This window comes from Streptosporangium sp. LJ11 (assembly GCF_051918945.1).
GTDB lineage: Bacteria > Actinomycetota > Actinomycetes > Streptosporangiales > Streptosporangiaceae > Streptosporangium.
This window is the reverse complement of the sequence record NZ_JBPXMB010000010.1, coordinates 1-56467: the sequence shown is the minus strand read 5'-3', so window position 1 is coordinate 56467 and position 56467 is coordinate 1. Positions and strand designations below refer to the sequence as shown.

49 protein-coding genes, 2 tRNA genes, 1 pseudogene and 1 riboswitch (1 of these 53 cut by a window edge) are annotated in these 56467 nt (G+C 71.7%); of the genes and pseudogenes, 10 read left to right on the top strand and 42 right to left on the bottom strand.

Translation table 11 applies throughout. From position 1 onward, the window contains the following. From ACTOQ3_RS16545 to ACTOQ3_RS16535, 3 genes are all read right to left on the bottom strand, one after another. On the bottom strand, positions 1–373 hold the 5' portion of the coding sequence (locus ACTOQ3_RS16545; RefSeq protein ID WP_440084265.1) for an SDR family NAD(P)-dependent oxidoreductase. It extends 2699 nt beyond the left edge of the window; 373 of the gene's 3072 nt are visible here — the first part of the coding sequence; its start codon is at positions 371–373; the stop codon falls past the left edge of the window. Positions 374–714: 341 nt separating this feature from the next. Continuing rightward, the gene (locus ACTOQ3_RS16540; protein WP_440084264.1) at positions 715–1599 is read right to left on the bottom strand and encodes an NAD(P)-dependent oxidoreductase; all 885 of its coding nucleotides are present in this window, start codon (positions 1597–1599) and stop codon (positions 715–717) included. Between the two features lies 1 nt (position 1600). After that, positions 1601–2446, bottom strand: a complete 846-nt coding sequence (locus ACTOQ3_RS16535; RefSeq protein ID WP_440084263.1) for an SAM-dependent methyltransferase — start codon at positions 2444–2446, stop codon at positions 1601–1603. A 1067-nt stretch (positions 2447–3513) separates the two neighbouring features. On the opposite strand from ACTOQ3_RS16535, the gene ACTOQ3_RS16530 reads away from it, so the two are divergent. After that, positions 3514–3777 (top strand): SAV_915 family protein, encoded by a 264-nt coding sequence (locus tag ACTOQ3_RS16530; RefSeq protein WP_440084262.1) that lies wholly within the window; start codon positions 3514–3516, stop codon positions 3775–3777. Positions 3778–4054: 277 nt separating this feature from the next. Here the strand turns inward: ACTOQ3_RS16530 and ACTOQ3_RS16525 are convergent, their stop codons facing one another. The 3 genes from ACTOQ3_RS16525 to ACTOQ3_RS16515 form a co-directional block, all read right to left on the bottom strand. Then, positions 4055–4924: a class II glutamine amidotransferase gene (locus ACTOQ3_RS16525; RefSeq protein WP_440084261.1), complete on the bottom strand. Its 870-nt coding sequence runs from the start codon at positions 4922–4924 to the stop codon at positions 4055–4057. A gap of 84 nt (positions 4925–5008) precedes the next feature. Next, complete coding sequence (locus tag ACTOQ3_RS16520) at positions 5009–6439, bottom strand: glutamate decarboxylase (protein WP_440084260.1); 1431 nt, start codon at positions 6437–6439, stop codon at positions 5009–5011. A 193-nt stretch (positions 6440–6632) separates the two neighbouring features. After that, positions 6633–7409, bottom strand: a complete 777-nt coding sequence (locus ACTOQ3_RS16515) for a DUF4184 family protein (protein WP_440084259.1) — start codon at positions 7407–7409, stop codon at positions 6633–6635. 168 nt (positions 7410–7577) lie between these two features. On the opposite strand from ACTOQ3_RS16515, the gene ACTOQ3_RS16510 reads away from it, so the two are divergent. Both ACTOQ3_RS16510 and ACTOQ3_RS16505 read left to right on the top strand, forming a co-directional pair. Next, positions 7578–8150: an NADAR family protein gene (locus ACTOQ3_RS16510; RefSeq protein ID WP_440084258.1), complete on the top strand. Its 573-nt coding sequence runs from the start codon at positions 7578–7580 to the stop codon at positions 8148–8150. A 149-nt stretch (positions 8151–8299) separates the two neighbouring features. Next, the gene (locus tag ACTOQ3_RS16505; RefSeq protein WP_440084257.1) at positions 8300–9067 is read left to right on the top strand and encodes a sulfite exporter TauE/SafE family protein; all 768 of its coding nucleotides are present in this window, start codon (positions 8300–8302) and stop codon (positions 9065–9067) included. 176 nt (positions 9068–9243) lie between these two features. Here ACTOQ3_RS16505 and ACTOQ3_RS16500 read toward each other — a convergent pair. Further along, a tRNA-Ile gene (locus tag ACTOQ3_RS16500) sits at positions 9244–9317 on the bottom strand. A 149-nt stretch (positions 9318–9466) separates the two neighbouring features. Here ACTOQ3_RS16500 and galK point away from each other — a divergent pair. Then, positions 9467–10578, top strand: a pseudogene (gene galK / locus ACTOQ3_RS16495) (galactokinase). Positions 10579–10678: 100 nt separating this feature from the next. Here galK and ACTOQ3_RS16490 read toward each other — a convergent pair. After that, on the bottom strand, positions 10679–11317 hold the full coding sequence (locus tag ACTOQ3_RS16490; RefSeq protein WP_440084256.1) for a MarR family winged helix-turn-helix transcriptional regulator: 639 nt from the start codon (positions 11315–11317) through the stop codon (positions 10679–10681). A gap of 98 nt (positions 11318–11415) precedes the next feature. Between ACTOQ3_RS16490 and ACTOQ3_RS16485 the strand changes: the two genes are divergently transcribed. Further along, complete coding sequence (locus ACTOQ3_RS16485) at positions 11416–12672, top strand: MFS transporter (RefSeq protein WP_440084255.1); 1257 nt, start codon at positions 11416–11418, stop codon at positions 12670–12672. On the opposite strand, the gene ACTOQ3_RS16480 is transcribed toward ACTOQ3_RS16485, so the two are convergent. The 6 genes from ACTOQ3_RS16480 to ACTOQ3_RS16455 all read right to left on the bottom strand — a co-directional run bounded on the left by ACTOQ3_RS16480 (position 12618) and on the right by ACTOQ3_RS16455 (position 20756). Beyond that, positions 12618–14366 (bottom strand): dipeptide ABC transporter ATP-binding protein, encoded by a 1749-nt coding sequence (locus ACTOQ3_RS16480; protein WP_440084254.1) that lies wholly within the window; start codon positions 14364–14366, stop codon positions 12618–12620. The genes ACTOQ3_RS16485 and ACTOQ3_RS16480 overlap by 55 nt on opposite strands. Continuing rightward, positions 14363–15232 carry an ABC transporter permease gene (locus ACTOQ3_RS16475; protein ID WP_440084253.1) on the bottom strand — a complete coding sequence of 290 codons (870 nt, stop codon included), beginning with the start codon at positions 15230–15232 and terminating at the stop codon, positions 14363–14365. Before ACTOQ3_RS16475 ends, ACTOQ3_RS16480 begins: the two co-directional genes overlap by 4 nt. A 76-nt stretch (positions 15233–15308) precedes the next feature. Further along, positions 15309–16277, bottom strand: coding sequence for an ABC transporter permease (locus tag ACTOQ3_RS16470; protein WP_440084252.1), 969 nt, complete (start codon positions 16275–16277; stop codon positions 15309–15311). Further along, a complete protein-coding gene (locus tag ACTOQ3_RS16465) occupies positions 16274–18070 on the bottom strand; it encodes an ABC transporter substrate-binding protein (RefSeq protein WP_440084251.1) in 1797 nt (598 codons plus the stop codon). Before ACTOQ3_RS16465 ends, ACTOQ3_RS16470 begins: the two co-directional genes overlap by 4 nt. Continuing rightward, positions 18067–19824: an FAD/NAD(P)-binding protein gene (locus tag ACTOQ3_RS16460; protein ID WP_440084250.1), complete on the bottom strand. Its 1758-nt coding sequence runs from the start codon at positions 19822–19824 to the stop codon at positions 18067–18069. The genes ACTOQ3_RS16465 and ACTOQ3_RS16460 overlap by 4 nt, the downstream gene beginning before the upstream one ends. Beyond that, complete coding sequence (locus ACTOQ3_RS16455; protein WP_440084249.1) at positions 19821–20756, bottom strand: glutathione S-transferase C-terminal domain-containing protein; 936 nt, start codon at positions 20754–20756, stop codon at positions 19821–19823. Before ACTOQ3_RS16455 ends, ACTOQ3_RS16460 begins: the two co-directional genes overlap by 4 nt. 39 nt (positions 20757–20795) lie before the next feature. Further along, positions 20796–20908: riboswitch (SAM riboswitch) on the bottom strand. Positions 20909–20960: 52 nt separating this feature from the next. Here ACTOQ3_RS16455 and ACTOQ3_RS16450 point away from each other — a divergent pair. Further along, positions 20961–21482, top strand: coding sequence for a DUF402 domain-containing protein (locus tag ACTOQ3_RS16450; RefSeq protein WP_440084248.1), 522 nt, complete (start codon positions 20961–20963; stop codon positions 21480–21482). Between the two features lie 57 nt (positions 21483–21539). On the opposite strand, the gene ACTOQ3_RS16445 is transcribed toward ACTOQ3_RS16450, so the two are convergent. Together ACTOQ3_RS16445 and ACTOQ3_RS16440 are read right to left on the bottom strand one after the other, a co-directional pair. Further along, on the bottom strand, positions 21540–22292 hold the full coding sequence (locus ACTOQ3_RS16445) for an ABC transporter permease (protein ID WP_440084247.1): 753 nt from the start codon (positions 22290–22292) through the stop codon (positions 21540–21542). After that, positions 22285–23223 (bottom strand): ATP-binding cassette domain-containing protein, encoded by a 939-nt coding sequence (locus ACTOQ3_RS16440; RefSeq protein WP_440084246.1) that lies wholly within the window; start codon positions 23221–23223, stop codon positions 22285–22287. The genes ACTOQ3_RS16445 and ACTOQ3_RS16440 overlap by 8 nt, the downstream gene beginning before the upstream one ends. Positions 23224–23323: 100 nt before the next feature. Between ACTOQ3_RS16440 and ACTOQ3_RS16435 the strand changes: the two genes are divergently transcribed. Continuing rightward, positions 23324–24061, top strand: a complete 738-nt coding sequence (locus ACTOQ3_RS16435; RefSeq protein WP_440084245.1) for a TetR/AcrR family transcriptional regulator — start codon at positions 23324–23326, stop codon at positions 24059–24061. Positions 24062–24213: 152 nt separating this feature from the next. Here ACTOQ3_RS16435 and ACTOQ3_RS16430 read toward each other — a convergent pair whose 3' ends face one another. From ACTOQ3_RS16430 to ACTOQ3_RS16400, 7 genes are all read right to left on the bottom strand, one after another. After that, positions 24214–24987 (bottom strand): enoyl-CoA hydratase-related protein, encoded by a 774-nt coding sequence (locus tag ACTOQ3_RS16430; protein WP_440084244.1) that lies wholly within the window; start codon positions 24985–24987, stop codon positions 24214–24216. 59 nt (positions 24988–25046) lie between these two features. After that, positions 25047–25814 carry an ABC transporter ATP-binding protein gene (locus ACTOQ3_RS16425; protein ID WP_440084243.1) on the bottom strand — a complete coding sequence of 256 codons (768 nt, stop codon included), beginning with the start codon at positions 25812–25814 and terminating at the stop codon, positions 25047–25049. Between the two features lie 46 nt (positions 25815–25860). Further along, complete coding sequence (locus ACTOQ3_RS16420; protein ID WP_440084242.1) at positions 25861–26910, bottom strand: ABC transporter permease; 1050 nt, start codon at positions 26908–26910, stop codon at positions 25861–25863. 49 nt (positions 26911–26959) lie between these two features. After that, entirely contained in the window at positions 26960–28090 is a 1131-nt protein-coding gene (locus tag ACTOQ3_RS16415) for an ABC transporter substrate-binding protein (RefSeq protein ID WP_440084241.1), read from the bottom strand. Next, positions 28090–29265 carry an agmatinase family protein gene (locus ACTOQ3_RS16410; RefSeq protein ID WP_362846562.1) on the bottom strand — a complete coding sequence of 392 codons (1176 nt, stop codon included), beginning with the start codon at positions 29263–29265 and terminating at the stop codon, positions 28090–28092. The genes ACTOQ3_RS16415 and ACTOQ3_RS16410 overlap by 1 nt, the downstream gene beginning before the upstream one ends. A gap of 235 nt (positions 29266–29500) precedes the next feature. Further along, positions 29501–30730 (bottom strand): nitric oxide synthase oxygenase, encoded by a 1230-nt coding sequence (locus ACTOQ3_RS16405; protein WP_440084240.1) that lies wholly within the window; start codon positions 30728–30730, stop codon positions 29501–29503. A 273-nt stretch (positions 30731–31003) separates the two neighbouring features. Beyond that, positions 31004–31079: transfer RNA gene (locus ACTOQ3_RS16400), tRNA-Asn, on the bottom strand. Between the two features lie 170 nt (positions 31080–31249). Here ACTOQ3_RS16400 and ACTOQ3_RS16395 point away from each other — a divergent pair. Next, positions 31250–31561 carry a YtxH domain-containing protein gene (locus tag ACTOQ3_RS16395; protein WP_440084239.1) on the top strand — a complete coding sequence of 104 codons (312 nt, stop codon included), beginning with the start codon at positions 31250–31252 and terminating at the stop codon, positions 31559–31561. A gap of 265 nt (positions 31562–31826) precedes the next feature. Here ACTOQ3_RS16395 and ACTOQ3_RS16390 read toward each other — a convergent pair whose 3' ends face one another. The 4 genes from ACTOQ3_RS16390 to dnaG all read right to left on the bottom strand — a co-directional run bounded on the left by ACTOQ3_RS16390 (position 31827) and on the right by dnaG (position 36921). After that, positions 31827–32288 (bottom strand): hypothetical protein, encoded by a 462-nt coding sequence (locus ACTOQ3_RS16390; RefSeq protein ID WP_440084238.1) that lies wholly within the window; start codon positions 32286–32288, stop codon positions 31827–31829. Beyond that, positions 32285–33586, bottom strand: coding sequence for an MGH1-like glycoside hydrolase domain-containing protein (locus tag ACTOQ3_RS16385; protein ID WP_440084237.1), 1302 nt, complete (start codon positions 33584–33586; stop codon positions 32285–32287). Before ACTOQ3_RS16385 ends, ACTOQ3_RS16390 begins: the two co-directional genes overlap by 4 nt. 192 nt (positions 33587–33778) lie before the next feature. Next, complete coding sequence (rpoD, locus tag ACTOQ3_RS16380) at positions 33779–34915, bottom strand: RNA polymerase sigma factor RpoD (RefSeq protein ID WP_362677942.1); 1137 nt, start codon at positions 34913–34915, stop codon at positions 33779–33781. Positions 34916–35067: 152 nt separating this feature from the next. Continuing rightward, positions 35068–36921 (bottom strand): DNA primase, encoded by a 1854-nt coding sequence (gene dnaG / locus ACTOQ3_RS16375; protein ID WP_440084236.1) that lies wholly within the window; start codon positions 36919–36921, stop codon positions 35068–35070. A 235-nt stretch (positions 36922–37156) separates the two neighbouring features. Here dnaG and ACTOQ3_RS16370 point away from each other — a divergent pair, with 235 nt between their 5' ends. Then, complete coding sequence (locus tag ACTOQ3_RS16370) at positions 37157–38011, top strand: M23 family metallopeptidase (RefSeq protein ID WP_440084235.1); 855 nt, start codon at positions 37157–37159, stop codon at positions 38009–38011. 102 nt (positions 38012–38113) lie between these two features. On the opposite strand, the gene ACTOQ3_RS16365 is transcribed toward ACTOQ3_RS16370, so the two are convergent. The 11 genes from ACTOQ3_RS16365 to ACTOQ3_RS16315 all read right to left on the bottom strand — a co-directional run bounded on the left by ACTOQ3_RS16365 (position 38114) and on the right by ACTOQ3_RS16315 (position 50510). Beyond that, positions 38114–39346 (bottom strand): deoxyguanosinetriphosphate triphosphohydrolase, encoded by a 1233-nt coding sequence (locus ACTOQ3_RS16365; protein WP_440084234.1) that lies wholly within the window; start codon positions 39344–39346, stop codon positions 38114–38116. Positions 39347–39601: 255 nt separating this feature from the next. Next, entirely contained in the window at positions 39602–42244 is a 2643-nt protein-coding gene (gene ppdK, locus ACTOQ3_RS16360; RefSeq protein ID WP_440084232.1) for a pyruvate, phosphate dikinase, read from the bottom strand. Between the two features lie 245 nt (positions 42245–42489). After that, the gene (locus ACTOQ3_RS16355; RefSeq protein ID WP_440084230.1) at positions 42490–43701 is read right to left on the bottom strand and encodes a sensor histidine kinase; all 1212 of its coding nucleotides are present in this window, start codon (positions 43699–43701) and stop codon (positions 42490–42492) included. After that, positions 43698–44369 carry a response regulator transcription factor gene (locus ACTOQ3_RS16350; protein WP_440084229.1) on the bottom strand — a complete coding sequence of 224 codons (672 nt, stop codon included), beginning with the start codon at positions 44367–44369 and terminating at the stop codon, positions 43698–43700. The genes ACTOQ3_RS16355 and ACTOQ3_RS16350 overlap by 4 nt, the downstream gene beginning before the upstream one ends. Before the next feature lie 131 nt (positions 44370–44500). Further along, the gene (locus ACTOQ3_RS16345; protein WP_440084228.1) at positions 44501–45379 is read right to left on the bottom strand and encodes a trypsin-like peptidase domain-containing protein; all 879 of its coding nucleotides are present in this window, start codon (positions 45377–45379) and stop codon (positions 44501–44503) included. Between the two features lie 10 nt (positions 45380–45389). After that, positions 45390–46337, bottom strand: a complete 948-nt coding sequence (locus tag ACTOQ3_RS16340; RefSeq protein WP_440084226.1) for a VWA domain-containing protein — start codon at positions 46335–46337, stop codon at positions 45390–45392. After that, positions 46334–47263: a DUF58 domain-containing protein gene (locus tag ACTOQ3_RS16335; RefSeq protein ID WP_440084224.1), complete on the bottom strand. Its 930-nt coding sequence runs from the start codon at positions 47261–47263 to the stop codon at positions 46334–46336. The genes ACTOQ3_RS16340 and ACTOQ3_RS16335 overlap by 4 nt, the downstream gene beginning before the upstream one ends. Next, a complete protein-coding gene (locus ACTOQ3_RS16330) occupies positions 47263–48285 on the bottom strand; it encodes an AAA family ATPase (RefSeq protein WP_440084436.1) in 1023 nt (340 codons plus the stop codon). Before ACTOQ3_RS16330 ends, ACTOQ3_RS16335 begins: the two co-directional genes overlap by 1 nt. A gap of 35 nt (positions 48286–48320) precedes the next feature. Beyond that, on the bottom strand, positions 48321–48494 hold the full coding sequence (locus ACTOQ3_RS16325) for a hypothetical protein (RefSeq protein WP_329092155.1): 174 nt from the start codon (positions 48492–48494) through the stop codon (positions 48321–48323). A gap of 196 nt (positions 48495–48690) precedes the next feature. Continuing rightward, complete coding sequence (locus ACTOQ3_RS16320; RefSeq protein WP_440084222.1) at positions 48691–50076, bottom strand: glycine--tRNA ligase; 1386 nt, start codon at positions 50074–50076, stop codon at positions 48691–48693. A gap of 155 nt (positions 50077–50231) precedes the next feature. Next, positions 50232–50510 (bottom strand): antibiotic biosynthesis monooxygenase family protein, encoded by a 279-nt coding sequence (locus tag ACTOQ3_RS16315; RefSeq protein WP_344748919.1) that lies wholly within the window; start codon positions 50508–50510, stop codon positions 50232–50234. A 248-nt stretch (positions 50511–50758) separates the two neighbouring features. Here ACTOQ3_RS16315 and ACTOQ3_RS16310 point away from each other — a divergent pair, with 248 nt between their 5' ends. Then, positions 50759–51148 carry a DUF6703 family protein gene (locus ACTOQ3_RS16310; RefSeq protein WP_362846538.1) on the top strand — a complete coding sequence of 130 codons (390 nt, stop codon included), beginning with the start codon at positions 50759–50761 and terminating at the stop codon, positions 51146–51148. Positions 51149–51211: 63 nt separating this feature from the next. On the opposite strand, the gene ACTOQ3_RS16305 is transcribed toward ACTOQ3_RS16310, so the two are convergent. The 4 genes from ACTOQ3_RS16305 to ACTOQ3_RS16290 all read right to left on the bottom strand — a co-directional run bounded on the left by ACTOQ3_RS16305 (position 51212) and on the right by ACTOQ3_RS16290 (position 56309). Next, a complete protein-coding gene (locus ACTOQ3_RS16305; protein WP_440084221.1) occupies positions 51212–52756 on the bottom strand; it encodes an aldehyde dehydrogenase family protein in 1545 nt (514 codons plus the stop codon). Positions 52757–52785: 29 nt separating this feature from the next. Beyond that, positions 52786–54516: a glyoxylate carboligase gene (gcl, locus tag ACTOQ3_RS16300; RefSeq protein WP_440084220.1), complete on the bottom strand. Its 1731-nt coding sequence runs from the start codon at positions 54514–54516 to the stop codon at positions 52786–52788. After that, positions 54513–55382, bottom strand: coding sequence for a 2-hydroxy-3-oxopropionate reductase (locus ACTOQ3_RS16295; RefSeq protein WP_440084219.1), 870 nt, complete (start codon positions 55380–55382; stop codon positions 54513–54515). The genes gcl and ACTOQ3_RS16295 overlap by 4 nt, the downstream gene beginning before the upstream one ends. A gap of 141 nt (positions 55383–55523) precedes the next feature. Then, positions 55524–56309, bottom strand: a complete 786-nt coding sequence (locus ACTOQ3_RS16290; protein ID WP_440084217.1) for a hydroxypyruvate isomerase family protein — start codon at positions 56307–56309, stop codon at positions 55524–55526. Positions 56310–56467 lie beyond the last annotated feature (158 nt).

Below are 56467 nucleotides of genomic sequence, written 5' to 3'. Positions count from 1 at the left end.
CGAACACGGCCGGCGCCGGCGAGGGATCGGCCTTCCCGGTCTCCTCCCCCGCCGCCCCGTCCGGGGACACACCGGTCTCGCCGGCCTCGTCCGGGAGGGCCGGTGCCGCGTCCGCCCACAGGGCGTGCAGCCGCTCGGCGGAGCGGCCGGGCAGCAGGTCCAGGCACTCGTCCACGGCCGTGCGGAAGACCGGTTCGTCGCGGTAGAGCTCACGGCCCATCCCGGGATACCGCGCCGCCCCGCCGGGGAACATGAACACCACGTCGCCACCCGTACGGACGGCGGGGACGGGCGCGGGGAAGCGGCAGGCGATGCCGGCGGCCGCGGTGCCGGTACCCGGAATCCCGAGATCGGGAGCGCCGGGATCGGGCATGCCGGGACCCCGGGGACCGGGATCAGGACCTCCGGGGCCGGGGGCTCCGGGACCCGGAACTCCAGGGCCGGGGATTCCGGGGCCGGGGATTCCGGGGCCGGGGACGGCCGGGTCGGGAAGGCCGGGACCGGGAGTGCCCGGCCTCGGGGAACCTGGTCTCGCGACGCCGCCGGTCCCACCGTCCTCGCCGGAGCCGTCGAGGCCGTCAGGGCCGTCGAGGCCGTCAGGGCCGCCGAGGCCGTCGGAGTCGCCGGAGCCATTGGGGCCGTCGGAACCGCGGAGGCCATCAGGACCGTCAGGTGGCTCGCCGTCGACCGGTTCAAAACCGTGCATGTTTCCCCTCAGCGGTCATGGAAGGCCGCTCGGCGGCTGCGGAACTGTTCGGTGAGCACCGCCACGTGCTCGCGCCGGTAGCCCTGCTCCATCGCCCTCAGCACGCGCTCGCGCATCACACCGAGGTAGGACTGGTCGATCCCGGCCCGCTCCGCGATGTCCGCCAGGTTGTTGAGAACGCCCAGGTGCGAGGTGAGCGGAGCCTGCTCGAAGGTGTAGTCACGGCGCGCGATGAGACCGAGGCCGACGCCGATCGTGTTCTGGAAACCGGGGTCGTAGAGCGGCACGGACTCCGCGAAGTCGTTGAGGGGGACTCCCATGCTCTCCGCGATGGCCGAGCATTCGAGGAAACCGTTGACGAAGGCGTAGTAGAAGGCGCTGGAGACGACGTGGTAGGCCTTGGCGTAGCCGGGGTCGGGGCCCAGGCGCACCTGCTTGCCGGACAGCGCCTCGGTCACGCCCGCCAGCTCCTTGAAGTCCTCGGCCGCCCCGCCGTAGACGGTGAAGCAGTCTTCGGTGCCGATGGCGTCCGGGTAGTTGAGGATCGCGGCCTCCAGGTATCTGCCTCCCGCGGCCTCCACCCGCTTCCGCAGGGGGGCGACGTCGTCGGGGATGCCGCTGGCGTGCTGGACGACGAGCCTGCCGGAGAGATCGGCCGCGGTCTCGTCGAGGACCGCGTGGGTGATCTCGTAGTCGAGAAGGCACAGCAGCACGATCGGGGAGGCCTCGATCGCTTCGGCGGCCGTCGCGTGGAGGTGGACGTCCCGTCCCGCGAGCCTCTCCGAGCGTTCCGGCGTACGGTTCCAGACCGAGACCTCCAGGCCCGAGTCGACGCAGGCCCGTACGATCGCGGAACCGACCACCCCGGTCCCGATGACCGTCACATCCGTCATGTCAGTGCTCCATCCTGGTGAAGGTCATGACCACCCCGCCGATCTCGGCGGCGTCCGCCCACGCGGTGAAGGCGGCGGGTGGCCGCCCGGCGCCGGGCGTCCCGCGTCCGGCCTCCGGCCGCGCCCTGCGCTCCCGCGGCCCGCGCGCGAGCCGGGAGAAGGAGTCACGCACGTCCTCGGTGATGTCGACGAGCTCCGTGGCGGCCATCCCGGCCCGCCGCGCCGCCGACAGGTGGTCTTCCGGCGCGTCGAGCGACACGGCGTTCGGCATGGCCAGGTGGGGGCCGACGCGCTCGCGGACCTTCTCGGTCATCGCAACCCGCGGGTAAGGCGTCTCGACCACCAGGCGGCCCCCCGGGCGCAGGACCCTGGCGATGCTCCGGTAGAGGGCCGCGACGTCCAGGTTCGGGGTGACCTCGAGGGCCAGCACCGCGTCGAACGAGGCGTCGGCGAACGGCAGGTCCATCGCGTCGACGTGCCGGAACCGCACCATCTCCGCCACGCCCTGCGCCTCGGCGTGCTCGGCTCCTTCGCGCAGTGCCTCCCGGTCGATGTCGATCGCCACGACCCGCGCGCCCAGGGTCCGGGCCAGGCGCACGGCCGGGCGGCCGTTGCCACAGCCCACGTCCAGCACCCGGGAGCCCTGCCCCACCCCCAGCCTGGCCACCACGAAGTCGGTCATCCGCTCCGTGGCCTCCAGGATCGGCGCGACGTCCTGGGAACCCCCCTGGAAGCCGTGGTGCCGGTCGGGCCCCGCGATCCCGCCCACCAGCGCCGTGAGCTCGTTGTAGGTCGACTCGATCTTCGAGGACGGCGAGAGACCGGTCCTGACGTTTCCCGCGCCCATCCGGAATTCGGAGTCGTCACCATCCAGACCAGAAATGAGACACCCCCTTTAACCAGAATCAACCCGGCTCAAGCAGAGAAACGCGACTTATCCCGATAGGCGCACATCGCCGGTTGGGCGAATCCGCCGGTTGGGCGAAACACTAGCAGTGGGCGCCGATCCCATCGATGATCCTGAATATTGGTTTCTCGCCAGACAAGGTCAACGTTTCCACTGACATCAACATGGACGCCACCTCCTTTCGCCATAAAGCCATTCATCAGCAAAGGGGACCTAAAGTCGATCTCCTTCTCCCCGGTCATTCCTTTTCCGGTCCGCGGGCATTCCGACCACGGGAACCGGCCGGTCGCACCGACCCCGTTCCGGCCTGGCGGCACAGGTCGCGGGCTCGTCCTGGACCGCCGGGTTCGACCAAGGAACAAAGAAGTCCCCGACGGGGGAACCGCCGAGGGGATCCGACGAAAAACAGCCGGCGTCGACAGCCGCCCTTGGGCTCCGTCCGCGTTACGCCAAGCCTCCGCGGCCGGAACACCCGTGGCGCGACGACAAGGAACCGGAGAAAGAAAGGTCCTCGTAGTCCCGGAACGCACGCTGTCCGGATGTTCGGGAAAAATATCAACGATTCACATTTTATCGCTTTATAGCTCTACGCGTCTTCCGGTCCGCGAGCACCCCTGTACGGTTCCACACCACCGACGACGGGCACGAGGATTCCCCGCCCACCCCGCTCCGCCCACCGCGCCGGGCCCGGTGCGCGACATATCCCGCACCGGGTCGCCCGGCCCGGCAGAACGGCAGGGGCCGCGGGCGGGACAGCGGAACGGCCGGCGGCGCAGCAGGGGCGCAGCAGGGGCGCAGCAGGGGCGCAGCAGGAGCAGCGAACCGTCTCCCGAACGGGCCCCGACCGGAGGCGATGCCCTCCCGCACGCCCCGGGCAGCGGCGCGCCGCGCGTCAACGTGGCGTCACCGCTTCCGGCATCCCCGTCTGAATCACGTAGAGATCACACCGAAATCCACTGAAAGGGAGATAACGTCATTTTCGTACGAGTTCTCACCAGGAGGAAGCAATGTCGGAAGTCCCGTTATACGTACCGGTCCGTGAAGGCGCCTTCAGCATGTCGCTGCGGCTGTTCAGGACCGATTCGGGCAGGAGGACGGCAGCCGCCTTCTCCTCGCCGATGTGCCTGACCAAGGTGCTCGGCACCGGCCAGCGCTGGATCCGGCTCACCGAGCCCGCGCTCCGGCACATGATCGAAGATCTGGACGTCACCGGCATCGTGATCGACCCCGCCGGGACGACGGCTCAGCGGACATCCCCTCAGGCCGCGTGATGTGCGTTCTCACGCAGGACCGGGAATACCAGACCGCCTCCGCGTCGGAAGGCGTACCGGAACACCGCCCGACGGCCGGAACCGTCGGCACGCCCCATCGCCTCCCGTCACCGTCACCGTCACCGGGGGAACGGTCCGCCCGTACGGCGAACCCGTCGACCTGGCGCGGGTTCCTGCTCGCACGTCCCCCGGTCATCCGCCTCGGCGGTCCCGGACCTGATGTCGTGCCACCTCGTCCCTGACCGGTGCTTCGACGCGCACACCGCGAGACGCGGTCTCAGGTGGCCTGCTGCGAGGCGGCGGCCTCGGGGCGCAGGTCGGCGAGACTCAGCCGGTGCGCGGGCTCGTCGGGCAGCACGACCCGGCGGGTGGGGTCGAGGCCCGGTCCGATGTGGAGCAGCTCGCCGGGCTCCATCGGGCACCAGTCGGGATGGTCGTCCATGTGCTCGCTGGCGACCACGAAGGCGGGGACATCCATCAGGTCGCGGGAACGGACGCGGATGCGGCCGTCGGTGCCGCTCTGGTCGAGGTGCCGTCCGCCGCGGCACCCGCCCGCGGCACGCTGGAGCACGTACAGGTGGTGGGTGTCGGGGTAACGCAGCGCCCACAGATCCCGCGGGGTGCTGAGGACCAGGTTGAGGGCGTAGACGGGCAGGTTCTCGGCGACCCAGCGGGCGGCGGCCTCGATACCGGCGGCGACGTCGCCGCCGTGCGCCCTGGTCTCACGGGTGATCAGCGCGAAGAAGCGCTCGGAGTCGGTCTCCCCCTCGACCAGATCCCGGTACTCGCCCAGCTCCGCGTCGAGTTCGTCCAGGCCCTCGATCACCCCGTTGTGGGCGAAGAGCCGCCCGTCCTGCAGGAAGGGATGCGTGTTGCGTTTCTCCAGGCCACCGGTGGAGGCGAAACGCACGTGGGCCACGAAGGTGGCGGATTCCGTCTCCTTGGCCTCCTCGGCGAAGCACTGGTCCCGGTAGGCGGCGACGGGCGTCTTGTGCACCTCCGGGGTGCCGTCGGTGTCGAAGTACCCCAGACCGGTCCCGTCGGGATAGCGGCGGCTCTGCTCGCTCATGCTGACCGGCGCGTCCAGAAGCCAGAAGGTGGCACACGTGCGCCGAGGCGCGCTGCTCATGCCAAACAGACGGCACATCCCGATCTCTCCTTCTCCCTCGTCCTCCGCCCGGCCGGTTCTCCCCCGTCCGGCGCGGACGTCTTCGATCGTCGCCGCGTACCTTCAGCCGTGGCCGTGACGGCGAGGGCTCTTGCCCTCGGTACCGTGCGCGAAGCCTCCGGCGTCATCGGCGGTGCGGCGCGGTTCGCCCTGAGCCTCCAGCCGGGGCAGCACCCTGCGCAGGTCCTCCAGCAACAGATCGGCCAGGTCGTGGCTGAAGCCGTTGCGGACGACGACGCGCAGTACCGCCAGGTCCGTACGGTTCCGGGGGAAGGTGTAGGCGGGCACCAGCCAGCCGCGCTCACGCAGCGCGGCGGAGACGTCGAAGACCGTGAAGCCGCCGACCCCCTTCCGTACCCGGAAGGCGAACACCGGGATCTGGCCACCGTCGGTGATCAGCTCGAACGGGCCCAGCTCGGCGATCTCCCCGGCCAGGCGGGTCGCCACGTCCCGGCACGTCCGCTGCACCCGGCGGTAACCGTCGAAGCCCAGCCTCAGGAAGTTGTAGTACTGCGCGACCACCTGGGCGCCCGGCCGGGAGAAGTTCAGCGCGAAGGTCGGCATGTCCCCGCCGAGGTAGTTGACGTGGAAGACCAGGTCGTCGGGGAGCGCCGGGGAGTCGCGCCACAGCGCCCAGCCCACTCCGGGCATCACCAGGCCGTACTTGTGCCCGGAGGTGTTGATCGACGCCACCCGCGGCACCCGGAAGTCCCAGTGCAGGCCCGGGTCGAGGAAAGGGGCGATCATGGCACCGGAGGCGCCGTCCACGTGGATCGGCACGTCGAGGCCGGTGCGGGCCTGCAGCTCGTCCAGCGCCGCCGCGATGTCGGCGACGGGCTCGTAGCTACCGTCGAACGTGGAGCCGAGGACGGCGACGACACCGATGGTGTTCTCGTCGCACGCCTCGACCGCCGTCTCGGGGCTCAGGTGGTATCGATCACCCTCCATGGGCACGTACCGGGGTTCGACGTCGAAGTAGTCGGCGAACTTCTCCCAGCAGATCTGCACGTTGACGCCCATCACCAGGTTGGGACGCTCGACGGGGCGGCCCTTCGCGCGGCGCCGGTGCCGCCAGCGCCGTTTGAGCGCCAGACCGCCCAGCATCGCCGCCTCGCTCGACCCGGTCGTCGAGCAGCCTGTCGCGCGGTGGGGGTCCTCGGCGTGCCAGAGCCGGGCGAGGATGTCCACGCATCGCTTCTCCAGCTCCGCGGTCTGCGGATACTCGTCCTTGTCGATCATGTTCTTCTCGACGCACTCGGCCATCAGCCTCAGCGCCTGCGGCTCCGCCCAGGTGGTGACGAACGTCGCGAGGTTCAGCCGCGCGTTGCCGTCCAGCATCAACTCGTCGTGCACCAGCTGGTAGGCCGTGTCCGGCTCCATCTCCCCGTCCGGCATGGCGTGGCGCGGGACCCGGAGGGGCTCCCGGCTGAAGATCGGGTTGATCTCCAGATCCCGGCTTCCGCGCCCGGGGTGACCGGGCTGCCGCAAAGGCATCGTCCATGTCCTTCCCGAGCCGACCAAGCATCGTGAGCTGGAGTTTTCCCCCTGAACGGGGTACCCCGCCACCGCCGCGCGACACCACCTTGAGACGGGTGGGGCCCGGGACCGTCCGGTCGCGGCGGCCGGCTCACCGATGTTCGCCCCCTCCCGACCACCCCGGTTGCCGCGTGCGGACGGCTCGGTACCGTCAACGAGCGTGCTCCTCGGTTCGATCCGGTCGCGGCGTGCCCCGCCGGGAGCGCGCCGCCGGCCACACGTGCCACGCGACCACGTAGCCGGCCAGGACGACGCCGCTCCCGATCATCCCGCCCAGGATCACGCACCGCACCAGGTCGTACAGGCTCACCGCGGCACGGTCGCCGCTCCCCAGCACGACCGCGCCGACGGTCGCGGCGCCCGCCCCGGCGGCCAGGACCCACCCGCGCGACCGCCCCGTCACGCCGGGCAGGCGTCCCGGCCGTACGGCGGCGCGCCGATACCACAGGACGAACCAGCAGGCCAGGACCACGAGCCCACCCAGCGAACTGACGTACATCACCACGTTGAACACCCGGTGCGCCCCGACGACCGAGACGCGCATCGCCGGCCAGTGCACCACGGCGAAGCCTCCCACCTGGGTGAACCCGTCCCACACCAGGTGCGTGGCGACGCCTGCCAGCAGCGCGGCCACCACCGCGATCCCGCGCCCGGACGGCGCCGGGTCGGGCAGCCGCGCGCGCAACCCGTCCGGGGCGAGCGCCGTCAACGGCGCGCGCAGCAACAGGTTGAAGACGACGAGCACCGCCACTCCCACGGGCAGATCCACCAGCAACGCGCCCGGCCAGCCGTGGGTGGTCCTTGAGGAGAAGGGCAACGGCAGGTAGTACGGCAGGTCGGGCACCATGGCGCCGATGGCCAGCGCCGAAGGGGGTAACCACCGCCGCAGCGGCAGGATCGCGACGGCGTGGCTCAGGGTGAAGGGCATGTCCCATTATCGACGTCGTCGACGCGGGCGGTGATCATGCCGGACGGCCGGTCATCCGCGGACGGTGATCATGCCGGAGGCCGGTCATCCGTGGCCGGCGCCGAGGTCGTCCCGTCCGCGCCGGTAACCCGGTGGCCGTCCGGCGGCCACCCGTGGCACGGTGTACCGGTGTCCGATCTCATCAGAGCGCCCCGCTCGGTCGCCGAAGCCGTCGCCGCCGAGCGAGACGGGGAGCGGTTGCGTTACCTGTTCTTCTGGGGCCACCGGCCGCCGCGGGACGGCGGGGTCGGCGCCGGATGCCTCAGCCAGTGGTGGGAGGCCGTCTTCACCTCGGAGGGGCACGACTTCCGGTCGGCCGAGCACTACATGATGGCGCACAAGGCATGGCTGTTCGGTGACGACGGGACCGCCGCGCGGATCCTCGCCGCCGGGCACCCCGGCGAGGCCAAGAAACTCGGCCGCGAGGTCCGCGGCTTCGACGAGGCCGTGTGGGACGAGCACCGCTACGAGATCGTGGTGCGCGGCAACATCGCCAAGTTCGGCGAGCACCCCGAGCTGAGGGACTTCCTGCTCGGCACCCGCTCCCGCATCCTGGTCGAGGCCAGCCCCGTCGACCGGGTCTGGGGCATCGGGCTCGCCGCCGACGACGAACGCGCCGCCTCCCCCGCCACGTGGCGAGGCCTGAACCTGCTCGGCTTCGCCCTCATGGACGCCCGCGACGCCCTTGGCGCCTCATCGTGAAAGGGCCGGGACCCGCCTCGATCGAGGCGGAGTCCGACCAGGCCGTCGGTCGAGGGTCCGGGGGTGTTTAAGCTGGTGCGCCGTGCGGCACCGCCCTCGTTTGTCGCCGGGCCGGGCATGAACGCCGATTCCTCGAGGGAGGAGACAGGGTGACGCCGTGGGAGATGCTCGCCGTCTTCGCGGCGGGCGCCTGCGCCGGCGCCGTCAACACCGTCGTCGGCTCCGGGTCGCTGATCACCTTTCCCGTTCTGCTCGCCACCGGGATGCCGCCCGTCACCGCCGCGGTCTCCAACACTCTCGGCTTGATCCCCGGCTCCATCAGCGGGGCGATCGGTTATCGCGCGGAGCTCGGCGGCCAGGGTCGGCGCATCCTGAAGATGAGCGTCGGCGCCCTGCTCGGCGGCCTCACGGGGGCCACGCTTCTGCTGACCCTGCCCGCCACGGCGTTCGAGAGGATCGTGCCGGCCCTGGTGGGCCTCGCCCTCGTCCTGGTCATCTTCCAGCCCTGGATCGGCAGGAGCGTACGGCGACGCCGCGAACGCGTCAGCGGCACCGCCCATCCCGACGGCGGCCCGCTGCTTCTCACCGGGCTGACACTCGCCAGCGTCTACGGCGGCTACTTCTCCGCCGCCCAAGGGATCATCTACATGTCCCTGATGGGCGTGCTCCTCGACGAGACCATGCAACGCCTCAACGCCGCGAGGAACGTCCTCGTCGCCGTCGTCAACACCGCCGCCGCGATCTTCTTCCTCTTCTCCGCGGATTTCGACTGGACGGCCGTCGCGCTCATCGCGGTCGGTTCCGCCTTCGGCGGCTCGATCGGGGCCAGGGTGGGCCGCCGGCTCAGCCCCGCGGTGCTGCGCGGCCTCATCGTGGCGGTCGGCACCGTCGCCATCGTCCAGTTGCTGCGCCCCTGACCCAGGACCTTCGTACCGCGCGGTCCCCGTCCCGGGCGCCGTTGCCGGAACTTCGGCACGTGTCCGGCACGGCCAACCGCCGGGGACCGAGGCGATCAGTGACAGCCGGACGCGCCGAAAGCGCCCTCGACCGCGAACACGCAGATCAGGGGCGCTTTCCGGGTGGTCACGGAGGGTAGGGCGGGCGGGACTCGAACCCGCGACCCAGGGATTATGAGTCCCCTGCTCTAACCGGCTGAGCTACCGCCCCTCGCGCACGCCGTACGCGGCATTCAACCAAACGTAGACGCTGTTCGCACACCTGCCGGGCGGGACGGGTTCAAGATGTGACCTTCAGTGGAACCGAGCCCCGGCGTACTCGCTACCCTACTGCTGAACCTTGTTGAGGAGTGTTGGATCATGCGCGTTGTTGAAGCTTTCAGGGACTCGTACGGCACGGAACCGGCCGGGGTGTGGCACGCCCCGGGGCGGGTCAACCGTTCGCGCTGCCGTGGGGGGTGACCGCGGCGGTGTCGCCGCGCGAGGACGGGGTGGTCAGGCTGCGGTCGCTGCAGGCGGGCGGGCCGGTGACGCTGGCGACGCTGGACGAGGCCGAGGGCTGGGCCCGCTACGTGGCCGGGGTGTTCTGGGCACTCGGCGAAGCGGAGCGGGAGCAGGGGCAGGGGCAGGGACAGGGCCGGGGGCGCTCGGTCGGCGGTGCGGATGTGGTGATCGACGGGGACGTGCCCCGGGGGGCGGGACTGTCGTCGAGCGCGGCGCTGGAGGTGGCCGTCGGCACCGCGCTGAACGAGCTGTACGGGCTCGGCCTGACCAAGATGGAGATCGCCCTCGCCGCGCAGAAGGCCGAGAACGACTTCGTGGGCATGCCGTGCGGGATCATGGACCAGGCGGCCTCCGCCTTCGGCGAGGAGGGGAAGGCGCTGTTCATGGACTGCCGGAGCCTCGGGACCAGGAGCATCCCGTTCGACCTGGCGAGTCACGGCCTGCAGCTGCTGATCATCAACACCGGGGTGCACCACGAGCTCGCCGACGGGCAGTACGCCCGCCGTCGCAAGGACTGCGAGAACGCCGCCAAGCACCTGGGCGTCGACGCGCTGCGCGACGTCACGGACCTGGCGGGCGCCCTCGCGCGGCTGAGCGGCGACGAGCGCAGGCGCACCCAGCACGTGGTGACGGAGAACCACCGGGTCGAGGCGGTGATCGGGATGCTGCGAGCCGGTGCGGTACGGGAGATCGGGTCGCTGCTGAACGCCTCCCACCTGTCGCTGCGCGACCAGTTCGAGGTGTCCTGCGCCGAGCTGGACGTGGCCGTGGAGTCGGCGGTCAGGGGCGGGGCGCGGGGGGCGCGGATGACCGGGGGCGGGTTCGGCGGGTCGGCGATCGCGCTGGTCGCCGACGACCGGGTGGAGTCCGTACGGGAGTCGGTGACCGGGGCCTACGCCGAGCGCGGCTGGGCCGCGCCGGAGATCTACCCGGCGACCCCGGCCGCGGGAGCCCGCAGGTTGCTCTGACCACCCCGCCCGCTCCCGCGCACAGGATCATCCGACGGCCGGCAGGGTGATCTCGGAACCGGTTCCGAGATCACCCTGCCGGCCGTCTCCACTCCCGAGGTCACCCGGCCGGCCGGCTCGATCCCGTACCCGCGCCGGAACCCGGCCCCGCCACCGGGTCCACCCCCGCCCCCGGCCTCGAACCCGAATCCGCCCCCGGAGCCGGGCCCGGCCCGGACGGCCAGTCGGGCATCAGCGGCGGGCCGTCCCGCTCCGCGTTCCGGACCATCCGGCGCAGGAGATCGTCGAGGACCTCGCGCTCCCCGGGGTCGAGCGGGCCGAGCAGTTCCCGCTCCGAGAGGTCGCCCTGATCCATGCGCTCCTGCCAGACAGCGCGCCCGGCGGGGGTCAGGGCGACGAGCAGGCGGCGGCGGTCGCCGGGATCGTGCACGCGGTCGACGTATCCGGCCTGTTCCAGCCGGTCGAGCCGGTTGGTCAGCGTTGCCGGGTGGGTGTCGAGCCACCCGGCCAGCACGGAAGGGGTCACCCGGTAGGGCGGCCCGGCCGCGACCAGGTGGTGGAGGACGTCGAACTCCCAGGGCTTGAGCCCTCCCTCGCTCAGCCAGGCGTCCTTGCTCCGCTTGAGCAGCCGCACGAGCGCCTGCATGCGCGTGATGATCCCCTCGACCTGCGGATCCAGGTCGGACAGCTCCCGGGACCAGTGCGCGATGTGCCGGTCGATGGAATCAGGCTCTGGCATCCCCAAAGGGTAACGCCGCACTCCGCCGAGTCGTCGTCGACATCGCGCCGCCTTTAATACGGATGCATATATTATGTTTTCGTAGTAAATTTCCGTTCATGACCCCCTTGCGCGACTCATGGGCTCCCCTGCGGGATCCTCGCTTCCGCCTGTTGTGGACCGGCCAGACCCTCTCGCACGTCGGCGACTCCATCACCGTCGTGGCCCTCGCGCTGGCGATCGTCACCGCGACGGGCTCGGCCACCGATCTCGGGGTGGTCCTGGCCGCCCAGTCGATCGCCACGGTGGCGCTGATGCTGCCCGGCGGCGTGTGGGCCGACCGGCTCCCGCGCCGCCGCGTGATGATGGGCGCGGACGTGGTGCGCGGGCTCGCCCACGCCGCCATGGGCCTCGAGCTGATCACCGGTACGGTCGACATCGTCCACCTGGCGGCGCTGGCCGCCGTCTCGGGAGCCGGTTCCGCGTTCTTCCTGCCCGCCACGACCGGCCTGGTGCCCGCCACCGTGACGGCGGAGCACCTTCCCCGGGCCAACGCGCTCATGGCGATCGCCCAGCGCGGGTCCATGCTGCTCGGCCCGGGGATCGCCACCGCCCTCGCGCTGACCGCCGGGCCCGGCTGGGCACTGCTCCTGGACGCCGCGACGTTCACGGCCAGCGCGGTGCTGCTGGGCCGGCTCCGGCTCGCGCCGATCCCGCCCGCGCCGCGCGAGCGGTTCGTCAGGCAGCTGGCCGAAGGCTGGGCGCAGCTGCGCCGCCACCGGTGGTACTGGACGAACCTCGTCGGCCACTCCCTGTGGAACCTCAGCCGCTGCGCCCTGATCACGATCGGGCCCGTGATCGCCGTCACGAGCCTCGGTGGCGAGCTCGCCTGGGGCACGATCGTGCAGGGTGGCACGGTCGGCGCCCTGTGCGGCGCGCTGCTGGCGCTGCGGGCGAGGCCGCGAAGGCCTCTCGTCGTGGCAAACGTCGCGCTCACGCTCGGCGCCCTGCCCCTGGTCCTGCTCGCCGCCGAGGCGCCCGCGCTGATCGTCGCGGTGGCCTACGGGCTGATGACCGGCGGCCTGGCCTTCATGTCCCCCATGTGGGAGACCGCCGTGCAGGAGCACATCCCGGCCGAGGCGATCTCACGGGTGTCCGCGTACGACTGGCTGCTCTCCCTCGGGCTGACCCCCCTCGGCATGGCCCTGGCCGGGCCGCTGGCCGGGGCGGTGGGCACGGCCCCCACCCTGTACGGGGCGGCGGCGCTGCTGGCGGTCTCCTGCCTGGGGGTGCTGGCCCTGCCCGACATCCGTGGCCTTCGTCAGGGCTCGGCCGGCACCAGCTTGGGCACCGCGCCGAGCAGCTCGCGGGTGTAGTCGTGCCGGGGCAGGAAGAACACCTCGTCCACGTGTCCCTCCTCCACGACCCTCCCTCCGCGCATGACCAGCACCCGGTCGGCGACGTGGTGGACCACCCCGAGGTCGTGGGAGATGAAGATCAGCGCGGTCCCGTCGGCGGCCTGGATCTCCGCGAGCAGGTCGAGCACCTGGGCCTGGATCGACACGTCCAGCGCGGAGACCGGCTCGTCGCAGACGAGCACGTCGGGACGGGTGGCGAGGGCCCTGGCGATGGCCACGCGCTGGCGCTGGCCGCCGGACAGGCGCCGGGGGTGCCGGCCGGCGACGTCCGCCGGGAGGCCGACCCGGTCCAGCAGCTCGGCCACCCGGTCGAGGAGAACGCCGCGCGAGGAACCGCGCTCCGAAGGGATGCCACGCGAGGAACCGCGCTCGAAAGGGGCGCCGCCCGAAGACGCGCTCCCGGAGGAGACGCCGCGCGGAAAGCCGCGCTCGAAGGAGGCGCCGAGGAGGGGTTCGGCCACCAGGCGGCCCACCGTGTAGCGGGGATCGAAGGAGTCGAGCGGATTCTGGGAGATCACCTGGATGCGGGACCTGCGGGAACGCCGCCTGCGCTCGCGGATCCCCGACCAGGGCTCGCCGCCCAGCCGGACCTCACCCGAGGGGGGTTCGAGCAGTCCGAGGACGAGCCGGGCGACCGTGGTCTTCCCCGAACCCGACTCTCCCACGATGCCGAGCGTCTCACCGGGGTAGACCTCGAAGGACACGTCGTCGACCACCGTGCGCGAGCCGTACGCGGCCGACACCCCCGAGACCTCCAGGATCGGCGCGGTGTGGTCCACGGTCCGCTCCGGCAGCGGGGTGCGCAGCGCGATCCCCCCTGCCGCGATGGCGGACAGGCGGGTGCCGCGCGAGACGGCGGAGGGGACGGCGGCGAGCAGCAGCCTGGTGTAGTCGTGCCGGGGCGCGGACAGCACGCGTCCCGTCGGCCCCTCCTCGACGATCACCCCGTCCTTCATGACCAGTACGCGGTCGGCGACCGCGGAGACCACGGCGAGGTCGTGACTGATCATGAGCAGCGCGGTGCCCTCGGCCTTGCGGGCGGCGAGCAGCCGCAGGATCTGGGCCTGCACGGTGACGTCGAGTGCGGTCGTCGGCTCGTCGGCGATGATCAGGGGCGGGCCCGCGGCGATGGCGGAGGCGATCAGGGCGCGCTGGCGCAGTCCCCCGGACAGCTGGTGGGCGTACTGCCTGGCCCGCACCTCCGGTTCCGGCACCCCGACCGCCTCCAGCAGCTCGATCACCCTTTCCCTCCGGGCGGCGCGGGGTACGACGTCGTGGGTGGCGAGCACCTCGGCGATCTCGTCGCCGACGGTACGGAGCGGGTCGAGCGACGTCAGCGCGTCCTGGAACACCAGCCCCGCGAACCGCCCGCGCAGCCGTCGCCAGTCACGGGCGCCGAACCGGAGCGCGTCCCGGCCGTTCACCGCGAACCGGGAGGCCGTGACCTCGGCGACCTCGGCGACCTCGGCGACCTCGGCGCCCGTGCCGGTCAGCCCGACCAGCGTCCTGGCCGTGACGCTCTTGCCGGAGCCGGACTCCCCGACGATCGCCACGCACTCGCCCGCCTCGATCGACAGGCTCACTCCCCGTACGGCCCGCACCCCCGCCCGGGGGAAGCCGACCCGCAGGTCCTCGACGTCGATGAGGCTCACCGGTTTCTCCCCTCGAAACGGCGCTGCAGGCGGCGCCCGACGAGCGTCAGGCTGATGACGGTCAGGGTGACGGAGAGACCGGGGAAGAGCACGGTCCACCAGGCGACGCGCAGGTAGTCGCGGGCCTCCGACAGCATCGAGCCCCACTCCGGGCTGGGCGGCTGCGGGCCCATGCCGAGGAAGCTGAGCCCGGAGGTGGCGATGACGGCGGTGCCCATGCCGATCGTGGCGAGCACCGGCAGCGGGCCCAGCACGTTGGGCAGCACGTGGCGGGCGACCAGTACCGGCCTGGCCAGCCCGAGGGTGACCGCCTGTTCGACGTAGCCGGAGCGGCGCACCACGAACGTCTGGGCGCGGATCACCCGGGCGTAGTTGGGGATCTGCGCGATGCCGATCGCGAGGATCACGTTGCCGGTGCCGGGACCGGTGATGGCGATGACCAGCAGGGCGAGCAGCAGTTCGGGGAAGGTCGCCACGACGTCGAACAGGCGGCTGAGCAGCTCGTCGACGTGGCGGGGGGACAGCCCGGCCAGGACTCCCAGCAGGGCACCGGCCCCGGCGGCGAGCAGGACTGCGGCGGCGCCGATGCTCAGCGAGTGCCCGGCGCCGTGGACGACGCGCGACAGCACGTCACGGCCGAGGTGGTCGGTGCCGAACCAGTGCTCGGCACTCGGCCCGGCGAGCGCGTGCAGCGGGTCGGCGGCCAGCGGGTCGGCATCGGTCAGCAGGCCGGGCGCCAGGGCGGCGACCGCGGCGACCGCCAGGAACAGCAGCGGCGCGACCAGCGGCGCGCTGAAGCCGTACCCGCGCCCGGCCGGAGCCGGGGCGACGGCCGCGACACCGGGGACCTCCGTGATCGTCGTCATCGGCTTCTCCTCGGGTCGTACGGCGAGGGCGTCCCTCCCGGCGGGACCACCGCCGGCTCCTTGCGCGACGGGACCGTCATCGGCTCCTCCTGAGGCGGGGGTCGATCGCGAGGTAGGCGAGGTCGACGATCGTGCTGACCGTCACGTAGGCGAGGGCGGATACCAGCACGACGGCCATCACCAGGGGCATGTCCTTGCCGTTCACCGCGCCGACGGTGACCTGGCCGAGTCCCGGGCGGCCGAACACGGCCTCCACGATGATCGCGCCGCCGAGCAGGAAGCCGACGAACCAGCCGGTGAGGGTGACGGCGGGGAGCAGCGCGTGGCGCAGCGCGTGCCGGGCGACGAGCCGCCACTCGGTGATGCCGCGCGAGCGGGCGGTCACCGCGAACGGCTCCTCCAGCGCCCGTTCCAGGCCCTCGCGGAGCACCTGGCCGAGCACCCCCGCGATCGGCAGCCCGAGCGCGAGCCCCGGCAGCACGAGGGAGACGAGTCCCCTGTCCCCGGCGACGGGGAACCAGCCGAGGGTGAAGGAGAAGACGGCGAGCAGCAGGATGCCGATGAGGAACGGCGGGACCGAGACGACGACCAGCTCCGCCAGCCCGACCAGGCCGCCGAGCCAGGGGCGGCGGCCGGCGGTGGTCAGGGCGAGCACCAGGGCCAGGACGACCCCGAAGAGCGCGGCGGTGAGCGCGAGCTGGATCGTCGGCCAGATCTGCGAGGCCAGGACGTCGCCGACGCCACGCTGCAGGATGTAGGAGCGGCCCAGGTCTCCCCGCAGCAGGCGGAGCAGATAGTCGCCGTACTGCTGGAGCGGGGAGCGGTCCAGCCCCCACTCGGCGATGATCTGCGCCCGCCGCTCGGGGGTGTCGAGGCCGTCGCCGACGAGCACGTCGACCGTGTCGCCGGGGGCGAACATCAGGGCGAGGTAGGCCGCGGTGGCGGCGGCCCAGAGCACGGCGACGCCCGCTCCGAGCCGCCGGACCACCGGGCCGAGCCACCCGGCGGCGGCCAGCCCCCGCCGGGTGAGTGTGAGAGTGCTCACGTCCCTGTCCGGACGTCGTAAGCACTGTCGGGAGTGCCGGAGACCGGCTCGAAGGTGATCCCGGTGACCGAGGCGCGGTGGGCGATCTGGTCGGCGGGAACGTAGAGCGGGAGCAGGAGCGCCTCGTCGGTGACGACGGTCTTCTGCACCTTCGCGTAGAGCTCCTTGCGCTCGGCGAGGTCGGAGGTGGCCGACGCGTCGGCGAGCAGCTCGTCCAGCTCGGCGTTCCCGAACTTCGTGCGGTTGATCGCGGCGTCCTTCACCAGGATCAGGTTGAGCGCCGCCCCGGCGTCGGTGTCGCCGCGCGAGTTCTCGAAGATCTCGTACTCGTTGTCGTCGACGGCCTTCTGCGCGGTGCCCTGGTCCACGATCTTGACTTGGAAGTCGATCCCCGCGCTCTGCTTGACGGCCGCCTGGACGGCCTGGGCGAGGACGTCGCGGCGGTCGCGGACGAACGGCGCGGCGTTGACGGTGCGCACGGTCAGCCTCTTGCCGTCCTTGACCCGGAAGCCCTCGGCGTCGCGCTCCTTCCAGCCCGCCTCGTCGAGCAGCCGGTTGGCCCGCGCCGGGTCGTCGCCGAAGGTCTTCTCCAGCGAGGGGTCGTAGAACTGCGGGCTGCCCTGGCCGATGACGCTCCAGGCCCGCTTGGCGGTGCCCTGGTAGACGGAGGTGAGCACCGCGTCCACGTCGACGGCGTCGCGGAAGGCCTCGCGGACCCGCCTGTCGTCGAACGGGGGGCGGGAGACGTTGAAGTAGTAGGAGAACGCGCTTCCGGAGTTGAGGCTGGTCTCCAACCTCAGCTCGGGGTCGCCCTTGATGAGGCCGATCTCGGTGGCGGGCACGCCCTCGATCACCTGCACCTGCCCGGAGGTGAGCGCGCCGACCCGTACCGCCGCCTCGGGCAGGAAGCGGTACGTGATGTCGGCCAGGTGCGCCGGCCCCTGGTGGGCGGAGCCGGTGGGCGGCCAGTTGTAGTTCGGGTTGCGCCTGTAGTGGACCTCCTGGCCGGGGACGAACCGGTCGAGGACGAACGGCCCGGTGCCGACCACGTCGACGCCGCCCGCCTTGAGGTCCTTGGCGCTCTTCAGCGACTTCGGGGAGACCTGGCCCGCGTACGGGGAGGAGAGGAAGTCCAGGAACAACCCGTCGGGGGCCTTCAGCGTGACCTTCAGGGTGTGCGGCGCGGTCGCCTCCGCCCTGTCGAAGTTGCGCAGCTGGACGGCGCTGACCGCGGCGTTGTAGCCGGGCGAGACGAGCTGGTCGAGGTTGGCCTTCACCGAGGCGGCGTCGAACTTCTCGCCGTCGTGGAAGGTGACGTCGTCGCGGAGCTCGAAGGTGTAGGTCAGCCCGTCCTCGGAGACCTTCCAGGACGTGGCCAGCCACGGCAGGAACTCGCCGTTCCGCCCCCGGGCGATCAGGGCGTCGAACTGGTTGTGGACCAGCAGGCGGGCCTTGTTCTGACCCCACTGGTGCGGGTTGAAGGTGATCGGCTGTGTCTCCACCGCCCACACGAGCGACCCGCCGTCACCACCGTCACCACCGCCGCCCTCACCGCCGGCCGCCGCGCTCGGGGCCCCGCTCTCGGCTCCGCACGCCGTGAGCGCCAGCACCCCGGCGAGCGCCAGGGCGCCCCATCGCAACTTCACGTTCTTCTCCTCGTGCTTCGGTACGACATGCCTCTGTACGGCGTGCTGCTGCGCGGCGTGCGTTTCCACGGCGTGCTTCTGCGCGGCGGGCTCGGACGGCTCGGTGAGGCGCCGGCCGGGACGACCGGCGTGATCAGGGCGGTTCATGCGACGTGCCGTCGTATCTGGGTTCCGGCGGCCTCGGACAGCACGATCCGGGCGAGGGCGTCGGCGTGGCGGAAGAGCGGGGCGTTGAGGTGCGGCCTGGCGAAGCCGCCGGTGGCCCGGCCGCCGACGACCCAGGGGCCGAAGGCGAACCTGCGGGGGTGCGGGGTGCCGGACCTGTCGAGCAGGCGGCGGTCGGCGGGCCGTACGCTCACCAGACCCGACTCCTCGTCGAGCTCGCCCCGGTCGCGGAGCGCGGCGATGAGCGGGTCGACGGCCCGGCTCACGCTGGGCGCGGGCAGCCTGGCCTCGACGAGGGTGGTGGCCGTCACGCCGCCGGGCACGGTGGGACTCTGTGCCCGCCAGCGCCCGTCGTGGTGGTCGACCTTGAGGTCCGCGCCGAGGAAGGTGACCACCCCCGCCCTGGCCAGGGCGCGCAGCTCCTCCAGCCGGGGTCCCGGCGGGCCGCTGGCGACGTAGCTGAAGAACCCGCCGAACCACGGGTCGGAGACGCCCAGCTCGGCGAGGACACCGTAGACGGAGAGCAGCCCGAGGATCATGGCGTGGTCGGCGCTGTGCGCCGGATCCGAACGTCGTTCCAGGTCGACGGTGAGATAGCCGCGCATCCACTTCTGCAGGCCGGCCTGGTCGCCGAACCGGATGCCGTCCAGCGGCCGGTCGAGCCGGTCGAAGTCGAGCCGGTCCGGGTGCCGGGGCACGGCCTCGCGGATCAGCCTGCGCATCCCGAGGCTGCGCCACTCCTCGGCGGCGAAGCCCTCCTCGAACTGCGCCCAGCCCAGTTTGGCGCGCTCGGGGTGGGCGGTGATGAGCTCGTGGTAGTACGCGAAGGCCAGCTCCTTGGCGACCAGCGGCCACACGTCGCGGCGGAAGTTCCACGGTCCCTCCCCCAGCGTCTCGCGGGTGAGGAAGCGCGGCACCGGCGGGCGGGCGCCGGTGAAGGGGTAACCGGTCTTGGAGTGGTACGGCACGCCGCGCCGCGACCCCACGCGCAGGAGGGGCTCGCGCCCGTTGGGCAGGTAGACCAGCTCCCCGTCGTACTCGCGGACGAACCGGCCGCCCCGGCCCGAGGTGAGCAGCACCATCAGGTCGACGAAGGCCAGCCCCATCCCCCGCACGATCACCGGCTCTCCCGCGGGAACGCCGTCCAGGTCGAGGTCCGCCGCGTAGCCGGTGGGCAGGTAGCGCAGCCCCCCGCGCGCGGCCAGATCGGCCAGCGCGCTCTCCTCCCTCGTCGGCGTCACGTCGCCGTGTCCCTGGGCCAGGATCACCGCGTCGGCCTCGATCGTCCGGCCGTCGTCCAGCGTCACCGCCTGCCCGCCGGGGACGTCGGCGAGGTCGACGGCGCGGGCGGCGTGCACGTGCACCCGGACGCCGCGCGGGGCGTTCGCCACCGCCTGCCGGAAGACGTGGGAGAGGTAGCCGTTCTGTGCCGGGCGGGAGGCGAACCTGCCGGGGTCGCCGCCGAGCCACTCGGCCAGCGTGGGTCCGGGGCGGATCGGTCCCTCGCAGCGCACCGACTCGTCGGTGAAGAGCGTCACGTCGGCGGCGGCGGAGTTCATCCAGAGCAGGTCCGGCTGGTCGTGGCGCCAGACGCGCCCGCCGCCCGGCGGGTGGGGGTCGATCACGTGGACGTCCAGCGACGGCCAGCCGAGCAGGTCGGCGGCGTTGGCGCAGATGCGCTCCACCAGGCAGGTGCCCGTCGGCCCGGCGCCGACGACGGCGATCGAGGCGCTCATACGGCGGCTCTGCGGTGCGGCTGGTCCCAGTCGGCGTGCGACGGCTCGACCGGGATCCGCCAGGCGTCGGTCTCGCCCGACGTACGGGCGATGACGGCGAAGTCGGTGTTCTCGCGGAAGGCGGGGTGGGCGTACAGGTCCCTGGCGTAGGCCCACAGGTTGGGGAAGGCGGTCAGCGGGCGCTCGCTGATCCTCGCCGCCGGGTTGTCGCTCAGGTCGAAGCGGAGCAGGGTCGGCCAGAGCCGCACGTCCGCCTCGGTGATCCCCGAGCCGAACAGGAACCTGCGGTCGGCCAGGCGGGCGTCCAGCTCGTCCAGGAAGGCGACCACGGCCCCGCGCGCCTCGGTGTACGCGGTCTCGGTGGTGGTCGCCGCCACGCGGCCCGCCGCCGTGTTGACGATCTCGTAGATCCTCGTGTTGAGCTCGTCGATCTCCGGCCTGAGCTCCTCGGGGTAGAGGTCGGCCTCGGGGTCGCCGCCGAACCGGGTGGCCAGGTCGATCGTGATGTCGGGGAAGTTGTTGCTGACGATGCGGCCGGTCGTCCTGTCCCACAGGACCGGCACCGAGACGTGCCCGTCGAAGCCGGGCTCGGTCACCTCGTACGCCTGCCGAAGGATGGTGAACCCGTTGACCGGGTCGGCCCCGCGCCGCTCGCGGAACGCCCACCCGCGCCCGTCGCGCTCGTCGTCGACGTAGGAGAGCGAGACCGCGTCCTGGAGTCCCTTGAGGGAGCGCACGATGGCCGCGCGCTGCGCGTACGGACAGACGGCCGCGACGTAGAGGTGATAGCGCCCGGGCTCGGCGGGGAAGGCGGATGTGCCGATCCGCCCCTGGAAGGGGTAGCGCGGGCCGGGCCTGCCACCGGGCCGGTAGTGGCCGTGGGTGTCGAGGTCGACGGGGCTCGCGTGGTTCAGTGTGCTGGTCTTCGACATGTGGCGCTCCCGGCATGTCTCGGTGACCCTGGTTGAGGGGGTCCGCGCTTGCGGCACGCCCACCGTGCCGCCAGGTCTCCCCCGGAGGCACCCCGCCGCGGTGCGAGGGTTGCCGGTCAGCCAGCCGGGGCTTCTCACTGACGCTCTTAACCTATTTAGAAGGTAGGAAATACATAGATCTCTGTCAAGGCTTAGTGTCGTGGAATGTCCTATGAGAGCGTGAACGTGGTCTACCGCAAGTACGACGGATCACTGCACTGGCATCACCGCGGCCTGCTGCTCGGCGAGGACGAGCACGGGGTGTGGACGGGCTGCGTGGCCGACTCCAGTGGCCACAAGGGCGACGGTCCCGCGGTCCCCTGGCCGCATCCGTTCGTGATGCTCTTCCCGCGCGACGCCTGGTGGACGGCCGCCTTCAACGCCGCCCCGCACAAGCACGAGATCTACTGCGACGTCTCCACGGTGCCGGAGTGGAGAGACGGCGAGGTCACCATGGTCGACCTGGACCTCGACGTGATCCGGACCCGCCGGAACCTGCTGAAGGGCCGCCCGAGCAGGGTCTTCCTGGACGACGAGGACGAGTTCGAGGAGCACCGGGTCAAGTACGCCTACCCGACCGACGTGGTCGAGAACGCCCGAGCCTCGGCCGCCTGGCTGATGGAGGCCGTCACCTCCCGCACCGCCCCCTTCGGGGACGCGCCGCGCTGGCTCACCCTGGTCGGCTGAACCATGGGCGGGGGTGCCGGGGGTGGCGACCCCCACCGCCCCGGCACCCCCGCGACCTCAGCGGGCGCGGTGGCGGAACATCCTGGCGGAGAGGACCGCCGAGACCAGCAGGAAACCGCCGCACCAGGCCAGCGCCTTCCACGGGTCGCCCCCCACGGGCCGGTCGAGCAGCAGGCCGCGTACGGACTCGATGATCGGCGTGGCCGGCTGGTTCTCCGCGAACCCGTGCAACCACGCGGGCATGGTGTGCACCGGGACGAAGGCGCTGCTCGGGTAGGGCAGGAACATCACCAGGAAGGTGAAGGCGCCCGCGGCCTCCGGCGTCCTGGCCAGCAGGCCGACCAGGGCCGAGACGGCGGACATGGCCAGGACGAACACCACCAGGACGCCCACCGCCGCGGCCCAGCCGGACAGGCCCGCGTCCGCCCGGAAGCCGAGCAGGAACGCGACGGCGAACACGATGGCGAGCGAGGTGAGGTTGCGCACGGTGCTCGCGGCCACGTGCCCGCCCAGGAACGCCCCGCCGCCGACGTCCATCGACCTGAACCTGTCGACGATCCCCCGGCTCATGTCGTGGCTGACGGCGACCGCGGTCAGGGAGGCGCCGTAGGAGGCGCACATGACGAGGATGCCGGGGACGGCGTAGGTGACGTAGTCGGTGCCGGTCTGTATCGCGCCGCCGAACAGGTAGACGAACAGCAGCATGACCAGGACGGGCATCAGGAACGAGGTGAGCAGCGCGTCGAGGTTGCGCAGCGACAGGCGGACGGCACGGCCGGTCATCACCGGCCAGGCGGCGAGTTCAGACACCGGCCCGCTCCCTGTCCGTCAGCGCGAGGAACGCGTCGTCGAGCGTGGCGCCGCGCACGGTGAACCTCTCGACCGCCGAACGCCCCGGGTCCACCTCGTCCAGCAGGGCGCGGATCCCCGTGGCGCTCCCGTCGGTGGCCGCCCCGACGGTCAGCGTGGCGAGATCGGCGTGGAGGGCCCGCGCCCCGAGAAGGCGCGTCACCTCGGCGAACGACCGCGCGTCGGACAGGACGAGGTCCAGCCGCCAGGCGGCGACCCTCGCCTTGAGCTCGTCGGCGGTGCCCTCCGCCACCACCCGCCCGCCGTCGAGCAGCGCGATCCTGTCGGCCAGGCTGTCGGCCTCCTCCAGATACTGGGTGGTCAGGAAGACCGTGGTACCCGTGCCGGTGAGCTGGGTGATCACCTCCCACATCGCCTGCCTGCTCCGCACGTCGAGACCGGTGGTCGGCTCGTCGAGAAAGATCACCGACGGCGCGCCGACCAGCCCCGCGGCCAGGTCCAGCCGTCGCCACATGCCGCCCGAGTACGTGCCGACCCGCCGCCTCCCCGCCTCGACCAGGTCGAACCGCTCCAGCAGCTCGGCCGCCCTGCGGCGGGCCGCCGCGCGCGACAGACCGGACAGGCGGCCCATCATCCGCAGGTTCTCCTCGCCGGTCAGCAGCTCGTCGACCGCCGCGTGCTGGCCGGTCAGGCTGATGGCGCGGCGGACCCGGCGGCGGTCGCGCACGACGTCGAACCCGGCCACCGTGGCCCGCCCCGCGTCCGGCCTGACCAGCGTCGCCAGGGTGCGCACGGTCGTGGTCTTGCCCGCGCCGTTCGAACCGAGCAGCGCGTACACGCTGCCCCTGGCGACGCGCAGGTCGACACCGGTCAGGACGGCGACCCGGCCGTAGGACTTGGTGAGGCCGACGACCTCTATCGCTGGTTCCACTGCCCCTCCTGCGTATGGCGTACGCTCTACTGTTTATGGCATACGCGGTATTGCGTAAGGTATACACTCACGGGAAAGGACGGTCAAGCCCGGGAGCGCGATGGAAGTGCCGGAAAGCGTGGAGATCGCCTGGGGGCTGCGCGAGCGGCCCGGCAAGGGGCCCAAACGCACCCTGAGCCTGGAGCACATCGTGGAGGCGGCCCTGCGCGTGGGCTCCGCGGAGGGACTCCCCGCGGTCTCGATGAGCAAGATCGCCGCCGAGCTCGGCGTCTCCACGATGGCGCTCTACCGCTACGTCACCTCCAAGGGCGACCTGCTCATGCTCATCACGGACGCGGTGCTCGGCCCTCCTCCCCCGCTTCCGGAGCCGGGCGACGACTGGCGCCGGGGCGTCCACCGGTGGGCCGCCGCCATGCGCGCCTCCCTGCAGAGGCACCCCTGGTCGTTGCGCATCCCCATCACCGGCCCGGGGATCATGCCCAACCACGTCGCCTGGCTGGAGGCCGGGCTGCGCTGCCTGCGCGGCACCGGACTCGACCCGGACACGAAGCTGGCGGCGCTGCTGCTGGTCAACGGCTTCGTCAGGACCGAGGTGGCGCTGCTGGCCGACCTCCAGGACGCCTTCGACGCCTCCCAGGTCACCGACGAGGAGGCGCTGTCCGGCTACGCCCGGTCACTCGCCAGGCTCACCGACGCCGAGCGCTTCCCCGAGATCCACGAGCTTCTCGAAGCCCGGGTCTTCGACATGTCGGGCGGTCCCGACGACGAGTTCGCCTTCGGCATGGACCGCATCCTCGACGGCGTCGCGGTGCTCGTGACCGGAAAACCGCCCGCCTGATCCGGAACGGCCTCGCACCCCTCGCACCCCTCGCGCCGGAAGCCGCCCCGGCCCGGCGGCCCGGCGGCGTCCCGCGCTCGACGGCGTCCGGCGCTCGACGGAACGGAAGGCCGCCGGCCTCGCCCGCGAAGAAGCCCAGGGGCCGCGGAGGACTACAGGGGCGGGAAGCCGGGCGCGCGGCGCTCGACGAAGCTGGCGACGCCCTCGACGAAGTCCGACCGGCCGAAGGACTCGGCCATCAGACGCGTCGCGGCCGACTCCGACGCCTCCAGGCTCTGCTGCCAGTCACCCCAGACCTGACGCTTGATCACGGCCATCGAGGCCGGGGAACTGTACGTCGCCAGCTCGCGGGCGTAGGCCAGCGTCTCCTCCATCAGCCTCTCCCCCGGCACCGACCGGCCGGCCAGGCCCAGCTCGTACGCCTCGGCGCCGGTGAAGGTGCGGCCCGACAGCAGCAGGTCCATGGCCCTGGCCTGACCGGCCAGCCGGGGCAGGACCCACGACATGCCGTACTCGGCGATCAGGCCGCGCCGGGCGAAGGCGGTGGTCCACTTGGCCTCGGCGGCGGTGAAGACCAGGTCGCAGAGCAGGGCGTGGACCATGCCGAGCCCGGCGCAGGCGCCGTTGACGGCGGCGATGATCGGTTTGCGGATCGTGGTCGGGAAGGTGGTGGGGCGCGGGTCGGGCCGCCCCGCGTAGGAGCCGTCCTGCAGGGCGGTGAGCGTCCGGAAGTCCGCACCGGCGCAGAAACCCCGCCCCGCGCCGGTGACCACGATCACCCGGACCTCGGGGTTCTTCTCGGCCTCGGCCAGCTGGTCGAAGTAGCGGCGGCCCATCTCGTCGGTCCAGGCGTTGAGCCGGTCCGGGCGGTTGAACGTCAGCGTCAGCACGCCCCGCTCGATCGACGACAGCACCAGATCGACCATCCCGCATCCCCTCGGAAGCCCGTCGGGGCTCTCCGCCCGGAGAGCCACAGAATATCGTTCTACACCTTTTCCCTCTCCGGCGTCAGCATGTGCGAGCGGACCAGATCCTCGACCGTGGCACGCAGGCCGAGGAAGGAGGAGGTGCGTTTGACCGTGAGGGCCCGGTAGGCGGGCAGGTCGATCGGGACCTCGGCGGCGACCCTGCCGGGACCGCAGGCGAAGACGAGCACCCGCTGGGCGAGCAGGACGGCCTCCTCCACGTCGTGGGTGACCATCAGCACCGTCGTGCCCGTGTCGCGCCACACCTCGCGCAGGAAGAGCTGCATGTCCTCCTTGGTCTGTACGTCCAGCGCCCCGAAGGGCTCGTCCAGCAGCAGCACGGCCGGCTCGCACGCCAGCGCCCTGGCGATCGCCACCCGCTGGCGCTGCCCGCCGGACAGCTGCCGGGGCAGCGCGCCCGCCAGGGACGACAGCCCGACCTCGCCGAGATACCAGCGGACCCGCCGCTCCCTGTCCGCCCGGGAGATCGGCAGCAGCCGCAGCCCGAAGGCCACGTTCTCGGCGACGGTGAGGAAGGGGAACAGCGCGCCCGACTGGAAGACCAGCCCGCGCTCGGGCCCGGGGCCCGTGACGGGTGCCCCGTCGAGCGAGATGGATCCCGCGCTCGCCGGGGTGAGCCCGGCGATCAACGACAGCAGCGTCGACTTGCCGGAGCCGCTCGCCCCGACCACGCACACGAACTCGCCCGGCTCCATCGACAGGTCGATGCCGTCCAGGACGCGCGTGGTGCCGTAGTCCTTGGCCACACCGCTCAGCACGAGGGTCATGCCGCCCACCTTCCGGAACGGTCACTCGGCACTCGTGACGTGGACCTCACACCACCCACCTCCCGAGACGGTCGCGCAGGACGCGCAGCGCGACGTCGATCAGCAGGCCGACGACCCCGATCACGATGAGCACCGCGAAGATCTTGTCGGTCTGCAGGAACCGCTGGGCCCGGACGATCCGGTAGCCGAGCCCCGACTCGGCCGCGATGAGCTCGGCCACCACCACGAAGTTCCACGCGGCGGCGGCGTTGATCCGCGCCGCGTCCACGACCGCCGGGAGCGCGTACGGCCAGGTCACCTTCCTGAGGATCTCACCGCGCCGGGCGCCGAGGGTGGCCGCGGCCTGGCCCAGCTCGCCGGGCACCCGCCGTACGGCGTCGGCGACCATCAGCGTGTTGAAGAACACCACGCCCAGCACGAGGATCGCGATCTTGGAGGGCTCGCCGAGGCCCAGCCAGATGATCAGCAGGGGGATGAAGGCGGCGGCCGGCATGTAGCGGAGCAGGCCGACGACCGGTTCCAGCAGCGCCAGCGCCACGGCCGAGGTGCCCATGGCGACGCCCAGCGGCACCGAGATCAGCACCGCCAGCCCGAACCCGGCACCGACCCTGCCGAGGCTGGCGAGGGTGTCGTCGACCAGCTGTCCGGTGCCCAGCATCTCCGCGAACGCCTCCAGGACGGCCAGCGGGGAGGGCAGGAAGGTGGGATCCACCAGGTCCGCCGTGCTGACGGCGGCCCAGAGGGCGAGCGGGAACAGCACCGAGGCCGCCCGCAGGCCCCAGCGGGCCCGGACGGACGGGCCCTGCCCGCCGGATCGGCCTTTCCCGGGGAATCGGCCTTTCGCGGCGGACCGGTCTTTCCCGCCGGACGGGTTCCCGCCGGACAGGCCGGAACCAGAGCCGGGGCGCCGTCCCCGAAGGCGTCCCGGCCGGACCGGGCGCCGGGGCAGCGGCTCCCAGTCCTGCCGCCCCGCGCCGGGAGACGCGACGGGCTCCGTGGTCCGCGCGCTCATGAGGGCCTCGACCTTCCGGGTGGCGAGCAGGGCGAGCCGGACCCGCCCTGGCAACAACCGGTCGTCGCCCGGCGTCGTCTCCATGTCGGCGCTCCCGCTCTCGCAGCTCTCACGGCTTGCGGCTCCTGACGGATCACGGCTTGAGACTCCTGACGAACTTCGGCTCGAACAGGCCGTCCAGCGAGGGCTCGGTGTCGGCCAGGCCCGAGTCGACGAGGAACTTCGCGATCAGGGCGGCCTGGTGGCCGAGGCGATCGCCGGTGTCACCCGGTTCGAAGGCGGCGAGGTTGTCCTCCAGGGAGAAGATCGTGGTCCCCGCGTCGTAGCTCGCGTAGTCGGCCTCGCTCACCCCCGCCCGCCTGGCCATGATCGCGGTGGCGTCGGCCTTGTTGGCGGCGATCCACTCCAGGGTCTCGAACCAGGTCTTCACCAGCGCCTGCACCTCCTGCGGCCGCTCGGCGACCAGTGAGGTCGCCACCACCAGATGGTCGGGGACGGCCCCGGGGAAGTCCTTGGAGGTGGCGATCGCCGTCGAACCGGGCAGCTCCAGGGCGGTGGTGGTGAAGGGTGCGAACACGCCGACCGCGTCCACCTGGCCCGCCTTGAAGGCCGCGGCGGCGGCGTCGGTCGGCAGCGGCTTGAAGGTGACGTCCTTCTCGGTCAGCCCCGCCTTCCGCAACGCGAGCAGCAGCAGGTAGTGGTCGACCGTCCCCTGCTCGGCCGCGACGGTCTTCCCCTTCAGGTCGGCCACCGTGGAGACGCCGGACCTGGCGATGATCTGGTCGTTGCCGGTGGAGTTGTCGTTGACCAGCACGATCGTCTGCTTCGCCCCGCCGGACACCGAGGCGATGGTGTCGTTGAGCGTCTGGCTGTTGGCGTCGACGTTGCCGGTGGCCAGCGCGGTCAGGCTGTCGGTGTAGCTGTCGAAGTACTTCAGCTCGACCTCGAGGCCGTTCTTGGCGAACAACCCCTTCTCCTGGGCGACCTGCCAGGGAAACCAGCCGGGCCAGGCGGAGAAGCCCAGCGTGAGCGTCTTCTTCCCGCCGGGGGCGGCGGGCTCGGCGGCCCCTCCCGGGGTGGACGCGCACGCCGCGCAGGCCGCGAGCAGGCAGAGCGGGACGAGCAGGCGAAGCGAGAGCGGCGACCGGGGCGACCGAGGCCGGGGGAACGAGGGGAACGAACCGAGCGGGCCGAGCGCACGGGACGAACGCCGCGAACCGAACAGGCCGAGTGAGCGGAGGGTGACGAGCGGGCGGCGGAGCATCAGGAGGCTCCCTTCCTCGCGGGCAGGTGCCCGGAACGGACCAGGCAGCCGAGGGTGTCGCAGATGACGCGGGTGGCGATCAACGAGGTGATCTCCGCGTTGTCGTAGGGCGGCGAGCACTCCACGACCTCGATCCCGGCCAGCGGCGCCGCGTCGGCGATGATCTGGATGAACTTCAGGACCTCGCGCGGCAGGAAGCCTCCGGGTTCCGGCCAGCCGGTGCCGGGGACGAACGCGGCGTCCAGGCAGTCGACGTCGAAGGAGAGCCACACGGCCTCGGCGTCCTTCCAGGCGACCTCCAGCGCGCGCTCGGCCGCCGCCTCGATGCCCATCTCCACGCAGTCGGTGACCGTCATGATCGTGGTGCCGCGTTCGCGGCCGACCTTCACCCCCGGCCGGGGCGCCTGCCAGCCGCCGATGCCGATCTGCACCAGGTTCTGCGGCGGCACGTTGGGGATGTCGGTCGCGTGGAACCACGGCGTGGTGTGCATGCGCTCGTCGAGGTCGGTCTCCTGGGTGTCCACGTGCCGGTCGAAGTGGATGATCCCGAGATTGCCCGACAGATGCTCGGCCACGCCGCGCACGGTCGGGTACCCGATGGAGTGGTCGCCGCCCAGGACGACCGGGAAGGCCCCGCTGGAGTAGACGTGCGAGACGGCCTTGGAGATCTGGTCGAAGGTCTTCTCGATGTTGCCGGGAATGGTGAACACGTCCCCGAGATCGGCCATCGTGATCGACTCGCGCAGGTCCACCCCCAGCTCGAAGCTGTAGGGCCCGTACAGGGCGGAGATCTTCCTGATCCCCTGCGGGCCGAAGCGGGTGCCCGAGCGGTAGGTCGTGCCGCCGTCGAACGGCGCGCCCAGGATCGCCACGTCGTACTCCCCGCAGCGCCGCACGTCCTCGACGTACGGGGCCTTGAGGAAGGTGTTGATCCCCGCGAAGTGCGGCAACTCTCCCCGGGAGAAGGTCGGGATGCGCCGGTCGACGATGGAGTCGGCGCCCTGCAGGCCCACCTCCAGGGCCCAGGCGACCTCGCGTTCCCAATTGGTGGTGGGCAGTTCGGCCTCGCGCTCGACGGCGAAGCGGGCCTCGGGGCCGTACCGGCCGGGCCCCGAGGGGGCCGCGCCGGAAGGACCCTGGCGGGCGGGGTCGGAAGCGGACGGGTGCCAGTGCATGGAGCTCCGATCAGCTCGGAACCCGGCCGGAGGGCAGCCGGGATCGGCCGGCCTCCCGGGCTTTTGTCCCGCCGTGGAACGGCCGCGTGGCCGCCTGCACCTCTCGGACCAGTCCCGCGCCGACGCCGTACGACCTCACGATCGTGGCGCGCGGCGTCGGCGGCGGCGGAACCCTAGGTGCGCCCCACCATGAGGTGGGTCACTGCAAGTGCATCGCCGGTACGTTTCCTCCGGATTAACCCCCCGTTGCAGTCCGGTGACCGAGTGAACGCTCCATGGAGTCCGGATGGTGGACGAAGTTCGGCGACAGCAGCCGGTCCTCGTAGTAGCGGTGGAAGACCGGCGTGGCCGAGGAGGACATGGGGGGAACGATCCAGGTCCAGTCGGCCGGGCAGACCCGTCCCTCCCTCTCCTCGCGTTCGAGATGCATCAGGAAGTGCCTGGACTCGGTGTGGTGGTCCGTCATCGTCACCCCCGCCCGCTCGAAGGAGTGCAGGACGGCCACGTTCAGTTCCACCAGCGCGTGGTCCCGCCAGAGCGAGCGGTCGCTTTCGGTGTCCAGTCCCATGCGCCGGGCGATCAGCGGCATCAGGTCGTAGCGGTCGGTGTCGGCCAGGTTGCGGGCGCCGATCTCGGTACCCATGTACCAGCCGTTGAACGGGGCCGCCCGGTAGCAGATCCCGCCGATCTCCAGGCACATGTTCGAGATGACCGGCACCGCGTGCCAGCGCAGTCCCAGCTGCTCGAACCACGGGTGGGTGGGGTGCGAGAGCGCGACCTCCAGCACGGCGTCGCCGGGGATCGTGGACAGCAGCGGCGGCCCGTCCCCCACCGAGACCGCCAGCGGGAGAACGTCGAAGGGACTTCCGGGACCGCCGGGCCAGCCGAACTCGCGCAGCATCGCGGTGAAATCGGTGTAGCGGGGGTCACCGACGACAGAGCCGTCCTCCATCGCGTACCCGGCGTAGCGGATGAGCTGCTCGTTCCAGATCCGCGGCCCCGGGGCCCCCGGCCGGTCCTGCGGGAAAACGGTGATCGTCGGGCGGATCCGGCGACTCGGCGCCGCGTCCCGCAGGTGGTTCACGCACTCGACGGCGACCCCCTCGGCCGTGGTGACGTGCCGCCGGTCGCGCACCCGCAGCGAGCGCCAGTACAGGCGTCCGATGCACCTGCCGCTGTTGCGCCAGGCCACCCTGGCGCCGAAGATCAGCTCGCCGGGAGTGTGCGTGTACGTCCCGGTCCTGGCGATCTCCTGCCGGACCTCGCGCAGGCGCTCCCGCAGTACTCCCGCCCCGGGATTCTCCGTGTGGAACAGCTCGAGGTAGTCCTCGGCCGCCGCCACGTCGACCGGGGGCACCTCGGGGACACCACCGAGGATCCCGGGGACCCCGAGAACGTCAGGGACGCCGGGGACGTCATAGATCGGATCCGGCGCACGCCGCCGGGACCTTCGCCAGGTCAGCACAGAAAAAACCACCAATTGTGGCTCACGGGCACGACGACCGTTCCGGGCGGCGCGGTGCCCTGAACGCGGCGGCCCTTCCCCGCTGCGATCGCTGTTGTCCGCGGCAACCGCGCATCGGCTCACTCGCCGCGATCAGGGCGGCACCGGGCGCGGCGTTCCTCATTTTCTGTGATTCACCGTGGTTTGTCCGGCGAATCGCGACGCGAGAGGCCACCTGAATCGGAACGAGAGACGACGAAGGCCCCGGAAGCGGGGCTTCCGGGGCCTTTCGACTGGCTCCCGCGATAGGACTCGAACCTATAACCTGCCGGTTAACAGCCGGCTGCTCTGCCGATTGAGCTACACGGGATTGCGCTTTGCGCTGGTCGGACCGGGTGTTCCCCGTTCCTTGCGGCGCAGGAATAGATTAGCGCACTCCATGGGTGTGTGTCGCATCGATACTCCGGGGTAGGTGCGAGACGAGGCGATCCGCGAGTGATCACAGGACAGGGTCCGCGGAACATGCTTGTGGAGGTGGACATGCGTTATCGACTGATGCTCGGGCTGGGATTCGCGGTCGGCTACGTCCTGGGGAGCCGTGCCGGCCGGGAACGTTACGAACAGATCAAGGGGCTGGCCCAGCGGATCTCCGACAACCCCACCGTGCAGGAGACGGCCGGCCTGATGGGCGCCAAGGTCTCCAAGGCGACGGGCGTGGCCAGGACCAAGGTGAGCGACGTGGCCAGGAACCGGTTGCCGTTCCTGCGCTCCGCCAACGGCTGGCACGGCGACGAGCACGACGACACGGGCACCGGCTGGCCGGAAAACCAGAGGACCAACGCGCCCTACTGATCTTTCCAGCCGCCCCGTCGGCACTCACGGGCCGGGAACGGCCCGCCGGTGCGAAAGGCCCCTCCAGGGGCCTTTCGCGTGTCCGGGGCCGATCTTCACCCACTCCCGGGCCCACCCGGAAACCCGGCTTCTTCGAGAACCCGGTTCGTACGGGAGCCCGGCTCACCCGGAAACCCGGCCCGTACCGGAACATAGGTCCTCATACCGAAATGGGAAGTTTCAGCCGGTTCAGCCGATCGGCCCCGGGCGGCCCGGCTCCGGCGTCTCAGACGCCGAAGCTCCGGCGTGTCTCCTCGAGCGCCTGTTCCGCGAGGGCGCGCAGGCCGGGATCTTCCGGATCGAGACCGGCGTCGAAGACGAACTCCCAGATCAGCCGGTCGGCGTCGGTCTTCCTCGCCACCAGCCGCACCCCTCCTCGCGCGTCCAGCGGAACGTACTGGTTGACCACGATCGAGGCGGTCACCCGCTCCCGCACGGCCTCGGGGATCCGGCCGGGCTCGGGCAGCAGCGCCCGGTGCGACCGCCCGTCGGTGGTGCCGACCGTCAGCCCCTCCTCGTCCCACACCCCGCGATCCACCTGGAACCAGGGCAGGCGTTCACCGCCCAGGTAGAGGGCCTTGTCCGCGGCGATCACGTAGCCGTCGGGCCCCTCGGCGTAGACGAGCACCCGGTCACCCGGAGCGAGGGCCGCGCGGACCTCGGAGGGCATGCGATTGAAGAGCTTCACCGTTCCACGGTATCCGCCAGCAGGTCGAGGGTGAGCGCGGCCGACCAGGAGAAGTCCCTGCTGCCCCGCCCGCTGCCGTCGAAGGGGTCGAAGCACTCGCGGAAGCCCGCCTGCCGCACGAGGCGCAGGGTGCCCGAGCCGAGCAGCCGCACCAGTCCCGGCAGATCGTGCGCGCCCGCCGCCCGCCGCAACAGCCAGTTGGTGTTCACCCAGGACGGCCCGCGCCAGTAGCAGGACCGGTCGAACTGCTGGGCGCGGATCTCGCAGCTCGGCACCGGGTATCCGGCGGCTCCCATGAAGCGAGCCGACTCCAGCACCCTCACCAGCTCCGCGACCCGGTCGGCGGGCATCTCCCGGTCGAGCATCGGCCCGAAACAGCCGACCGTGCAGACGGGGCTGAGCCGCCCGCCGCGCAGGTCGCGGGCGCGGAAGACGCCGTCGTCCCAGAGGCGTTCCAGCAGCGCCGCACGGATCCGCTCCGCCGCCTCCCGGTACGGGCCCGCGTCCGCGCCCGCCACCGGGGCCAGCTCGGCGAGGGCCTGGCAGGAGGCGAGCCAGATCCCGTTGAACATCGGGTCCTCGACCGCGAACGGGTGCTCGTCCCGCAGGTAGGCCGGATCGTAGCCGGAGTCCCGGTAGGCCAGGACGAGGGCCATGTAGCGGTCGTGGCGGCTGTCGGGATGCCACTCGGGGGGCTCCTCGCGCCGGTGGTAGGCGTGGCGCACCGGGGGCAGCGCCTCCAGCGGCGCGTCCCAGGCGGGGCTGTCGTCCATCCCGGACTCCCACGGGTGCACGATCGCGGCCAGCCCTCCCCCGCCGAGGTCCCTGGACGCGGCGAGGTAGTCGTGCTGGGCGGCCAGCATCGGGTAGATCCGCCGTACGAGGGCGACGGCCGTGTCCCGGTCGGCCGCGTGCCGCCATATCCACCACAGGGCCAGCGCGTGCAGCGGCGGCTGCGTCAGCCCGGAGGTGCACACGGCGTTGGGAGAGGCCGGATGGTCCGGGGAGCGCCAGACCGAGGGGCCGGGGAAGTAGCCCTCCGCGCGGACGGGGCGGAAGACGATGTGCGGCACCATCCCGGTGCCCCACTGCCCCGCCAGCAGGCTGATCAGCTCGGTTCCGGCCCTGCGGGTGTCCCAGCGGGCCAGGCCCATCGCGACGAAGGTGGAGTCCCAGTTCCACTGGTGGGGGTAGAGGCCGGGCGCGGGGACGGTCGCGGACCCCGTCCAGTTCGCGTCGAGCACGGACCACGCCTCGCGCCCGAGCGCGGCGTCGTCGACCGCCGCTCGCGACTCCATTCGCCCAGTCTGCGCCTGTATCGGTCAGGAGAACAGCCCGGCCTGCCTCGAATGCGCCGAAGAGGGGCGCGGCACGGCCCCAGGAACGGCGCGGGCCCCGGGAACGGAGGTTCCACGACGATCACAACAGGCCCCGCGCAACGGCGCGGGCCCCGGGAACGGAGGTTCCCGGGGCCCGCGCCGTGTGGCTCCTCAGTCGAGGTAGTCGCGAAGCATCTGCGCCCTCGTCGGGTGCCTGAGCTTGGCGAGGGTCTTCGACTCGATCTGCCGGATGCGCTCGCGCGTCACGCCGAACTCCCTGCCGACCTCCTCCAGGGTCCGGGGATGCCCGTCCGCGAGCCCGAAGCGCAGCTGGATGATGCGCTGCTCGCGATCGGAGAGGGTCGCGAGGATGTCGTCGAGCTGGTCCTGCAGCATGATGAAGGCCGCCGCCTCCATCGGCACCACCGCGTCCGCGTCCTCGATGAAGTCTCCGAGGTCGGAGTCCTCCTCGCCGATCGGCGACTGGAGGGAGACCGGCTCCTGGGCGATCCGCTGGATCTCGATCACCCGATCGATCGGCAGGTCCATCTCCATCGCGATCTCCTCGGGCGCGGGCTCGCGGCCGAGGTCCTGGTGGAGCTGGCGCTGGACCCGTACCAGCTTGTTGATCGTCTCGACCATGTGCACCGGAATCCGAATGGTGCGCGCCTGGTCCGCGATGGCCCTGGTGATCGCCTGGCGAATCCACCAGGTGGCATATGTGGAGAACTTGTAGCCCTTGGTGTAGTCGAATTTCTCGACCGCCCGGATGAGGCCGAGGTTGCCCTCCTGGATGAGATCCAGGAACAGCATCCCGCGTCCCACATATCTTTTGGCGATTGACACGACCAGCCGCAGATTGGCCTCGATCAGCCGCTGCTTGGCCCGCGTGCCCTGCCAGGCGAGCTCCTTGAACTCCGGGAAGACCAGACGCGAGACGACGCTGGTCAGCTTGTCCTCGGCGAACAGGCCCGCTTCGATGGACTTGGCGAGCTCCACCTCCTCCTCGGCCGTGAGCAGGGGCACGCGACCGATCTCCCGCAGGTAGATGCGGACAAGATCGCTGGTCGGGGCCCTTTTCCCGACATCCTCCTCATCGGGCCGGACGGGCTCCTCGTCGCCCTGGGGCTCGAGGACCTCCACTCCGTGCTCGGCGAGCATGCGGACGACGCGTTCGAGCGCGTCGGACGGCAGCTCGGACTTGTCGAGAGCGGCGGCCACGTCATCGACCGTGACGCTTCCGCGCTCCCTTCCCTTCGTAACGAGGTCGGCCACCTGGTCTACCGATGGCGGCCCACTTGGCAGCACCGATGCACCCACGGGAGACAGTCTGCTGTATTGGGTCCCCTAAATGGCAGACCTATTTTTGTCACCGGAGGTAAGGCCGCGATCATTATCGGATCGAGACCTTATTCGGGTTTGGTGGAAACATCCCGCGGATATTAATGCCAATTACGCCGTCAGCTCCCGGCGGCACGATCCCTGAGCACCCGCCGCTGCTGTTCCAGCGCGACCAGTTCTCCGAACAGCCGGTTGTACTCCTGCTGCTCGTCGACCGGGTTCGTCCGCTCCATCCTCGACTTGAGCCGCTCGATGGCCCGCGCCACCGAGACGAGCTCCAGGGCCGCCAGCATGGCCGAGGCGTAGCGCTCCTCGCTCGCCAGGTCGGCGCGCAGCTCCTCCACGGCGAACCGGGTGACGACCCCGCGCAGGGCGTCCTCGGCCCCGCCGAGCAGCAGGTCGACCCACTCTCGCCCGCCCTGCCCCGCCGTGGCGGTGCCGCCGGAGCCGACGATCAGCCGGTAGAGGGCCGCGTGCTCGGGAAGCGTGAACGCCTCTGCTCCCAGCGCCTCGAAGGCCGGGCCGAGCAGCGCGGGACGCTGCACGGCCAGCCGCAGCACCTCCGCCTCGGTCCGTACGCCGGGATCGGTGAGGTCGGCGACCTTGCGGGGCCCCGCGGGGCGCTGCTGGGCGCGCGGCTGGGCCGCCGCGGAGACCTCGGTGATCCGGTCGAGGACGAACTGCTCGTTGTTGAAGCCCAGCCACCGGTCGAGGTCGACGGCGTACAGCCGGCGCAGGGACCTGTCCTTGATGCCGGCCACGATCGGGGCGGCGGCGTCGAGGGCGGAGAGCCGCCCCTCGTTGGTGCTCGCGTCGTAGCGGGAGATCACGCTGCGGATGGCGAACGCGAACAGCGGCTCCCGACCGGCGATCAGGTCGCGCACGGCCGCCTCGCCGTGCCTGATGCGCAGGTCGCACGGGTCGAGGCCGTCGGCCTGCACGGCGACGAAGGTCTGGGTGACGAACTTCTGCTCGTCGGCGAAGGCGCGCAGGGCCGCCTTCTGGCCCGCGGCGTCACCGTCGAAGGTGAAGATCACCTCGCCGCGCGACCCCGACTGGTCGAGCAGCAGCCGCCGGAGCACCTTGATGTGCTCCTCGCCGAACGCGGTGCCGCAGGTGGCCACCGCCGTCGGCACGCCCGACAGGTGGCAGGCCATCACGTCGGTGTAGCCCTCGACGATCACGGCCTGGGAGCGCTTGGAGATCTCGCGCTTGGCCAGGTCGACGCCGTAGAGGACCTCGCTCTTCTTGTAGAGCGGACTTTCCGGGGTGTTCAGGTATTTAGGCCCGTCTTCGGCATCGTTCAATTTCCGTGCGCCGAAACCGATGACGTCGCCGGTTATGTCGCGGATGGGCCAGACCAGCCGTCCCCTGAAGCGGTCGATGGGGCCGCGCCGCCCCTCCTTGGCCAGCCCGCCCTTGATCAGCTCCGCGGTGGTGAAGCCCCGCGCCATCAGGTGCCGTGAGAGGGCCTCCCACTCGGCCGGGGCGTATCCGACGCCGAAGCGCTCGGCGTCGACCCGCTCGAACCCGCGCTCCGACAGGAACCTGCGCCCGATCGCGGCGTCGGGGGCGGACAGTTTCGAGACGTAGAACTCCGCCGCCGCCCGGTGGGCCTCGATCAGGCGGATGCGCTCGCCCTGCTCGCGCCCGGGGACGTAGCCGCCCTGCTCGTAGCGGAGCTGGACGCCGGCCCGGTTGGCCAGCCGCTCGACCGCCTCGCCGAACGACAGATGCTCCAGGCGCCGGACGAAGGTGATGACGTCACCGCCCTCGGCGCAGCCGAAGCAGTACCAGTAACCCCGGGTGGGGGTCACGTTGAAGGACGGGCTCTTCTCCTCGTGGAAGGGGCAGAGCCCTTTCAGGTTGCCGCCGCCCGCGTTGCGGAGCTGGATGTGCTCGCCCACGATGTCGGCGATCGGCGAGCGCTCCCGTACGAGCGCGATGTCCTCATCACTGATCCGGCCTGCCACGCCGCGAGTCTAGTCCGGCCCCCCGACAGGTCGGGGCGACGAGTGCGCCCGCCCTCGCCGCGATCTTCCGGCAGGCCGGGGCGCTACTGCCGAGACGGGAGGGACAGGAGGAACGATGACTTTCCCGAAGTGGTCGTGACCAACCAGGACGTCGGTTACAAAGGTAAAGGCGGATTCTCGATAATGTACGCGGGTGGAGATCATGCGATCGGGGCATATAGCACGATTGGCCGCTGTGACCGGCGCGGTGCTCGTCACCGGAGCCTGCGCGTCGCCCGGCGGGGTTGCGGGCATCGGCACGGCGGCTCCGACCCCCGGGACGGAGTCCGCGGCCGGGTCACCGGCCTCGTCGGTCACCGCGACCATACCCGAGGCGACCCCGACCCCGGCCCCCCGGACCGCGGTCGACCGCCCCAAGGCCGACCCGCCGGTTCGGGTCCCGCCGCCGAAGGTCTCCAAGCACACCTACGCCTTCCCGGTGAAGGGCTGCTCGGTCACCTACGAGAGCAGGCTCCTGGTGCTGCCCAAGACCACGATTTGGGCCGGCAAGGGCTGCTCGTTCGTCTCGCCGGTGAACGGCGTGGTCGACGAGGTCAACACCAAGAACCGGTGGAAGCCCTCCACCGACCGCGGCGCCGACCGGGAGGGCCGGTTCGTCACGGTCATCGGCGACGACGGCGTGCGCTACCTCGGCGGCCACCTGGACAAGGTCGCCCTGGGGATCAGGCCGGGACTGCGCGTCAGCGCCGGTCAGGTCCTGGGCCAGATCGGCAACTCGGGCAACGCCCGCTCGACCGCCAGCAACCTCTACTTCGCGATCTCCTGGAAAACCTCCCCCTCGATGTGGTGGGTGCGCCGGGGCATGGTCAAGCCCTGGAACTACCTGGACGCCTGGCTGAAGGGCAACCCCACGCTCTCCCCCAGGGAGGAGATGCAGGCCGTGATGAACCAGACCGGCGCGGCTCCCCGGTGCTTCACCCTGTGCGCGTCGAAACCGCAGCCGACGAAGAAGCCCACCAGGAAGCCGAAGCCGCCGGAGCCGGAGCAGATCCCGCTGGGCGGCACCGGCACCCTGGCCCCGGGAACGTGACACGGCGGCCCGCGACAGGCTCGTCCACGACACCGCCCGGTACGGGGCACCGGGCCTCGTGGAGGGGCGCCGGGCCGGCCCAGGGAACGTGACACGGCCCGGTCAGCGGGCCGCCAGGGCGCGGTGCCAGGCGACGGCGGAGGTGTCGGTGAGCGAGGCGATCTGGTCGACGACCACGCGGAGCCGGCCGCCGTCGCCGCCGGCCCTGGCGAAGGCGGGCCTGAACGCGGGCTCCAGGGTGCCGGGGGCGCCCAGCATGATGTGGTGGGCCAGGTCGTGGATCAGCTCGCGCTGCCTGGCCTGGTTGGCGTTGTGCGCGTCGCTCGCCATCACGTAGTGGGCCGTGACCCCCTTGAGCAGCGCGCACTCCAGCCGGGTGGCCCTGGGCACGATCAGGTCGGCGCTGTAGCGGCCGGCCGCCGGCCCGTACGCCTCGCGGGTGGCGACCTCCGCGGACTTGCAGAAGTGGCCGATGAGCGAGCTGGTCAGCCCCTTGATCGCGGCGAGGTCGGCGAGTGAGCGGTCGAAGTGGCGGGGCCAGAGCGGCTGGGTGATCAGGCGTCCGAAGAGGTCCTCCAGCTCGCCGGGCTCGGCGTCGGGGGCGTACCACTCGCGGGTGGTCGCGCAGACGTCGCGGCGCTCGGCGGGATCGCGCATCGCCTCCAGGACCACGCCGCCGGAGTGCAGGGCGTCCTCCAGGTCGTGTACGGAGTAGGCGACGTCGTCGGCCCAGTCCATGATCTGGGCCTCGAAGCTGACCTGTCCCTCCGGCGCGCCCTCCCTGATCCACTCGAAGACCGTCGTGTCGTCGTCGTAGACGCAGTACTTGGCGCCTCTCTCGCGGGTCCACGGGTATTTGACGGCGGCGTCCAGGGAGGCGCGGGTGAGGTTGAGCCCGGCACTGCGGCCGTCCTCGGTGACGACCTTGGCCTCCAGCCGGGTCAGCAGGCGCAGGCTCTGCGCGTTGCCCTCGAAGCCTCCGCACCCGGCGGCGAGCTCGTTGAGCGCCGTCTCCCCGTTGTGGCCGAACGGCGGGTGGCCGAGGTCGTGGGCCAGGCAGGCGGTCTCCACCAGGTCGGGGTTGCGGCCGAGGGTCTCCCCCATCTCGCGGCCGATCTGCGCGCACTCCAGGGAGTGGGTCAGGCGGGTGCGGGGGATGTGCTGGCCACTGCCGAAGGTCTCCCCCGGGCCGACGACCTGGGTCTTGGCGGCGAGCCTGCGGAGCCCGGCGCTGTGCAGCACCCGTGCCCGATCGCGCTCGAACGGGCTTCGGCCGGGGTTGCCGGGCGGTTCCGGCACCCACCTGGCCTGATCGTGTTCGTCATAGCCATGCATAAGTGCACTGATTTTATCCGCGAAAGGGCCCTGCCATGCCGAACGGCGGGAAAACACCTGGTCACCGGGCGCGTGCCGCCGTTCCCCACCCGTACGAGCGGCCCGTCGGGGGAGGCCCGCCAGGAGCGCGACCGCGCTGGCGTGGCGCGTACCGGGCCCGCGGCCGCCCCGGTGAGGGTGGGGCGGGCCGCGGGGACCGGCTCCGCGGGGCGTCGTCTCCGGTGGTGCCGGAGCGCCTCGCGAAGTGGGCGGGGGTCAGCGGGTGTCGGAACCGCCGCACACCAGGGTGGCGCGGGCGGCCTCCAGCCGGGCGACCGGGATGCGGAACGGCGAGCAGGACACGTAGTCGAGACCGGCCTGGTGACAGAAGTGGATCGAGTCCGGGTCGCCGCCGTGCTCGCCGCAGATGCCCAGCTTCAGGTCGGGACGGGTCGCGCGGCCCTGCTCGACGGCGATCTCGACGAGCCTGCCGACGCCGTCGCGGTCCAGGGTCTCGAACGGGGAGACGCCGAAGACGCCGAGCTCCAGATACTTGGCGAAGAAGGCCGCCTCGACGTCGTCCCTGGAGAAGCCCCAGGTCATCTGGGTCAGGTCGTTGGTGCCGAAGGAGAAGAACTGGGCGGCCTCGGCGATCTGCCCGGCGGTCAGCGCCGCGCGGGGCACCTCGATCATCGTGCCGATCAGCGCGTCGACGCCGGTCTCCTCCAGGATCCGCCGCGCCTCGTCCTTGACGTGCTCCAGCTCCTGGACGGCGGCCACCAGCGGGATCATGATCTCCGGACGGCTGCCGGGCACCGCCTTGGCCGCCGCCGCGATCGCCCGGACCTGCATGGCGAACACGCCGGGGATGACCAGGCCGAGCCGGACGCCGCGCAGGCCCAGCATCGGGTTCTCCTCGTGGAGCCGCTTGAGCGCGACCAGGAGCCTGCGGTCCTTCTCCTCCGCCGCGTCACCGGCGAGGGCGACCCGCACCGACAGTTCGGTGTAGTCGGGCAGGAACTCGTGCAGCGGCGGGTCGATCAGGCGGATCGTGACGGGCATGCCCTCCATCGCCTGGAAGATCTTCGTGAAGTCCGCCCGCTGCAGCGGCTCCAGCGCGGCCAGCGCCCGCTCGCGCTCCTCGGCGGAGGTGGCCAGCACCAGGTCCTCGACCAGGCCGCGACGGTCGCCGAGGAACATGTGCTCGGTGCGGCAGAGCCCGATGCCCTGGGCGCCGAACCTGCGCGCCCTGGCGGAGTCCTCGGCGGTGTCGGCGTTGGCGCGCACGGCCATCCGGCGTACCCCGTCGGCGTGGGACATGATCCGGTGCACGGCGCGGACGAGCTCGTCGTCCCGGTCGCCCGAGCCCTCGAAGTACTCCACGACCGGGGAGGGGACCACGGGCACCTCGCCGAGATATACGGCTCCGCTGGTGCCGTCGATGGAGATGACGTCGCCCTCGGAGACCACGAGGCCGGAGGCCATGGTGAACGCGCGGTCCGCGGCGGAGACCTCCAGCTCCTCGGCGCCGCAGACACAGGTCTTGCCCATGCCCCTGGCGACCACGGCGGCGTGCGAGGTCTTGCCCCCGCGGCTCGTCAGCACGCCCTGGGCGGCGATCATCCCGGCCAGGTCGTCGGGGTTGGTCTCGCGGCGGACCAGGATGACGGCCTCTCCGCTTTCGGCGAGCTCGACGGCCCTGGGCGTGGAGAAGACGGCCTTGCCGACGGCCGCGCCCGGCGAGGCGTTCATCCCCCTGGCGATCACCTTGCTGCCGGCGTCCTCGGCGAACCTGGGGAACATGAGCTGGGCGAGCTGGTCGCCGGTCACCCGGGTCACGGCCTCGTCGAGGTCGATCACGCCCTGGTCGACGAGCTGCACGGCGATACGGAACGCGGCGCCCGGGGTCCGCTTGCCCACCCGGGTCTGGAGCATCCAGAGCTTGCCGCGCTCGACCGTGAACTCGATGTCGCACAGGTCGCGGTAGTGGTCCTCCAGCGTCTTCATGGTCCGCATGAGCTCGTCGTAGACGGGCTTGTCGATGCCCTCCAGCTCCTGCAGCCGCATGGTGTTGCGGATGCCCGCGACCACGTCCTCGCCCTGGGCGTTCTGCAGGTAGTCGCCGTACACGCCCTGCTGGCCGGTGCCGGGGTCGCGGGTGAAGGCCACCCCGGTGCCGGAGTCCATGCCGCAGTTGCCGAAGACCATCGAGCAGACGCTGACCGCCGTGCCCAGGTCGGCCGGGATGCGCTCCTGGCGGCGGTACAGGACCGCGCGCGGGGCGTTCCACGACGCGAACACGGCCTCCACCGCCATGCGCATCTGCCGGTACGGGTCGGCGGGGAAGTCCTCGCCCGTCTTGGCGCGCACGATCTCCTTGTACGTCGCGACCAGGCGCCTGAAGTCGGCCGCCTCCAGCTCCAGGTCGTCGCGGCCGTCCTTGAGCTCCTCCAGGGCGTTGTCGAAGAGCTCGCCGTCGATGTCCTGGACGGTCTTGCCGAACATCTGGATGAGGCGCCGGTAGGAGTCCCAGGCGAAGCGCTCGTTGCCGCCCGCCTGCTTGGCCAGCCCGTGGACCGAGTCGTCGTTGAGCCCGATGTTGAGGACGGTCTCCATCATGCCGGGCATGGAGAACGCGGCTCCGGAGCGCACGCTCACCAGGAGCGGGTCGTCGGCCTGGCCCAGCCGTCGGCCCATCGCGGCCTCCAGGGCGGACAGGTGCTCGGAGACCTCCTCCTGCATCCCCTCGGGAAGGACCCCGTCGGCGAGGAAGCTCCGGCACGCCTCGGTGGTGATGGTGAAGCCGGGGGGCACCGGCAGCCCGAGGTTGGTCATCTCGGCGAGGTTCGCTCCCTTGCCGCCGAGCAGGTCCCTGAGATCTTTGTTGCCCTCGGTGAAGTCGTAAACGTACTTCGGCACGGTTGCTCCTTCTGCGACTTCAATCGGCGTCTGGTTCCGCCTCTCTCCGGACTCTACCGACGAACAAGACGATGAAACGGCACTCACCACACAGAACAGCATCATCGCAGCTCAAAGCAGGCAAACCGGTCTAATCCAATTCAAATCCAGATCAAATACGCGAGGATATCGATCACCTCAAAAATTGGTTTACACCAATTGGTATAAACCAATTTCCCGCCCATTCAAACCCGTTCACGACCGGTTCAGCGACCCGCCAGGCCGGCTCCGGCGAGAGGGTTCAGGTCGGGAACCTCCCCCTCCGCCGGGCCCTCGCCGGACGGCAGCCACAGCACGAACACGCTTCCCTCGCCCAGCCGGGAGAACAGGCGCACGTGCCCGCCGTGCGACTCCACGATCTGGCGGACGATCGCCAGGCCCAGCCCGCTGTGCCGGTCGCGGCGGCTGGTCTGGCCGCGCCAGAACCGGTCGAACACCCGCGCGTGGTCGTCCTCGGGCACCCCGGGCCCGGCGTCGCGCACCGCCACCCAGATCCAGCCCCCGGTACGGCCCGCCGCCACCACGACCTCGCTCCCGCCCGGCGCGAGCCGCACCGCGTTGGAGAGCAGGTTGCCCACCGCCCGGCGCAGCGCGTCGTGGTCCCCCACCCCGCGCAGCCCGGCGGGCAGCGCCCTGCGGATCGACAGCCCGCGCCCGGCCGCGAGCGCGGTGAACTCCTCGGCCGCCTCGGCGGCCAGCGTCCCCACGTCCACCTCGGCGTCGGCCAGCGCGGGCGCGGACCGGCGCGCGGTCGCCAGCAGGTCCTCGACCAGGCGGGTCATCCGGGTGGTGGCCCGGTCCACGATGGCCACCGCGCGCATCCGCTCCTCCTCGGTGCTGTCGGGCGAGGCGAGGACGGCGTCCACGTTGGCCCGGATGATGGCCAGCGGGCTGCGCAGCTCGTGGGAGGCGTCGTCGATCAGCTGCCGCTGCGCCAGGAAGGCTCCTTCCAGGCGGCCGAGCATGGTGTCGACGGTGTCGGCGAGGTCGCGCAGCTCGTCCTTCGGGCCGGTGAGCAGGATCCGCCGCGACAGGTCGGTGCCCTGGATCTCGGCGGCGGCCCTGGTGATCGAGCGCACCGGACGCAGCACCCGGCCCGAGAGGACCCAGCCGATGCCGAAGCTCGCCAGGAAGAGCCCGCCCAGGGTGAGGAGCGAGTAGTCGCGCAGGGTCCGCAGGGTGAGCAGGTTGACCGCGTTCTCGACCTCGGCGAGCTCGACGACGGGAGCCTTGCCGACGTAGCGCTCGGTGTCGACGCTGTAGAGCTTGGCCTGCTGGACGGTGTAGGGCCGCTCCTCGGCGCTCCTGGCCACCGCGACGTACAGCAGGCCGACGACCAGCGCGGAGAGCAGGAACAGCAGGCTGGAGTAGAGCACGGTCAGCCGGAAGCGGATCGTCTGCACGAAGGAGAACCTCACACGTCCTCCCGCAGCCGGTAGCCCTTGCTGACCACGGTCTCGATCACGGCGTCGGCGCCGAGCTTGCGCCGCAGGTTCCCCACCGTCACCCGCACGGTGTTGGTGAACGGGTCGGTGTGCTCGTCCCAGACGTGCTCCAGAAGCTCCTCGGCGGAGACGACGTGCCCGGGGCGGGTCATCAGGTAGTGCAGGACACCGAACTCCTTGGGGGTCAGCCCCAGCTCGCGCCCGGTCGAGTGGGCCTCCACCCGGGAGGTGTCCAGCCGCAGCGAGCCGACCTGCAGGATCGCGGTACCGCCGCCCGGCTCCCTGCGGAGCAGCGCGCGGACCCGGGCCAGGAGCTCGGGGAAGGCGAACGGTTTGACCAGGTAGTCGTCGGCGCCCTCGTCCAGCCCCCTGACCCGGTCGTCCAGCCGGTCCCGCGCGGTCACCATGATGATCCGCACGGCCTGGCCCTGGTCGGTCCCGCGCAGTGCCCGGCAGACCTCGAAGCCGTCCCCTCCGGGCAGGTTGAGGTCGAGAAGGACCAGGTCGTACGAGTTGACCTGGAGCTTCTCCCGCGCCTGGGCCACGTCGCAGGCGACGTCCACCGCGTATCCGGCCCGGACGAGCCCCACGCGCAGGGCGTCGACCAGGTCTTCCTCATCTTCGACAACGAGCAGTCGCATGGTACGAACCTAGGTCGTGTGCGGCCGGAAACGCGGATGCCACCGCCATACCGCGCCCCTGTTCCCCTGCATTCCCTTCCCTCCACTTCCGTCCGCTTCCATCCGCTCCCAGAAGGTCCGTCCGCCTCCGTTCACTCCCGGATGATCCGTTCGGCGACGGGCGCCGCCCTGTCGATCGGGATCGCGAAACCGATGCCGATCGATCCGGCCCCGCGCCGCGAGAGCGTCGCGATCGCGGTGTTGACCCCGATCACCTCGCCCCGGGCGTTGACCAGCGGGCCTCCGGAGTTGCCGGGATTGATGGAGGCGTCGGTCTGCAACGCGGTCTGCCCGCGCCCGCCCAGCCTCACCTGTCGGTCGAGGGCGCTGACGATGCCGCCGGTGACCGTACCCGCCAGTCCCAGCGGGGAGCCGACGGCGAGCACCTGGTCCCCCACCGCGAGGTCCGCGGACCTGCCCAGCTCCGCGGGGACCAGCCCGCGGGCGTCGTCCACCCTGAGCACCGCGAGGTCGTACGCCTCGTCGGTGCCCACGACGGTGGCGGGCAGCCGCCGCCCGTCACCGAGCACGACGGTGACGCCCGCGCCGCCGGCCAGGACGTGCGCGTTGGTGAGCAGGTGCCCGGCGCCGTCGATCACGAAGCCGGAGCCCGAGCCCCGGCCCGACTCGACCGACACGACGCTCGGCAGCACCCTGGCCGCCGTGCCGCGCAGGCCGCCCGTGACACCCGCCGGCCCGGACGGGACGGCCGGGCCGGCGGGTGTCACGGGAGCGGCCCGCTCCTCTCCCGCCAGCCGGGCCGTCGCGACGCCCGCTGCTCCACCGGTGACCATGGCGACGAGCGCCGCGGCGACCAGGACGCGTCCCGCCCCCGCCTTCCGCGCGGCGGTCACCGTGCCCGGTGACGGGCCGGTCTCCCGCCGCGGTGCGGCCGCGGGCGGGTCCCCCGGCGTGAAACCCGGCCCGCGGGGCCGCCCGAGCCCCGGGGGCCGATCGTGTGACGTCACCATGGCCGCCTCCTCACAGGATCCTCGAGAACCAGAACAGGGAGGTTCCGGCCGCCACGACCGCGCCGATCAGGGCCACCCCGACGAACCACGGCCAGACCTCCTGCCGCTCGGTCCGGTAGCCCACCGAGCTGCCGATGTCGTCGTAGACCGCCCGCAACTCGCCGCCGGAGGCCGCCTCGTAGAAACCCCCGCCGGTGCTCTCCGCCAGCTCGCGCAGCGCCGGGCCGTCCACCGGCACCCGCGTCTCCCTGCCGCCCATCTGGATCGTGCCGTCCGGCGTGCCGTATGCGATGGTCGAGACCGGCACGCGCCGGGAGGCCGCCTCCCGCGCCGCCAGCTCCGGCGTCCGGCCCATGGTGCTCGACCCGTCGGACATCAGCACGATGTGGGCGGGCGGCCGCTCACCGCGCTCACCGCCCTCCAGGGCGTCGATCGCGTCCAGGGACGAGAACACCGCCTCGCCGATGGCCGTACCCGAGTCCGTGGTGAGCCGGTCGATCGCGGACAGCACCGCCGCCCTGTCGGCGGTGGGCGGCACGCTCACCGAGGCCGAGGACGAGAACGTGACCAGGCCCAGGTCGAACCGGGAGGGCAGGTCCGCGACGAACCGCCGCGCGGCCTCCCGCGCCGCCGCGAACCGGTTGGGCGCCACATCCGTGGCCTGCATCGACGCGGAGACGTCGAACGCCACGACGATCGTCGCCCGCTCTCTCGGGACCCGCACCTCGGCCGTCGGCCGCGCGAACCCGACGACGAGGAGCACCAGCATCCCCATGAACGCCGCGGCGGGCACGTGCCTGCGCCACCCGGGCCCCTTGGGCGCCAGCTTGTCCAGCAGGTCCAGATTGGTGAACCGCAGGGCGTACCGGCTGCGCCGCAGATACATGACGACGTAGAGAACCGCGAGCATCAGGGCGGGCACCAGCAGCCACAACCAGACGGGAGACAGGAACGTCACGCCACACCGCCTCTCGTACCTTGCGCGCCGCGGGCCCGCGCCAGGCGGCGCTGGAGCACGACGTGACGGACCAGGTCGCGGACCCAGTCGCGGTCGGTGTCCAGGCGCAGGTGCGCGGCCCCGCACCGGCGCAGGGCGGTCGCGATGGCCGCCCGCCGTCCCGCGGCGGCCTCGGCGTAGCGCTCGCGGAGACGGGCGCCGGCCGTGGAGACCTCCCTGCGCCGGCCGGTCTCCGGGTCGACGAGGGTGAGCACCCCCACGTCGGGCAGGGTCAGCTCCCTGGGGTCGACGACCTCCACCGCGAGGAGCTGGTGGCGGAGCGCGAGATGGCGCAACGGCCTCTCCCAGCTCTCCGGGGGATCGAGGAAGTCCGAGACGACGACCACGAGCCCGCGGCGGCGCACGACGCGGCGCAGGTCGTCGGCGGCCGGTCCGACGCGCGGCGTCGCGACACCCGGCTCGGTACGCGGCAGCGAGAACACCGCGCCCAGCAGCGCCATGAGATGCGGGCGCCCGCTCCTGGCGGGGAACCGCCGGACCTCGCCGCCGTGCAGGATGTGCGCCCCGACGCGGTTGCCGGTCCGCTCGGTGAGGAAACCGACCGCCGCGACGGCGGCGAGCGCGAGTTCCCTCTTCTCCATCAGCGCGGTGCCGAAGTCCATGCTGGCGCTGGCGTCGAGCAGCACCCAGGTCTCCAGTTCCCGGTCGGCGATCAGGTCCCGCACGTGCGGCTCCGCCGTGCGGGCGGTGACGTTCCAGTCCATCCGGCGCACGTCGTCACCCGGCGTGTACGGCCTCGCCTCGGCGAGCTCGCCACCGGGACCGGGGGTCAGCCCCTGGTGGTCGCCCTGCAGCAGCCCGTCGAGACGCCTGACCACGGTCAGCTCCAGCCGCCGGAGCACCCGCTCGGACAGCAGGTGCCGCATCAGGCCGCCTCTCCCTGGCCGGGGGCGATCCTGGGCATCGGGATCGCCGCGGCCACCCGGTCCACGATCCGCCGGGGGGAGACGTCGTCGGCCAGCGCGTCGAACGACGGCACCAGCCGGTGCGCGATCACGTCACCGGCCAGGTCCGCGACGTCCTCGGGCAGCACGTAGTCGCGCCCGCGCAGCAACGCCAGCGCACGGGCCGCGGCGACCAGGCCGAGCGTCGCCCGCGGACTCGCGCCGAAGGCCAGCAGAGGGGCGACCTCCTCCAGCCCGAACCGCGCGGGCTCCCGGGTCGCGTACACCAGCCGGACCGCGTACTCGGCGACGGCGTGGTGGACGAAGACGTCGTCCGCGGCCGACTGGAGCGCCAGCAGCCGCCGGGAGTCGAGCACCCGCCGGGAGACCGGCCGGCCGGTGCTCATCCGGTAGAGGATCGCGAGTTCCTCCGACTCGCTCGGATACCCCACGTCGATCTTCATCAGGAAGCGGTCCCGCTGGGCCTCGGGCAGGTGGTAGACGCCCTCCGACTCGATCGGGTTCTGGGTCGCCAGGACCAGGAACGGAGCGGGCACCGGGTGGGTGCGCCCGCCGATGCTCACCTGGCGCTCGGCCATCACCTCCAGCAGCGCCGACTGGACCTTGGCCGGAGCCCTGTTGATCTCGTCGGCGAGCACGAAGTTGGCCATCACCGGGCCCAGCTCGATGTCGAAGCTCTCCGTGGACGGCCGGTAGAGGCGGGTGCCGACGATGTCGGCGGGCACCAGGTCGGGAGTGAACTGGATCCGGGCGAACGAGCCGCCCACGACACCCGCGAGCGTCTCGGCGGCCAGCGTCTTGGCGATGCCGGGAACCCCCTCGAGCAGGCAGTGCCCCCGGGCGAGGACCGCGACGAGCAGGCGCTCGACCATGCGGTCCTGGCCGACGATCACCCGCTTGACCTCGAACAGCGCCCGCCCGAGCACGGCACTCTCCGGCGCTCTCTCCGCCCCGCCGTCCGTACCTGACGGGATCTCCCTCACGTGGTCCGTGTGCTCGACGTGCTCGGTGTACTCGTTCACGGGGCGATCGCGGAGGTCGAGGCCGGGCAGTCGTCGACGAGCAGCCGCAGCTCGATCGCGTCGTGGGCGGGTCGCGGATCGGCGTGAGCCGCACTTCCCGTGAGCAGGAAGACGACCCCCCCGAGGGCCACGACCCCCGGAACGGCCTTCCAAGGTGATACGCGTGCCATCGTTCTCCCCTTCGTTGAACGAACGATCACCCTGATGTCATCAAAAGCCTCCGAAAACCGCCGTAAGCCTGCTTTTTATCTCGTCTTTCGCCCCGGGCCGCCCGGTGGAGGGACCGCCGAGGCCGGGAGAACAGCGACGGCCGGCGACCCCCGGGTGCGGGGGACGCCGGCCGTGACCGGTCGGGCGGGGCGTACCTCAGTCGTTGAGGTGCCGGCGGAGGTAGGCGTCGACCTGGTCGAGAGCCACCCGCTCCTGGGCCATCGAGTCGCGCTCGCGGATGGTCACCGCCTGGTCGTCGAGCGTGTCGAAGTCGACGGTGATGCAGAACGGCGTGCCGATCTCGTCCTGACGGCGGTAGCGGCGGCCGATCGCGCCCGCGTCGTCGAACTCGACGTTCCACCGGCGGCGGAGCTGGGCCGCCAGGTCCTTGGCCTTGGGCGACAGGTCGGCATTGCGCGACAGCGGGAGCACCGCGACCTTGACCGGCGCGAGCCGGTGGTCGAGGCGCATGACCGTGCGCTTCTCCATGACGCCCTTGGCGTTGGGCGCCTCGTCCTCGGTGTAGGCGTCGATCAGGAAGGTGAGCGTGGCCCGGTCGACACCGGCGGCCGGCTCGATCACGTACGGGACGTAGCGCTCGCCGGTGTCCTGCTCGAAGAAGCTCAGGTCGGTGCCGGAGGCCTTGCCGTGCGCGGTCAGGTCGAAGTCGGTGCGGTTGGCGATGCCCTCGAGCTCGCCCCACTCGGTGCCGGTGAAGTTGAAGCGGTACTCGATGTCGACGGTCCGCTTGGAGTAGTGGGAGAGCTTGTCCTTCGGGTGCTCGTAGATGCGCAGGTTGTCCTTGTTGATGCCCAGGTCGGTGTACCAGCGGAACCGCTCGTCGATCCAGTACTGGTGCCACTCCTCGTCGCTGCCCGGCTTGACGAAGAACTCCATCTCCATCTGCTCGAACTCGCGGGTGCGGAAGATGAAGTTGCCCGGGGTGATCTCGTTGCGGAACGACTTGCCGATCTGGCCGATGCCGAACGGGACCTTCCTGCGCGCCGACTGCTGCACGTTGAGGTAGTTGATGAAGATGCCCTGGGCGGTCTCGGGACGCAGGTAGGCGAGGCCCGACTCGTCCTCGACCGCGCCGAGGTAGGTCTTCAGCAGGCCGCTGAACTGCTTCGGCGAGGTGAAGGCGCCCTTGGTGCCGCAGTTGGGGCAGGTGATGTCGGCCAGACCGTTGACGGGCTGCTTTCCGTGTTTCTCGGTGTAGGCCTCTTCGAGGTGGTCGGCCCGGTAGCGCTTGTGGCACGACTGGCACTCGGTCAACGGGTCCGTGAAGGTCTCCACGTGGCCACTGGCCTGCCACACCTCGCGAGCCAGGATCACCGAGGAGTCGAGGCCGACCACGTCGTCACGCCCCTGCACCACGGTCTTCCACCACTGCCGCTTCACGTTGTTCTTGAGCTCCACGCCCAGTGGACCGTAGTCCCACGACGCGCGCAGGCCGCCGTAGATCTCGCTGGAGGGATACACAAGACCGCGCCGCTTGGCGAGGCTGACGATGGTGTCCATGATGTCCGTACGGCGTGCCATAAGGGAGAATCTCCATCCGGCTGGAGGTCGGCGAGGAATTGATTGAGCTCCCAGCTTAGGGGAGACGAACCCCCGGGACGTGCGGATAAACCACGACGCCCGCCTCGTCCGGGCAAAGCTTCCCAGGGGATGACGGCGGGACGACGGGCGGGGCGTCAGGGGCGCTCGACGTCCTCGAACGCGCTCGGTTCGTTGATCATGAGGGTCATCAGCGGATACATCGCCATCCGCGCCGCGCCCAGTGCCCTGCGGTAGAACCCCGCGCCCTCCCACTCGCTGACCAGCGCCCACAGCTCCGGCTCGTCCACCGACCTCGACACCCGGCCGCGCACGTAGCCCGGCTGTCCGGCCAGGGTGTCGACGATCTCGTGAGCCCGGAGCGTGAACTCCTCGGTCTGGCCCGGCGGCACCGAGTAGCGGATGAGAGCAAGCATCCGCCCAGCATGACAGAGCCCGCTCCCGGTCCCGGCCACGCCGTGCCCTGAGAGGCCGTGCCCTGAGACGCCAAGCCCCTGGGGGCTTGGCGCTGCCGCGCCGCCCCGCCCGTTCCCGGGTACGGGATGGGCAGCGGGCGGCGGGCGGCGGGCGGCGGGCAGCGGGCGGCGGGCGGCGGGCGGCGGGCGGCGGATGGTCCCCGGCTCCGGGCATGTCGCGGCGGGCGCGGTGGCGTTAGGCTCGGCCTGTGGCCGACAAGCGTCAGGAACGCCCCGCACACCCGCTGGCACAGCCCCGCCCCAGGCAGGGCAAGCGCCCGCTGCCCCCGGGTGAGCAGTTCTTCACGCCGGGGGCGACCGGGCTGCGGCGGAAGGTCGAGCGACGCAGCGCGGCCCCGCTCGTCTTCCTGTTCCAGCTCCCCCGGTGGATCGCCCCGGTGGCGCTGGTGGTCCTCCTCCTGGCCGGATTCGCGGTGCCGTCCTTCTGGGGCGGCGTCGCCGTGCTTCCGGTGATCGGGTTCGTCGGCTGGCTCGCCTACATGTCGTGGCCGTCCCTGGGAAACGGGGGGCGTCTCCTGCGCGTCGCGCTGCTCACCTTCCTCATCCTGCTCGCCGCCGATCGCTTCGGCGCCTTCTGACACCTCCCTCGGCTCCCCGGCTTTCTTCGGCGCCTTCTGACGCCCCCTCAGCTCCCCCTGCCTTCAGCGGGAGGTGGGCAGGAGGGTGTAGCCGGGGAAGTTTCCCGGCAGGCGCTCGGTCTCCGGCCCCTGGGTGACGGCCCGGACGAGCAGCTCGCCACCGACGAAGGCACCCCGCCAGGAGGCGCCGAGCCCGCCGAACAGCTCCTCCCGGTCGCCGCGTGAGCGGGGCGCGTTGATCCCCACCTTGAACGCCCGCACCTCCGGGGCCAGCCGCCTGACGGTCTCCTCGTCGTCACAGGAGACCGTGGCGACCAGCGCGCCGTTGCTGGCGTTCATCGCGGCCAGCAACTCGGCCTCGGTGTCGACCAGCACGATGGTGTCGACCGGCCCGAAGGGCTCGGCGTGGAAGAGCGGGGACGAGCGCGGCGGGCCGAGGACGGCGACGGGCGCCAGATAGCCCGAGGTGTCCTGGCCGGGCAGGAACAGCCCGTCGTCGAGGGAGCCCCGGTACAGGGGGACCCCGCCCTTGGCCACCGCCTCGTCCACCTGGTCGGCGAGCTCCTTGACCTTGACGTTGGTGATCAGCGGGCCGAAGTCGAGGTCGGGCGGCGGGTCGTCGGGCCCCTGCACGGCCAGCGGGTGGCCGAAGCGCACCGACCGGACCGCCGGCAGGTAGGCGGCCAGGAAGTCGTGGAACAGCGAGCGCTGCACCACGAAGCGCGGGTAGGCCGTGCAGCGCTGCTTGGCGTAGTCGAAGCTCTTGCGGATCTGCCCGGTCAGCAGCTCCCAGTTGCCGTACTCCCACACCCCCCAGCAGTTGAGCCCCTCCTGCTCCAGGACGTGCCGGTGGCCGAGGTCGGCGAGCGAGGTGGCCACCTGCCCGCCCGCGTCGCGCCCGCCGACGAAGGAGACGCAGCCCAGTTCCTTGCCGCGCACCAGCGCCGGGGAGAGCTCGGCGCCTCCCCCGCTGACAAGGGTGAACGGCAGCCCCTCCTGGGCGGCGAGCGCGGTCGCGAGGGTGAGGCAGGCGAGCCCGCCGTCGGTGGGCGCCTTGGCGATGACCGCGTTGCCCGCGAGGGCCTGCACGAGCATGGCGTGCATCAGCACGCTCATCGGGTAGTTCCAGCTGGCGATGTTGCTGACCGGGCCGGCCAGGGGGACGCGGCCGGCGACCATCCGGTCGATCTCGCCGACGTACCAGTGCACCCCCTCGATGCACCGGTCGACGTCGGCCGCGGCGAGCTTCCACGGCTTGCCGATCTCCCAGACCAGCAGCAGGGTCAGCAGGTCGCGGTGGGCGGTCATCGCCTCCAGCGCCGCCGTGACGCGGGCCTTGCGCTCGGCGAGCGGCACGTGGCGCCAGAGGCGGTGCTCGTCGAGACCGGCCCGTACCGCGCGCAGGGCGGTGGCCCTGTCGAGGCGGGGCGGCCCGGCGATGGCGGTGCCGTCCACCGGCGAGGCGGCCGGCTCCGGGCGGCCGTCGCGCTGCCAGAAGCCGCCCCAGTGGTTGAGCACCCGGTCGTCGTGAAAGGCCTGGGGCGCCGCCGCCACGCACCGGTCGTAGGCGTCGGACCAGGCCGACCCCGGCTTGAGCATGAGTGACATGGGTGGTCTCCTCGGTTGGACCGGTCGATTCAGTCGGACCAGTCGATGGCCAGGGCGAGCTCCTGCTCGGGCAGCGGCTCGAACTCCTTGATCGCGTCGAGTGCGGGGCCCATGGCCGCGTTGGCCTCTCTCTCGACCATGACCTCGACCAGCACCGGGAGCTGCAGGCGGTCCGACTCCGCGCTCGCCCAGGCCAGCGCGTCGCCGATCTCACCGGGCAGCTCGACGCGCCGGGCCGGGCAGCCGAACGCCTCCATGAGCTTCACGTGGTCGACACCGCCCTCGCCGTAGTGGAGGTCGACGGCGTAGTTCATGTCGTAGGGGATCTCGGCCTGGCGGATCAGCCCGAGATACTCGTTGTTGATCATCACGATGACGAACGGGATACGGTACTGGGCGGCGACCGCGATCTCCTCCATCAGGAACTGGAAGGAGTAGTCGCCCGCCACGGCCACCACCTGCCGCTCCGGGTAGGCGCACTTGACGCCCATCGCGGCGGGCACCTCCCAGCCCAGCGGCCCGGCCTGCCCGCAGACGAGGTATCGGCGCGGGAGGTAGGTCTTCTGGAACTGTCCCGACCAGATCTGGTAGAGGCCGATCGCGGTGACGAACGTCGTGTCGGGCCCGTAGAAGTCGTTCAGCTCCCGGAAGACCCTCGGCGGCTTGATCGGCACGTCGTCGAAGTCGTCGCGCCGCAACAGCGTGCTGCGCAGCTCGGTGACCCGCGCGGGCCACCGTCCGGGACGGCGGGCCTCGGTACGGCCGCGCGCCTCCTTCGCCAGGGCCGCCAGCGTGGGCCGGGCGTGGCCGACCACGCCCAGGTCGGGCTCGAAGACCTTGCCGATCTGGGTGGGCTCGATGTCGACGTGGATGAATCTGCGCCCCCGGCGGTAGGTGTCGAGGTCGCCGGTGTGCCGGTCGCCGAACCTGGCGCCCACCGCCAGCACCAGGTCGCTCTCCAGCAGCGCCGCGTTGCCCCAGCGCGTCTGGGTCTGGATGCCCGCCATGCCGGCGAACAGGGGGTGGTCCTCGGGGAAGGCCCCCTTGCCCATCAGCGTCACCTGGACGGGAACCTGCAGGTGCTCGGCGAGCGCGCGCAGCTCGGCGGCGGCGTCGGCGATGACCACCCCGCCGCCGGCCAGGATGAGGGGCCGCCGGGCGCCCATGAGCATGTCGATCGCCGCCCGGACCGCCGGGGCCGTGGGCTGCGGGACGTCGATGGGGAGCGGGGTGTCGATCTCCGCGTCGTACAGGCAGGTGCCGCGCTGCACGTCGATCGGCAGGTCGATCAGGACGGGGCCCGGCCGGCCGGACCTGGCGATCCTGAAGGCCTCCCTGAACACCCAGGGGGCCTGGGCCGGCTCCTTCAGCTGGACCGCCCACTTGGTGACGGGCTTGGCGATCTCCACGATGTCGACCGCCTGGAACGCCTCCTGGTGGAGCTTGTCGCGCGCCGCCTGCCCGGTGATGCAGATCATGGGGATGGAGTCGGCGAGGGCGGTGTAGAGGCCGGTGATCATGTTGGTGCCGGCCGGGCCAGAGGTGCCGATGCAGACGCCGACGTTGCCGGTGACCCGGGCCCAGCCGTCGGCGGCGTGCGTGCCGCCCTCCTCGTGGCGGACGGTGACGTTGCGTATGTCGCTGTGCTGGAGCGCCGCGTAGAGAGGGAGGATCGCCGCGCCCGGGATGCCGAAGACGGTGTCGACGCCTTCGGACTCCAGGACGGCCACCACGGCCTCCATGCAGGGGATCCGCTTCACTGGTTGATCCTTTCGATCACCTTGAGCAGGGCGGAGTGGTCGAGGGAGCCGTGCCCCTGGGCACGGGCCGCGGCGACGAGCTGGGCGACCAGCCCGGTGAGCGGGAGCGAGACGCCCGCCTCCCGCGCCGCGGCGATGGCGATGCCCATGTCCTTGTGGTGCAGGTCGATCCGGAACCCCGGCGCGAACTCGCGCCTGATCATGGAGTGCCGCTTGAGGTCGAGGATGCGGGAGCCCGCCAGCCCGCCGGCCAGGACGTCGAGCCCGCCCGCGGGGTCGACCCCCGAGGCTTCGAGCAGCACGATCGCCTCGGCGACCAGGCCGTAGATGCCCCCGACGACGAGCTGGTTGGCGGCCTTCACGGTCTGCCCCGCCCCGGCGGGACCCACGTGCACGATCGTCGTGCCGACGACCGCCAGGAGCGGGCGTACGGCCGCGAAGTCGGCGGCGGCGCCACCGACCATGATCGAGAGGGTGCCGTCGACCGCGCCGCGCTCACCGCCGCTCACCGGGGCGTCCAGTGCCCTGATGCCCTTGACGGCAGCGGCCTGCGCGACCCTGCGGGAGGTCTCGGGCCGCACGGTGCTCATGTCGATGTGGATCAGACCCCGCCTGCCCTGCTGGAGCAGCCCGTCGTCGCCGAAGGCCACCTCCTCCACCTGGGGCGAGTCGGGCAGCATGGTGATCACGACCTCCGCCTGCGCGACGGCCTCCGCCACGCTGCCCGCGGACTTGCCGCCGGCCACGGCGAGGGCGTCCATCCGCTCGGCGCTCATGTCGTAGCCGACGACGGTGTGCCCGGCCCTGACCAGGTTCGCCGCCATCGGACTGCCCATGATCCCCAGGCCGATGAATCCGATGTTCATGAGCGGCTCACCGCTCCTCCCTCGCTCAGCGTTCATCGAATACCTCCAAGGTGGAGACCCCGGGCCTCGGCCCGGGGGTGGGGGCGCGGCCGGTCACCGCGCGCGATCCGGTGGTGTGCCCCGTACGGCCCGTGCGGGAGGTCAAGCGTCCCTCCAGCCGAAGCTCTCGGCGCTGGGGCCGGTGGGGCGGTACTCGAGCCCGATGTGGCCCCGGTATCCCGAGGTCTCCAGGCGCTCGAGGATCTGGTCGTACGGCATGGCGCCGGAGCCCGGCTGCCCCCGGCCGGGGGCGTCGGCGATCTGGACGTGGCCGAACCGGTGGACGCTCGTGTCGATGAGGGTGAGCACGTCCTCGCCCATCCGGTGCAGGTGGTAGAGGTCGGCGAGGAAGGCCACGTTGCCCGCGTCCACCTGGTCGATCACCTCGAAGGCCGCGGCCGAGGAGGTGATCGGGTAGTCGGGGCTCTCGTAGGAGTTGAGCGCCTCGACCACGACCGTGGCGCCGACCCCGGCCGCCGCCCTCGCCGCCAGGGACAGGTTGGACAGCGCCAGCTCGCGCTGGGCCCGCGGGGTCAGCCCCGCCACGCTGTTGCCGTAGAGGGCGTTGAGCACCCGGCAGCCGAGCGCTCCGGCCAGGCCCGCCGCGACCTCGACGTTGGCCTGGAACCTGGCCGAGCCGTCGGGCCGCGACAGCAGGCCCCGCTCCCCCGCCGCCATGTCCCCGGCGTCGAAGTTGAGGCCGACCAGGCGCACCCCGGCCTCCTCGATCGCCCGCCGCAGGGCGTCGATCTCGCGGTCGGCCGGGCAGGGGACGGCGAAGGGCCACCAGAGCTCGACCGCGTCGAAGCCTGCCTTGGCCGCCGCGGCGGGGCGCTCCAGCAGCGGCAGCTCGGTGAAGAGGATGGAGAGGTTGACGTCGAACTTCACGGCGCCTCCCCCGCTCCCAGGGAGACCTTCACGGGCGGCACGGGCGGCACGGGCGGCGTGCCCAGCGCGGCCAGCACCGACCGCATCAGGCGGGCGGTCTCGCTCGGGGTCCTGCCGACGCGGACGCCGACCTTCTCCAGGGCGTCCTTCTTGGCCTG

What these genes read in the sequence shown, in the direction of transcription:
- ACTOQ3_RS16420 (WP_440084242.1), bottom strand. Translation starts at nt 26,910, where the DNA reads ATGGAGACGACGCCGGGCGACGACCGGTTGTTGCCAGGGCGGGTCCGG.
- ACTOQ3_RS16365 (WP_440084234.1), bottom strand. Translation starts at nt 39,346, where the DNA reads ATGCATGGCTATGACGAACACGATCAGGCCAGGTGGGTGCCGGAACCG.
- ACTOQ3_RS16525 (WP_440084261.1), bottom strand. Translation starts at nt 4,924, where the DNA reads ATGTGCCGTCTGTTTGGCATGAGCAGCGCGCCTCGGCGCACGTGTGCC.
- ACTOQ3_RS16460 (WP_440084250.1), bottom strand. Translation starts at nt 19,824, where the DNA reads ATGAGCGCCTCGATCGCCGTCGTCGGCGCCGGGCCGACGGGCACCTGC.
- ACTOQ3_RS16415 (WP_440084241.1), bottom strand. Translation starts at nt 28,090, where the DNA reads ATGCTCCGCCGCCCGCTCGTCACCCTCCGCTCACTCGGCCTGTTCGGT.
- ACTOQ3_RS16485 (WP_440084255.1), top strand. Translation starts at nt 11,416, where the DNA reads ATGACCCCCTTGCGCGACTCATGGGCTCCCCTGCGGGATCCTCGCTTC.
- ACTOQ3_RS16395 (WP_440084239.1), top strand. Translation starts at nt 31,250, where the DNA reads ATGCGTTATCGACTGATGCTCGGGCTGGGATTCGCGGTCGGCTACGTC.
- ACTOQ3_RS16475 (WP_440084253.1), bottom strand. Translation starts at nt 15,232, where the DNA reads ATGACGACGATCACGGAGGTCCCCGGTGTCGCGGCCGTCGCCCCGGCT.
- ACTOQ3_RS16295 (WP_440084219.1), bottom strand. Translation starts at nt 55,382, where the DNA reads ATGAACATCGGATTCATCGGCCTGGGGATCATGGGCAGTCCGATGGCG.
- ACTOQ3_RS16450 (WP_440084248.1), top strand. Translation starts at nt 20,961, where the DNA reads ATGTCCTATGAGAGCGTGAACGTGGTCTACCGCAAGTACGACGGATCA.
- ACTOQ3_RS16345 (WP_440084228.1), bottom strand. Translation starts at nt 45,379, where the DNA reads ATGGTGACGTCACACGATCGGCCCCCGGGGCTCGGGCGGCCCCGCGGG.
- ACTOQ3_RS16515 (WP_440084259.1), bottom strand. Translation starts at nt 7,409, where the DNA reads ATGCCCTTCACCCTGAGCCACGCCGTCGCGATCCTGCCGCTGCGGCGG.
- ACTOQ3_RS16320 (WP_440084222.1), bottom strand. Translation starts at nt 50,076, where the DNA reads ATGGCACGCCGTACGGACATCATGGACACCATCGTCAGCCTCGCCAAG.
- ACTOQ3_RS16305 (WP_440084221.1), bottom strand. Translation starts at nt 52,756, where the DNA reads ATGTCACTCATGCTCAAGCCGGGGTCGGCCTGGTCCGACGCCTACGAC.
- ACTOQ3_RS16455 (WP_440084249.1), bottom strand. Translation starts at nt 20,756, where the DNA reads ATGTCGAAGACCAGCACACTGAACCACGCGAGCCCCGTCGACCTCGAC.
- ACTOQ3_RS16425 (WP_440084243.1), bottom strand. Translation starts at nt 25,814, where the DNA reads ATGACCCTCGTGCTGAGCGGTGTGGCCAAGGACTACGGCACCACGCGC.
- ACTOQ3_RS16430 (WP_440084244.1), bottom strand. Translation starts at nt 24,987, where the DNA reads ATGGTCGATCTGGTGCTGTCGTCGATCGAGCGGGGCGTGCTGACGCTG.
- ACTOQ3_RS16465 (WP_440084251.1), bottom strand. Translation starts at nt 18,070, where the DNA reads ATGAACCGCCCTGATCACGCCGGTCGTCCCGGCCGGCGCCTCACCGAG.
- ACTOQ3_RS16335 (WP_440084224.1), bottom strand. Translation starts at nt 47,263, where the DNA reads ATGCGGCACCTGCTGTCCGAGCGGGTGCTCCGGCGGCTGGAGCTGACC.
- ACTOQ3_RS16385 (WP_440084237.1), bottom strand. Translation starts at nt 33,586, where the DNA reads ATGGAGTCGCGAGCGGCGGTCGACGACGCCGCGCTCGGGCGCGAGGCG.
- ACTOQ3_RS16410 (WP_362846562.1), bottom strand. Translation starts at nt 29,265, where the DNA reads ATGCACTGGCACCCGTCCGCTTCCGACCCCGCCCGCCAGGGTCCTTCC.
- ACTOQ3_RS16350 (WP_440084229.1), bottom strand. Translation starts at nt 44,369, where the DNA reads ATGCGACTGCTCGTTGTCGAAGATGAGGAAGACCTGGTCGACGCCCTG.
- ACTOQ3_RS16530 (WP_440084262.1), top strand. Translation starts at nt 3,514, where the DNA reads ATGTCGGAAGTCCCGTTATACGTACCGGTCCGTGAAGGCGCCTTCAGC.
- ACTOQ3_RS16315 (WP_344748919.1), bottom strand. Translation starts at nt 50,510, where the DNA reads ATGCTTGCTCTCATCCGCTACTCGGTGCCGCCGGGCCAGACCGAGGAG.
- ACTOQ3_RS16540 (WP_440084264.1), bottom strand. Translation starts at nt 1,599, where the DNA reads ATGACGGATGTGACGGTCATCGGGACCGGGGTGGTCGGTTCCGCGATC.
- ACTOQ3_RS16535 (WP_440084263.1), bottom strand. Translation starts at nt 2,446, where the DNA reads ATGGGCGCGGGAAACGTCAGGACCGGTCTCTCGCCGTCCTCGAAGATC.
- ACTOQ3_RS16325 (WP_329092155.1), bottom strand. Translation starts at nt 48,494, where the DNA reads ATGGCACGCGTATCACCTTGGAAGGCCGTTCCGGGGGTCGTGGCCCTC.
- ACTOQ3_RS16490 (WP_440084256.1), bottom strand. Translation starts at nt 11,317, where the DNA reads ATGCCAGAGCCTGATTCCATCGACCGGCACATCGCGCACTGGTCCCGG.
- ACTOQ3_RS16435 (WP_440084245.1), top strand. Translation starts at nt 23,324, where the DNA reads ATGGAAGTGCCGGAAAGCGTGGAGATCGCCTGGGGGCTGCGCGAGCGG.
- ACTOQ3_RS16520 (WP_440084260.1), bottom strand. Translation starts at nt 6,439, where the DNA reads ATGCCTTTGCGGCAGCCCGGTCACCCCGGGCGCGGAAGCCGGGATCTG.